Origin of the sequence: Desulfovibrio sp. JC022 (assembly GCF_010470665.1) — a bacterium.
GTDB lineage: Bacteria > Desulfobacterota > Desulfovibrionia > Desulfovibrionales > Desulfovibrionaceae > Maridesulfovibrio.
In genome coordinates, this window is the sequence record NZ_VOPZ01000005.1 from 1 (window position 1) to 57,671 (window position 57,671).

Annotated in this window: 48 protein-coding genes and 7 tRNA genes (1 of these 55 running past the window's edge); 25 read left to right on the forward strand and 30 right to left on the reverse strand. The window is 48.8% G+C overall.

What is annotated here, in order from left to right:
* Nucleotides 1-254 precede the first annotated feature (254 nt).
* The 7 genes from FMS18_RS08860 to FMS18_RS08890 form a co-directional block, all read right to left on the reverse strand.
* Nucleotides 255-1,793, reverse strand: coding sequence for an adenosine deaminase (locus tag FMS18_RS08860; protein WP_163293603.1), 1,539 nt, complete (start codon nt 1,791-1,793; stop codon nt 255-257).
* A 158-nt stretch (nt 1,794-1,951) separates the two neighbouring features.
* Entirely contained in the window at nt 1,952-2,356 is a 405-nt protein-coding gene (gene tmcA, locus FMS18_RS08865; RefSeq protein ID WP_163293605.1) for an acidic tetraheme cytochrome c3 TmcA, read from the reverse strand.
* Between the two features lie 13 nt (nt 2,357-2,369).
* Nucleotides 2,370-3,683, reverse strand: coding sequence for an electron transfer complex ferredoxin TmcB (gene tmcB / locus FMS18_RS08870; protein ID WP_163293607.1), 1,314 nt, complete (start codon nt 3,681-3,683; stop codon nt 2,370-2,372).
* Between the two features lie 26 nt (nt 3,684-3,709).
* A complete protein-coding gene (gene tmcC, locus FMS18_RS08875) occupies nt 3,710-4,369 on the reverse strand; it encodes a TmcC family electron transfer complex membrane anchor subunit (protein ID WP_163293609.1) in 660 nt (219 codons plus the stop codon).
* 16 nt (nt 4,370-4,385) lie between these two features.
* Complete coding sequence (gene tmcD / locus FMS18_RS08880) at nt 4,386-5,639, reverse strand: electron transfer complex subunit TmcD (protein ID WP_163293611.1); 1,254 nt, start codon at nt 5,637-5,639, stop codon at nt 4,386-4,388.
* 419 nt (nt 5,640-6,058) lie between these two features.
* Nucleotides 6,059-7,123, reverse strand: coding sequence for a phosphotransacetylase family protein (locus FMS18_RS08885; protein WP_163293613.1), 1,065 nt, complete (start codon nt 7,121-7,123; stop codon nt 6,059-6,061).
* Between the two features lie 10 nt (nt 7,124-7,133).
* On the reverse strand, nt 7,134-9,260 hold the full coding sequence (locus tag FMS18_RS08890) for an acetate--CoA ligase family protein (RefSeq protein ID WP_163293619.1): 2,127 nt from the start codon (nt 9,258-9,260) through the stop codon (nt 7,134-7,136).
* A gap of 430 nt (nt 9,261-9,690) precedes the next feature.
* Here FMS18_RS08890 and FMS18_RS08895 point away from each other — a divergent pair, with 430 nt between their 5' ends.
* Both FMS18_RS08895 and FMS18_RS08900 read left to right on the forward strand, forming a co-directional pair.
* Entirely contained in the window at nt 9,691-10,686 is a 996-nt protein-coding gene (locus tag FMS18_RS08895) for an HD-GYP domain-containing protein (RefSeq protein ID WP_163293621.1), read from the forward strand.
* A complete protein-coding gene (locus tag FMS18_RS08900; protein ID WP_163293623.1) occupies nt 10,686-11,936 on the forward strand; it encodes an MFS transporter in 1,251 nt (416 codons plus the stop codon). Before FMS18_RS08895 ends, FMS18_RS08900 begins: the two co-directional genes overlap by 1 nt.
* A 59-nt stretch (nt 11,937-11,995) precedes the next feature.
* On the opposite strand, the gene FMS18_RS08905 is transcribed toward FMS18_RS08900, so the two are convergent.
* Genes FMS18_RS08905 through FMS18_RS08915 form a run of 3 tightly spaced genes read right to left on the reverse strand, consistent with a single transcriptional unit; the run spans nt 11,996 to nt 17,935 of the window.
* Nucleotides 11,996-15,196, reverse strand: coding sequence for an efflux RND transporter permease subunit (locus tag FMS18_RS08905; protein WP_163293625.1), 3,201 nt, complete (start codon nt 15,194-15,196; stop codon nt 11,996-11,998).
* On the reverse strand, nt 15,189-16,436 hold the full coding sequence (locus FMS18_RS08910) for an efflux RND transporter periplasmic adaptor subunit (RefSeq protein ID WP_163293627.1): 1,248 nt from the start codon (nt 16,434-16,436) through the stop codon (nt 15,189-15,191). Before FMS18_RS08910 ends, FMS18_RS08905 begins: the two co-directional genes overlap by 8 nt.
* A gap of 2 nt (nt 16,437-16,438) precedes the next feature.
* Nucleotides 16,439-17,935, reverse strand: a complete 1,497-nt coding sequence (locus FMS18_RS08915; RefSeq protein WP_163293630.1) for an efflux transporter outer membrane subunit — start codon at nt 17,933-17,935, stop codon at nt 16,439-16,441.
* 170 nt (nt 17,936-18,105) lie between these two features.
* Between FMS18_RS08915 and FMS18_RS08920 the strand changes: the two genes are divergently transcribed.
* From FMS18_RS08920 to FMS18_RS08940, 5 genes are all read left to right on the forward strand, one after another.
* Nucleotides 18,106-18,807 (forward strand): response regulator, encoded by a 702-nt coding sequence (locus FMS18_RS08920; RefSeq protein WP_163293632.1) that lies wholly within the window; start codon nt 18,106-18,108, stop codon nt 18,805-18,807.
* Nucleotides 18,807-20,189, forward strand: coding sequence for a HAMP domain-containing sensor histidine kinase (locus FMS18_RS08925; protein ID WP_163293634.1), 1,383 nt, complete (start codon nt 18,807-18,809; stop codon nt 20,187-20,189). Before FMS18_RS08920 ends, FMS18_RS08925 begins: the two co-directional genes overlap by 1 nt.
* 23 nt (nt 20,190-20,212) lie before the next feature.
* Entirely contained in the window at nt 20,213-20,638 is a 426-nt protein-coding gene (locus FMS18_RS08930) for a GNAT family N-acetyltransferase (RefSeq protein ID WP_163293636.1), read from the forward strand.
* 155 nt (nt 20,639-20,793) lie between these two features.
* Nucleotides 20,794-22,080 carry an ATP/GTP-binding protein gene (locus FMS18_RS08935; protein WP_163293638.1) on the forward strand — a complete coding sequence of 429 codons (1,287 nt, stop codon included), beginning with the start codon at nt 20,794-20,796 and terminating at the stop codon, nt 22,078-22,080.
* Nucleotides 22,080-22,742, forward strand: a complete 663-nt coding sequence (locus FMS18_RS08940) for an RloB family protein (RefSeq protein ID WP_163293640.1) — start codon at nt 22,080-22,082, stop codon at nt 22,740-22,742. The genes FMS18_RS08935 and FMS18_RS08940 overlap by 1 nt, the downstream gene beginning before the upstream one ends.
* A 76-nt stretch (nt 22,743-22,818) precedes the next feature.
* Here the strand turns inward: FMS18_RS08940 and trpA are convergent, their stop codons facing one another.
* The 12 genes from trpA to FMS18_RS09000 all read right to left on the reverse strand — a co-directional run bounded on the left by trpA (nt 22,819) and on the right by FMS18_RS09000 (nt 34,803).
* Nucleotides 22,819-23,589, reverse strand: coding sequence for a tryptophan synthase subunit alpha (gene trpA, locus FMS18_RS08945; protein ID WP_163293642.1), 771 nt, complete (start codon nt 23,587-23,589; stop codon nt 22,819-22,821).
* Nucleotides 23,590-23,602: 13 nt separating this feature from the next.
* Nucleotides 23,603-24,781 (reverse strand): tryptophan synthase subunit beta, encoded by a 1,179-nt coding sequence (trpB, locus tag FMS18_RS08950; RefSeq protein WP_163293644.1) that lies wholly within the window; start codon nt 24,779-24,781, stop codon nt 23,603-23,605.
* A gap of 123 nt (nt 24,782-24,904) precedes the next feature.
* Complete coding sequence (locus FMS18_RS08955; protein ID WP_163293646.1) at nt 24,905-25,522, reverse strand: phosphoribosylanthranilate isomerase; 618 nt, start codon at nt 25,520-25,522, stop codon at nt 24,905-24,907.
* Entirely contained in the window at nt 25,519-26,310 is a 792-nt protein-coding gene (locus FMS18_RS08960; RefSeq protein ID WP_163293648.1) for an indole-3-glycerol-phosphate synthase, read from the reverse strand. The genes FMS18_RS08955 and FMS18_RS08960 overlap by 4 nt, the downstream gene beginning before the upstream one ends.
* Before the next feature lie 3 nt (nt 26,311-26,313).
* Complete coding sequence (gene trpD / locus FMS18_RS08965) at nt 26,314-27,303, reverse strand: anthranilate phosphoribosyltransferase (RefSeq protein ID WP_163293651.1); 990 nt, start codon at nt 27,301-27,303, stop codon at nt 26,314-26,316.
* A 31-nt stretch (nt 27,304-27,334) separates the two neighbouring features.
* Complete coding sequence (locus tag FMS18_RS08970; RefSeq protein ID WP_163293653.1) at nt 27,335-27,907, reverse strand: aminodeoxychorismate/anthranilate synthase component II; 573 nt, start codon at nt 27,905-27,907, stop codon at nt 27,335-27,337.
* Nucleotides 27,888-29,303, reverse strand: coding sequence for an anthranilate synthase component I family protein (locus tag FMS18_RS08975; protein ID WP_163293655.1), 1,416 nt, complete (start codon nt 29,301-29,303; stop codon nt 27,888-27,890). The genes FMS18_RS08970 and FMS18_RS08975 overlap by 20 nt, the downstream gene beginning before the upstream one ends.
* 315 nt (nt 29,304-29,618) lie before the next feature.
* Nucleotides 29,619-30,395 carry a prephenate dehydrogenase/arogenate dehydrogenase family protein gene (locus tag FMS18_RS08980; RefSeq protein WP_163293657.1) on the reverse strand — a complete coding sequence of 259 codons (777 nt, stop codon included), beginning with the start codon at nt 30,393-30,395 and terminating at the stop codon, nt 29,619-29,621.
* 2 nt (nt 30,396-30,397) lie between these two features.
* Nucleotides 30,398-31,732 (reverse strand): 3-phosphoshikimate 1-carboxyvinyltransferase, encoded by a 1,335-nt coding sequence (gene aroA / locus FMS18_RS08985; protein ID WP_163293659.1) that lies wholly within the window; start codon nt 31,730-31,732, stop codon nt 30,398-30,400.
* Nucleotides 31,733-31,874: 142 nt separating this feature from the next.
* Complete coding sequence (gene pheA / locus FMS18_RS08990; RefSeq protein WP_163293661.1) at nt 31,875-32,978, reverse strand: prephenate dehydratase; 1,104 nt, start codon at nt 32,976-32,978, stop codon at nt 31,875-31,877.
* Between the two features lie 7 nt (nt 32,979-32,985).
* Nucleotides 32,986-33,969, reverse strand: coding sequence for a 3-dehydroquinate synthase II family protein (locus tag FMS18_RS08995; protein WP_136675238.1), 984 nt, complete (start codon nt 33,967-33,969; stop codon nt 32,986-32,988).
* A gap of 36 nt (nt 33,970-34,005) precedes the next feature.
* Nucleotides 34,006-34,803, reverse strand: a complete 798-nt coding sequence (locus FMS18_RS09000; protein ID WP_163293663.1) for a 2-amino-3,7-dideoxy-D-threo-hept-6-ulosonate synthase — start codon at nt 34,801-34,803, stop codon at nt 34,006-34,008.
* 557 nt (nt 34,804-35,360) lie between these two features.
* Here FMS18_RS09000 and FMS18_RS09005 point away from each other — a divergent pair.
* The 7 genes from FMS18_RS09005 (at nt 35,361) to FMS18_RS09035 (ending at nt 44,861) form a co-directional block, all read left to right on the forward strand.
* Nucleotides 35,361-36,731 carry an ammonium transporter gene (locus FMS18_RS09005; RefSeq protein ID WP_163293665.1) on the forward strand — a complete coding sequence of 457 codons (1,371 nt, stop codon included), beginning with the start codon at nt 35,361-35,363 and terminating at the stop codon, nt 36,729-36,731.
* Nucleotides 36,732-36,761: 30 nt separating this feature from the next.
* Entirely contained in the window at nt 36,762-37,091 is a 330-nt protein-coding gene (locus tag FMS18_RS09010) for a P-II family nitrogen regulator (RefSeq protein WP_163293667.1), read from the forward strand.
* A 318-nt stretch (nt 37,092-37,409) separates the two neighbouring features.
* Nucleotides 37,410-38,630 (forward strand): EAL domain-containing protein, encoded by a 1,221-nt coding sequence (locus FMS18_RS09015; protein ID WP_163293669.1) that lies wholly within the window; start codon nt 37,410-37,412, stop codon nt 38,628-38,630.
* 98 nt (nt 38,631-38,728) lie between these two features.
* Nucleotides 38,729-39,628 carry an EamA family transporter RarD gene (rarD, locus tag FMS18_RS09020; RefSeq protein WP_163293671.1) on the forward strand — a complete coding sequence of 300 codons (900 nt, stop codon included), beginning with the start codon at nt 38,729-38,731 and terminating at the stop codon, nt 39,626-39,628.
* A 26-nt stretch (nt 39,629-39,654) separates the two neighbouring features.
* Complete coding sequence (locus FMS18_RS09025; protein WP_163293673.1) at nt 39,655-41,949, forward strand: diguanylate cyclase; 2,295 nt, start codon at nt 39,655-39,657, stop codon at nt 41,947-41,949.
* Nucleotides 41,950-42,143: 194 nt separating this feature from the next.
* Nucleotides 42,144-43,562 (forward strand): aspartate ammonia-lyase, encoded by a 1,419-nt coding sequence (gene aspA, locus FMS18_RS09030; protein WP_163293675.1) that lies wholly within the window; start codon nt 42,144-42,146, stop codon nt 43,560-43,562.
* 72 nt (nt 43,563-43,634) lie between these two features.
* A complete protein-coding gene (locus FMS18_RS09035) occupies nt 43,635-44,861 on the forward strand; it encodes an aromatic amino acid transport family protein (protein ID WP_163293677.1) in 1,227 nt (408 codons plus the stop codon).
* A gap of 41 nt (nt 44,862-44,902) precedes the next feature.
* On the opposite strand, the gene FMS18_RS09040 is transcribed toward FMS18_RS09035, so the two are convergent.
* From FMS18_RS09040 to FMS18_RS09065, 6 genes are all read right to left on the reverse strand, one after another.
* A complete protein-coding gene (locus tag FMS18_RS09040; RefSeq protein WP_163293679.1) occupies nt 44,903-45,712 on the reverse strand; it encodes a class D beta-lactamase in 810 nt (269 codons plus the stop codon).
* Nucleotides 45,713-45,748: 36 nt separating this feature from the next.
* The gene (locus tag FMS18_RS09045; RefSeq protein ID WP_163293682.1) at nt 45,749-46,747 is read right to left on the reverse strand and encodes a hypothetical protein; all 999 of its coding nucleotides are present in this window, start codon (nt 46,745-46,747) and stop codon (nt 45,749-45,751) included.
* A gap of 168 nt (nt 46,748-46,915) precedes the next feature.
* Nucleotides 46,916-47,179 carry an RNA-binding protein gene (locus tag FMS18_RS09050; RefSeq protein ID WP_015852943.1) on the reverse strand — a complete coding sequence of 88 codons (264 nt, stop codon included), beginning with the start codon at nt 47,177-47,179 and terminating at the stop codon, nt 46,916-46,918.
* A 248-nt stretch (nt 47,180-47,427) separates the two neighbouring features.
* Nucleotides 47,428-48,840 (reverse strand): DEAD/DEAH box helicase, encoded by a 1,413-nt coding sequence (locus tag FMS18_RS09055; RefSeq protein WP_163293684.1) that lies wholly within the window; start codon nt 48,838-48,840, stop codon nt 47,428-47,430.
* A gap of 1,273 nt (nt 48,841-50,113) precedes the next feature.
* The gene (gene ahcY / locus FMS18_RS09060) at nt 50,114-51,532 is read right to left on the reverse strand and encodes an adenosylhomocysteinase (protein WP_163293686.1); all 1,419 of its coding nucleotides are present in this window, start codon (nt 51,530-51,532) and stop codon (nt 50,114-50,116) included.
* A gap of 19 nt (nt 51,533-51,551) precedes the next feature.
* Complete coding sequence (locus tag FMS18_RS09065; RefSeq protein ID WP_163293688.1) at nt 51,552-52,463, reverse strand: metalloregulator ArsR/SmtB family transcription factor; 912 nt, start codon at nt 52,461-52,463, stop codon at nt 51,552-51,554.
* 182 nt (nt 52,464-52,645) lie between these two features.
* Here FMS18_RS09065 and FMS18_RS09070 point away from each other — a divergent pair, with 182 nt between their 5' ends.
* From FMS18_RS09070 to FMS18_RS09095, 6 genes are all read left to right on the forward strand, one after another.
* Nucleotides 52,646-53,149, forward strand: coding sequence for a DUF721 domain-containing protein (locus FMS18_RS09070; RefSeq protein ID WP_163293690.1), 504 nt, complete (start codon nt 52,646-52,648; stop codon nt 53,147-53,149).
* 37 nt (nt 53,150-53,186) lie between these two features.
* Nucleotides 53,187-53,534: a hypothetical protein gene (locus FMS18_RS09075; RefSeq protein WP_136675253.1), complete on the forward strand. Its 348-nt coding sequence runs from the start codon at nt 53,187-53,189 to the stop codon at nt 53,532-53,534.
* Between the two features lie 85 nt (nt 53,535-53,619).
* Nucleotides 53,620-53,694: transfer RNA gene (locus FMS18_RS09080), tRNA-Gln, on the forward strand.
* 21 nt (nt 53,695-53,715) lie between these two features.
* Nucleotides 53,716-53,793: transfer RNA gene (locus tag FMS18_RS09085), tRNA-Glu, on the forward strand.
* Between the two features lie 97 nt (nt 53,794-53,890).
* Nucleotides 53,891-53,968 (forward strand) — tRNA-Glu (locus FMS18_RS09090).
* A 172-nt stretch (nt 53,969-54,140) separates the two neighbouring features.
* Nucleotides 54,141-55,037 (forward strand): class I SAM-dependent methyltransferase, encoded by an 897-nt coding sequence (locus FMS18_RS09095; protein ID WP_163293692.1) that lies wholly within the window; start codon nt 54,141-54,143, stop codon nt 55,035-55,037.
* Nucleotides 55,038-55,113: 76 nt separating this feature from the next.
* Here FMS18_RS09095 and FMS18_RS09100 read toward each other — a convergent pair whose 3' ends face one another.
* Nucleotides 55,114-56,175 (reverse strand): ParA family protein, encoded by a 1,062-nt coding sequence (locus FMS18_RS09100; protein WP_163293694.1) that lies wholly within the window; start codon nt 56,173-56,175, stop codon nt 55,114-55,116.
* 204 nt (nt 56,176-56,379) lie between these two features.
* Here FMS18_RS09100 and FMS18_RS09105 point away from each other — a divergent pair.
* The 4 genes from FMS18_RS09105 (at nt 56,380) to FMS18_RS09120 (ending at nt 56,940) form a co-directional block, all read left to right on the forward strand.
* Nucleotides 56,380-56,454: transfer RNA gene (locus FMS18_RS09105), tRNA-Gln, on the forward strand.
* Nucleotides 56,455-56,515: 61 nt separating this feature from the next.
* Nucleotides 56,516-56,593: transfer RNA gene (locus FMS18_RS09110), tRNA-Glu, on the forward strand.
* Between the two features lie 97 nt (nt 56,594-56,690).
* Nucleotides 56,691-56,768: transfer RNA gene (locus FMS18_RS09115), tRNA-Glu, on the forward strand.
* Nucleotides 56,769-56,862: 94 nt separating this feature from the next.
* A tRNA-Glu gene (locus FMS18_RS09120) sits at nt 56,863-56,940 on the forward strand.
* A 65-nt stretch (nt 56,941-57,005) separates the two neighbouring features.
* On the opposite strand, the gene FMS18_RS09125 is transcribed toward FMS18_RS09120, so the two are convergent.
* Nucleotides 57,006-57,419 (reverse strand): hypothetical protein, encoded by a 414-nt coding sequence (locus FMS18_RS09125; RefSeq protein WP_163293696.1) that lies wholly within the window; start codon nt 57,417-57,419, stop codon nt 57,006-57,008.
* A 98-nt stretch (nt 57,420-57,517) separates the two neighbouring features.
* On the opposite strand from FMS18_RS09125, the gene FMS18_RS09130 reads away from it, so the two are divergent.
* Nucleotides 57,518-57,671: the 5' portion of a LysR family transcriptional regulator gene (locus FMS18_RS09130; protein ID WP_163293698.1), read on the forward strand. It continues 734 nt past the right edge of the window; only the first 154 of its 888 coding nucleotides appear in the window; the start codon lies at nt 57,518-57,520; the stop codon falls past the right edge of the window.

The window sequence follows — 57,671 nt, forward strand, 5'->3', positions numbered from 1 at the left end:
TAATGATCTCTGCACCTTACTTTCGATCAGTGCGGAGACGGAAGCTAATCAACTCAGCCGCCGCTGTCAATCATTAATTTTCATGTTCTCGCAAAATATTTTTTCAATGATCTCAGTGCCTTGCTTTCGCTAAGCGCGGATTGGGAATTTATGCAAACCCGATCCGAATGTCAACCGCTAATGTCCGGTCAGTCAGAAAAAAAATCCCCGACAAGCTCGTGGCTTTCAGCCGTTGCTGCGTCGAGAAAGAGGTTCTATGGAAAACCGATGGCCGCGTCAACACCTTTTTCAATTATTGTTGATATCTGTTTCGAATAATCCTCTTTGAAGCGTTTAAAGACTTCAGAATCCTCAAACCTGTTAAGCTTTCCCTCAAGTTTCCACTGCTCCCTTGCCTTCTCGCTGCTTAACAAAAAGGCTTCGCAATCCAGATCCGGCTGGTCATCTCTATAACATGCGGACACCATCTTAAAAGACGTTGCATTGTCCCACAAAGACTGCCCTTCCAAAAATGAATATTCCAACGAATTCCGGACGACTCGCTTTACCGCTAGATAATTTAGCCCCTGATCCGCTACAGCGCGTTCATATTCATCAGTCAGTGTTGACCGCGCAATTCCCATATCATCAGAAGAAATCACCACAGGGACCTCTTCTTTCAAGTAAAAATTCAATGGGTGATCTCTGCCCGAAACATTCAGTATTACGTCATTACTGCCCAACAATACTTCAAGGGCCACATCCTTCTGACGCATCAATGCCAGAGTGTTAAGAGGCACTGTCTCATAAGCAAGACCCACGCCATGGCCTATCCTGCGGGCATGACCTTTGATAACTGCCAGTTTAATATGATTCGCAAGGGCTTGAGGGGTCGTCAATGTGGGAGTCAGCTCTCCAGCATGCAAGGCAATAGGGACATCGGGGTACTTTGAGTGAAAGAAATCCAACATATCCATATGCAGGGCATAGTCCCGCACGGCAATAGGTCCATCTTCAGGACCGACCATATTAAGCCCAACAACACGGGGATCACGACGGACAAGTTCAAATGACCAAGCCATCTGGGCGAATACGTAAGCAGGCTCAACACCTCTGAAAATCTGATTGATATAACGGACTTTTACATTGCTGCCCGGACTATTGCCTACCAGTTCCCGCTGCCTGCGCTCAGCCCGCCCAAGCTCTTTGCGAGCCAAATCCATATCTTTAAAGAGTCCTGCCTGCTTCAATCGAGCAAAGCATTCTTCTGCTTTTCCATTCCAACTGGCATCGGCAGCCCAGGGACTTACCCATTGGGGACCGTAAATTGACAGCATCACCTCAACATACTGAACTTTATCCCGCACCGCCTGCTTCACCGCATGAGCCAGCAACCTTCCTTTATCCCGTTTCACCGCCCCAAATCTGCCGAACGTTTCAAAAAAACGGTCATGCCCCCACATACGGTTATCGCGCATCCCTTCCCTGACAGAAAGAGCATTAACCGCCCTACCCCAGACATCAGGCTGCCTGTAAGCATCCTTTGCTGCAACAGTACCGTTTACGCATGGCCCGGCCAAGATGCGGCCGCTCAATTCATGTATGCACGCACCATCATCAGCCGCCCACTTTAAATAATCCTCAGCATAAGGAATGCCGGACAAATGGGTATGAAGCTCTGCCCCTTTAGGCATCTCAGCCAGAACCATACGCAGCGCAACGGGGTCGACCTGCTTGAGAAGCATTGACCTCTCAGCGGTCTTCGGGACACAGGCCGAGACAAGAAGGAACATGATGATGGCTATTTTTTTCATAATCCATACTCTATATAATAAGCTCCTCTTCAAGGTAAATGGCATTTTTAACCTTTATCCTCTCTAATAGAATCCAAAAAGCACATTCCCTTTACCGCTCCAAGCAAAAAAAAAGGCCGCCCCAAGGGACGGCCTTTTACTTAATATACGATCAGATCCTAGTGTGCTGCGGGAGCGGCACCGCCCTTGGGGTGGCAACCAGCGCAGGATACGGGACCCTTATCTTCTTTTACATGGCAGTCAGAGCAAAGCTGATGGTAAGCATTGCGCAGACCGGTCTTACCAGATTCAGGCTTTACCTGATGGCAGTCAGCACACTTCTGGTCTTCGGAAGATTCGTCTTCAACGATCTTTCCATCTTCCCAGACGTGGTGGCAGACAGCGCAATCATCAATACCGGCCATTTCGTTGTGTGCATCATGTGCAAACACGGCAGCAGGTCTTTCATGCTTAGGGAAAGCCGGGTCCAGCAAAGAGGTGATGTCCTCCTGGCAGAACGCGGGAACCATGTAGAGCAAGACACAGGCGGCAATGACCGCAATAGAGAATACTCTTTTAATCATTGTAATCTTCCTCCTACGCTTCCGGCTTTTCCATGAGATCATAGATAAGATCGCCGAAGAACTTAATGTCCATACCGAGTTCATAATAATGAACGAGGTCTTCAAGTCCGCCGTGGCAGTTATGGCAGGGAGCGAGAATGGTGTTCACGCCAGTTGCCTTAAGCTGCTCGGCTTTGATCTTGTTACCTTTCATACGGACGTTCTTGAACGGAGGACCGCAGTTAATGACACCACCGCCCGCAGCACAGCAGTAGTTGTGCTCAAGGTTGGGGGTCATTTCAACAACGTTTTCACACAGAGCGTGAGCCAGTTTGCGGGACTGTTCCATCAGACCGCGACCACGGATGATGTTACAGGGATCATGTACGGTGATAGGCTCTTTGAACTTCTCACGCAGCTTGATCTTGCCTGCTTCGAAGAGTTCCCAGAAGAACTCAACAGAGTGGACAACTTCGATGGGATACATTTCCCATGCGTCCCAGCGGTTACCCTGATCGTAAATGGAGCGGAATGCGTGACCGCACTCACCCATTACGATGCGCTTGACCTTGAGGTCGAGAGCTGATTCGAAATGACGTTTCTTAAGACGACCCATCATTTCAAAGTCACCGGTAAACATACACATGTCGGAGTTATCCCAGCCCGGTTCGGTGGGCATGGTGAAATCAACTCCGGCTTCATTGAAGATGTATGCAGCCTGATAAATGAGCTGGGTACGGAACTTGGGTTCCGGTGCGATAACGGAATAGTAGATATCCGCACCTTCTTTATCCAGCGGAATGCGCAGGTTAGGCATTTCATCGCGGGCTTCATCTTCCTGCCATTGCAGGGTATCCGGCCATTCATCATCCTTGAGCCACATCTGGTTCATGGTTGCGGAATGGGAGTGCGCGGTATCCTGAATGTACTGCGGAGTCACGCCGAGCTTGTGGCACATGCGGCGCACCATGCTCATAATGTAACCGGTATCAATACCGAGCGGGCAGAAATGTACGCAGCGGCGACAGAGGTTACACTCAGTGTAAGCGATCTGTGCCATCTGGTAAATTTCGTCAGCAGTAACTTTGTAATTACTGCGCAGAATTTTGCCCAGAGTATTGTGGACCTTACCAGCAGGTGAATAGCTGGGGTCCCCTTCATGGGACATATAGTAATGGCAGGCTTCGGAGCACATACCGCAACGCATACAAGTCTCAGCATAGAGCTTGAGTTTTGCGCCGGCTTCTCCTTCAATAACCTGCTTAAGAGTATTTTCGATACGCTCAGGAGTCAGGCGGGAAACACCCCGGTTGAGTCCTACGTCTTCGATTTTCCTGTCGAATGTCATTTTTCAGTACTCCTTGCGGGAATTGGTTACCAGTCCTTACAGCGACGAACGCCACCGAACTCGGATCCCATATAGGCTCTGGTAAACAGGCCGAACAACATGTGGCTCAAACGGGTGAAGGGAATGCTGATCAGCATAAGTTCACCGCAGAGGATATGCAGAATGAGCATAACCTTGGCATCACCGATTTCGTGGTAGGACAGAACACCGGTCAGGAAAACGAGGGTAGGTATAACAAGTGCAACCCAGTCTTTACCGGTGGTCAGGTAAGCTACGTCTCTCTGCAAGAAACGGCGTGCGCCGAAATAGATGCAGCAGACAACTACCAGAATGGACATGATGTCAGCAATGGTATCCGGGAGAGTAGGCCAGCTGATGCCGAAGAACTGATCCCAGAGAACCACGTGTCCCAACAGAAAGAGGGGCACAATGACAAGACAGATATGAAAAACAAAGGTTACCATCGCAGTCCAGGGATTGCGCTGCCAACCGAGAGTTCCACCGGGGTTCATCCATGCCATGATGGAGCGAAAACCCCATTTGAAGCTCATGTAGTGCAGGGACGATCCGTCCTTTGCCTTTGCGAGCTGGTACATGGAAACCAATCTGTAAGCGGAACCGAGAACAAACACGCCCCAGGCGAACCATGCCAGAGGACCGACAACGAATGCATAAACACTATTCATGTTAATTCCTCCGGTTTTAGAATTCGCTTACTTCGGCAACGATGCGCACAAATTTGCCGCCGTCTATTGCACGAATGAGGACTTTGGAACTGTCAGGGCTGAAAACGGGTTCCCAGCACTGATCGAAATCCTGACCATAAGGCTTACCGTCGAGAACAACGGTGTAGCGACCGTTCTTTTCAACCTTGGCAGCAACTTTGCTGCTGTCAGGGCTGAAAACAGGCTGCCAAGCCATTTCATAAACACCGGGCCAGACTTTGCCGTCACAGAGAACTGTGTAAGCTTTGTCGTCTTTAGCGAGTGCTGCGGCGCGGTTTCCGTCAGGACTGACAGCCAAGTCGATAACCACAGGTGCAGTGATGGACCAGGGCTTACCATCCACAGCAACTGTGAAGCTGCCGAAAGTGGGTGCTACAATAGCCCAGAGTTTGGAACCATCGGCACTGAACTGCTGGTGCCAGCAGTTGGCCATGTTGTTCTTCCAGATCAGTTCGCCGTCCTGAGCCATACCCCATTTTCCGCCCAGACGAACGGGAGCTACGAGAGCACCGGTCGCGGGGTTGAAAGAGGGAGCCCAGACACACTGAAATTCACGCTGCCAGATTTTGCCATCGACTGCGATGGTGTAATCATAGAGAGTCTTTCTTACCTGACAGGCAACTTTTTCACACTTGGCGTCAAACACCGGAGTGTAACAGTTCATGAAAACGTTATCCCAGGCAGTTCCATTAACAGCAACTGTATAGATACCTTTCTGAAAGGTTTCGATATCAGCCTGCGGCATGGACTTCACCTGAACAACAGCAGCGGTTGATTTACCGTCACTGCCTACTGTGAAGTTATTTGCGTTTTCAAAAAAGTTTTCCCAGAGAACACCGTCAACACCCATAGCGTATGTCATGTCCTGCTGTACTGCACAGACAATAGTACCTTCGGGGCCGAAAGTAGTTTTCCAGATATAGCCGTAATTTTCCGGCCAGTGCTTACCGTCAACAGCCAGAGTCCACTCGCCCATCTGCTGGGCTACACCTGTGAATCTGCCGTCGGGTGCAAATTTGGGGTAGAAAATCCTGTCGTATGCTTCTTCCCAAATCTCACCGTTGACGCAAGCAGTGAATTCCAATTCGCCTTTATTAACAACAGCACCGACCTTTTCACCGTCAGGGCTGGCATGGAATTCTTCCACCCACTCAAATTTATCAGACCAGGATCCAGTATCCTGAATCTCTCGCCTACCGGGATTCCAATCCCACGTGGACGCATCAGGCATCTCACGCCTCCTCATTCCGAAGATCCGGTCTATCCGCCAATATTCCGGATCAACTCGGTTTTCAGGGTGCCAAGCACCCTAGTTTTCTAACCAACAAAATAGTCCCGTCTTTGGTCGAAACAAACCTCGTCACACCAAGGCCGGAGACCCGCCCGACCTTATAACTGCAAGTTAATTGGCACATTTTGCAAAGTAGGACAATAGCATCCGAGGGGTTTGGGCGAGTATTTTTCTCAAAATAAAAAGGGTGGCAGCCCATAAACAGGACAACCACCCTCACAAAAAACACTTACTTTTCAAACAGATAAAAGACTTTTGTTAATCAAAAAAACATATCGATTTGGCAATCAATCAAAGTTATCGTTTTTTTTATTCCTACTTTAACAGTAGGACATATTACCTACCAAAGCAAGAGGTAATCATAGATCTAATTCATCATAAATGTAGTCATAATCTAACTCGGAATTAACCAGCCCTGCCCCGTGATTAATCTTGATCATATCACGGAGTTTGTAGCTTTCCTGAATGGCTTCCATTTTCTTAGCCACGGCATAGGTATCATCACGTACAACAATAACCGGGATTTCAAGCACTTCCGAACGAGTCAAAATAATATCGTTGGGATAAAGGTTACCGGTCAAAATCAAGCAGGGACAATTACCCTCAAGAGCCACCAACTGAACATCCGCCCTATCTCCACCCACAATGACAGCAGAATTCTTATGCCGCCTGAAATGGGTGATAAAGTTCTCCACCTGCATGGTCCCGATCAGGAAATTCTCAACAACCCGGTCTGCTTTTGCATGGGCGGAAATAATCTTACCGAAGAGCCGTTCAGCTAAATCACTAACCTTAATGGCCCCCATCAAAGGATCGCGGGGAATAATACCCAGAACCTTCACTCCCCTCTTTTCCAGAAAAGGAACAATCAATGAAGTGAGTTCATCCATATAATGTTCGGGCACGTCATTAAAAACAACACCCAGAAAATCATCGCCCAGTTCTTTCTGGACCCGCAGTACGTAATCATAATGAAGTTCGCTGCTGTAACGATCCACCAGGATTGTCTTGGCGCCCATAGCTCTGGAAACATCAGGACCGTTCACGCCGCAATAAGTCCCGGAACTGAGATAACTACCCGACCCACCGATGATCATAACATCTTTATCACTGCTGAGCTCTTCGTAAGATTCAACAATGGAAGGCATGAGATCACCCATATCTTCGGAAAAAGCCTTGATGGTAAAATCACGGGTGACCAGCACCGGGGTAACCTTGGCCGGGTCCTGCTCCAGCCCGAGAACCTGCTGGATAAAAGCCGCATCAGCGTCTCCGGGGGTATCGCCGTCCATATGGGGAACAGCCCCCACAGGTTTCATGTAGCCCACATTGAATCCGCTGTTGCGGAACTTGAGCCCCAGCGACATGGCCAAAAGGTTCTTACCGGAATATCCGGTGGTGGAACCTATATATATACTTACCATCTATGCCTCCTTATTCGCGCTCATCCGGCTGCCTGCCCGCATCTGCGGAAATATCGACAACAGTCATCCGGGCATCGGCAACAAGAGCCTCGTCCGAGCTGACAAGCACAGGATTGAATTCTGCTTCATAAATTTCAGGAAAATCATTTGCAAGGCACGACATCCTGATCAAAACATCGGTAATCGCCTCAAAGTCAACGGGCTCGCCCCCTTTGACTCCCTTCAACAACATATAGGAACGGATTTCCCGGACCATGTCCCCGGCATCCTCAACAGAAAGAGGAGCGAGTCGGAACGAAATATCCTTCAAAATCTCAACATAAACCCCGCCCAATCCGAACATAAGCAAAGGTCCGAACTGTTTATCCCTGCGAAAACCGACCACAACCTCGCGGGACTGAGGGGAAGCCATCTGCTGCACCAGGCATCCGGCAATATAAACATCCGGACGCAGACGCTGGGTCCGGGCGGTTATATCCCAGAAAGCCGCCTTTACTTCCTCTGCGGAATTAAGTCCCACACGGACACCATCCACATCGGATTTATGCGAAATTTCCGGGGAAGCAATCTTAAGCACCACCGGATAGCCCAGCTGCTCGGCAATTGCCGCAGCTTCAGTACCGGAACGTGCAAGATCGGATTCCGGGGTAGGCAGTCCGTAAGCGGTAACAATGTCACGGGCCTGAAATTCCACCAGTTCGGAACGGCCGGAACGCAAGGCGTTATTCACAACCGTACGGGCCGCCTCAACATCGTGCTCAGGGGTAACATACGTGCGCAGCGGACGCCCTTTCCAGACTGCATATTTATGCATGCAGTCCATAGCCCGGACTGCCTGCTTGGGAAAGTCATATACCGGAACTCCGGCTTCTGCAAAAATTTCTCGGGCCGGTGCGCTGTTCTTGCGTCCCATGAGGCAACAGAAAACAGGCTTGCTGACTTCGCCCATACCTTCAACCACGGCTTTGGCTACCCCGGTCAGGTCCAGATCAACTGTAGGAGCGATAATGACCAGCAGGCTGTTCACCGCCGGATCATGACCGACAATACGCACAGCACGTCCATAGCTAGCAGCATCAGCCTCTCCGAGAAGATCCACCGGATTGTACAGCGAAGCATAACCCGGAAGCATGCGCTGTAATTCACCGATGGTGGAAGGTGAAAAAGTAGGCATACGCATAACTGATTCACCGCAGGCATCAGCAGCGAGAATACCGGGTCCTCCCGCATTGGTTACAATGCCTAAGTTAGGTCCCAGCGGCAATTCCTGAACTGAAAAGGCCTTGGCAAGATTGAAGAGTTCATCCAGCTTCTCCACCCGGATAACACCGGACTGCCGGAAAGCTGCATCGCAGGCCTGATCTGAACCGGCCATGGCCCCGGTATGGGATGATGCCGCCCTTGCCCCGGCGGGAGTGGTTCCGGCCTTCATCATCAATACCGGCTTTTTCATGGAGACTTTAGCTGCCTGCTCCATGAACTCCCGGCCATCCTCAATATTTTCCACATATCCGAGAATCACTCTGGTATCGGGGTCATTGCCCAGATATTCAAGCATGGAGGCTTCGTTGATCACAGCCTTGTTGCCAAGACTGATAAATTTAGAAAAACCGACTTTTGAACCGAGAGCCCAGTCAAGTACAGCAACGCAAAGTGCGCCGGACTGCGAAAAGAATCCCATACTGCCGGGCAGAGGGCTGCCCGTGGCAAAGGAAGCATTGACCCCGCCTCTGGAATTAATCACCCCAAGACAGTTGGGACCGAGTACATTTACGCCGTTTTTCTTTGCCAGCTCCGCAATTTCCACTTCAAGAAGCCAGCCCTCATGATCGACTTCCTTGAACCCTGCGGAAATAATCACCACAGAGCCGACTCCCAGCTCTAATAATTCGCGGAAAGCACCAAGGACAAAATCTCGCGGAACCGCAATAACAGCGAGGTCCACGGGAGCACCGATTTCAGAAATACTCTTGCACGCATCAAGACCGCAGATACTTCCGCCTCGCGGATTTACCGGGTAAAGATGACCGGCATACCCGGCATCCAACAGGTTGGACAGGATGGTATTTCCTATTTTCCCGGAAACAGATGAAGCACCTACAACGGCGATCGATGACGGAGTGAACAGACTATCCAAACTATCTCCCGACTTTTCCCCGAATATGAAAGGGGAAACGGTTATTTCGCAATCAATAAAAATCGTAAAAAAATTGTAACATGAAAATATGATCTCAACAGATTTTTTCTGCTATCAGCCTCAGAACAGTTAAACATAATCCGAGTATGGCAATGAAGGCAAGCGACTAAACCATGCTATAAAAAATATATTTTCCAATTGTTAACTATCCGCAAACAAGGCTAACGGTCAAACTATTCCCGCTATAAACACTCCATTTATATGATAATTTATCTCAAGACATTCTGCTTCCCAATACAAACATCTTAACAAGCCGGGATATTGCGCTTTTGTCTTGTTTAATGGTATGCGTGGTTCAAGGTCGGGATTATAAAATATAAATATCGTATTAATGATACGATTAATGCTGTCATTTTGAGGTGGGTCAGCTATGAATGCTATGAATGACTCTAAATTAATTGAAGAAAGCTTCTGTTCCATTACCGAGGCCATCTTCAAACTGCTTCCCAAGAACAATCTTCCGTTCAGCCTGTACAGAATGAACTCCTCCAATGGCAGGTTCACTCCCATTACAATACCGGGAAAAGCCATTGTTTCCGCAGACAAACAGGCCATCACCGAAGATTGCGACCGTGGTTTGATATTTATCAAATTCACTGACATAAATTCATGCAGACCTTATTTTATATCTCATCTCCCCACGGTTATCTGCGATATTTCCCACTCCATCCCCGAACAGGAACTGGCTGCCCTGCTTCTGGAAGGTTTAAAAGAAAGTGCCGATAAAATTTATTCAGACTCAATAAAATTACACTTCAGTGCATTTCAGGATACCCTCACTTCCGTAGGGGAACTTTTACATGAAAACCCCGAACTACTATGGTTAATGATTCCAATGCTGGACTCAAACCATTCACTGGTCAACAAATCCCTCTCCAACGGTATTATCGGAGCAGCCCTGCTTCTGCATGCACGGGAAGTAAAGCCGGATGTTAAAATTTTCATTGATGCTCTTTTTGCACTTTTTCTGTGTGACATAGGACTATGCAGCCTGCCGGAATTCGTTCTCGGCAAAGAATTCTGCCTCTCACTGGATGAGCAAAAACGAATCCGTCAGCACCCGATCGGCTCAGTGGAAGTGCTGAGCATAACCAGCAGTATGAGCAAGACATCACTACGCGCAATTCTCGAACACCACGAACGCATGGACGGTTCCGGGTATCCGAGGGGAGTAACCAACGAAAACCTCTCGTGGCTGGGCAAGCTTTGCGGGGCGGTTGATTCATACGTGGCTATGACCATGGGTCGTCCGGGAAAGAAAAGCATGCCCACCGTCAAAGCCCTGAAAATTCTCTACAGTGAATCCACCCAATACGACCCGAATATAATTTATGCATTGGAAAAAGTAACCTATCGCGACGGATAATGAATATCGAATCGACATCTCAAAAAAAATTAATGCCTTGGGCCGTATGGGGTATTGCCACCCTGTACTTTTTCTACGACTACATGCAGCAGGTTGCACCCGGCTCAATGGTCAAAGACCTTTCCGCGCACTTTAATGTGGGCGCAGCCAGCATGGGCTTCATCGCTTCAGTGTATTTTTATTCCTATGCCCTGATGCAGATTCCCATCGGGATGATGGCCGACCGTTTCGGTCCCCACCGTCCGCTGGCAATAGCCGCCCTGATTTCATGCTCTGCCGGAGCCTTGTTCACCTTTACCTCCACCCCGGCGGAAGCCATAGGAGTCAGGATAATCCTCGGGGCCGCAACGGGATTCTCTTTTGTCTCCTGCCTCAAACTGGTGGACAATTGGTTCCCGCCGGCAAAATTCGCAACCATGGTCGGCCTGACCAACATCATCGGTATGTCCGGTGCGGTGATGGGCGAAGCTCCGCTTACCGAAGCTGTTACCCGCTTCGGCTGGGAAAACACCCTGCTCGGCATTGCCGGATTCGGCGCACTCATTGCCCTGCTGGTCATTTTTCTGATTAAAGACCGCCCGGAGAATGAACAAAAACAAAACACTCCCGAGGAAGAGACTCCTGCAACATTCCCGGTATTAGTCGAAATTCTCAAAACCCCTTCCGCATGGCTTAACGCTGGTTACGCCGCTACCATCAATATGGTCTACACCGGATTCGGTGCTCTCTGGGGAACTGTCTTTATTTCCAAGCTCTACAATATCTCTACCACCGATGCGGCCTTCATGGTCTCTATGATTTTCGTGGGGGCGATTCCGGGCAGCTTCTTTTTCGGCTGGTTTTCCGACCGTATCGGCAAAAGGGGAATCCCTATGATAATTGCCTCCGGCGGAGGTCTGCTGTGCATGGCAAGTGTGGTTTATCTCCCCCACGTTCCCTATTCGATGATGTTCGGCCTTATGCTCCTGCTCGGCTTCTGCTGCGCCGGAAACGTAGTGGCCTACGCTTTCGGCAACGACATCAGCCCCAAAGGGGCGGACGGAATTTCACTGGGATTCGTAAACACTTTCCTCATTGGCGGAAGTGCCCTTGCCCAGCCGCTCATCGGCTGGCTGCTGGAACACGGTTCCACCAGCATCAAGGATCTAAGCATCATAGAATTCCGCTACAGCCTGAGTGTTCTGGTTATAGCCAAGGCTTTTGCCCTTGCCGCAGCACTGGTCGTCCATAAGTTGAGACCGGATGAATAACGCTCCACTCACACGACAATTTAAACCCCGCCTCAGATAAGTCTAAGGCGGGGTTTTATTTAGTAATCTTCAGGTTTATGTTTGCATTGGGTCACCGGCACATGCTCGGTAATTCCGTCTGCATGCAGATTTTCATCTGCAAGACGGAAAATCTTACGCATCAGCAAACGTATATCCTCAAAGATCAGATAAAACGCCGGGACCAGCAGCAAGGTGATGCCGGTGGCAAAGAGAATACCGAACCCGAGGGATACCGCCATGGGAATCAGGAACTTGGCCTGCCTGGAAGTCTCAAGGATCATGGGAGCCAGTCCACCGAATGTGGTCAGGGTGGTTAGCAAAATAGGCCTGAAACGGGCGGTTCCTCCCTCAAGTACAGCATCATAAGCGCAGTGCCCTTTGCGACGCTGGATGTTCACGTAATCGATGAAAACCAACGAGTCGTTGACCACAACCCCGCTAAGTGCCACGATCCCGAACAGACTCATCAAACTCAGGCTATAGCCCAGCAGAGCATGTCCAATTACCGCCCCGACAATACCGAAGGGAATGCAGAACATGACGATAAGCGGCTGGAAATAGCTGCGAAACGGGATTGCCAGCAAAGCATAAATACACATCATCGCCATAAGCAGACCGGAGATAAGGGCTTCAGTACTTTCATTCATATCCGCCTGCTTGCCTTCGAGAGAGTAACCAAGTCCCGGATAATCCGCCTTAAGCTGGGGCATCACATTGGCCACAACGTCAGCTACAATCTGGGATGTTTCCTTACGCGGTTTCACATCCGCCTCCACGGAAACAACTCTGCGACCGTTACGACGGTCAATGGAAGTGTATGCCCGACCATCCTTGATTTTCACAACCTCACGCAACGGCACATCAGCTCCGTCCGGGGTGCGGATCATCAACTCTTCAAAATCATATTTGGATGCCCGTTCCGCTTCGGGCAGACGGACCATAACTTTGATTTCATTGCGTCCGCGCTGCTGGCGCAGGACCTCGGCACCGTAATAGGAAGCGCGGATCTGGTTGGCAACATTGCGCGAAGTCAGCCCCAGACTGCGCCCGGCTGGCAGGAGTTCAAAGTCCAGCTGCCTTTTGCCGGGAGAATACCCGGAATCAATATCCTTAACTTTAGGATACACACTCAGGGCCTGTGCCAGGTCGGCAGAAGCCTTTTTCAACACTTCAATATCGCTATGGCTGAGTTCGATTTCAAGCGAGCTTCCCGAACCGGGACCGCCGCGGTCGGATTCAAACAAAACCGACTCCGCCCCGGCAAGAGGACCAAGTTTCCGCCGCCATTGCTGCACAAATTCCTCGGTATGAATTGGCCTTGTGTCCGCATCGGTAAGAAAAACCTGTACCTTGAAGACATGGCTGCCGCTGGTTGAACGCCTGCCTGAACCACCAATCTTTGCATAAATCCCTTCCACCAACTGATCACCGCCATTTTCAGCAGCTACCTCTTCAGCAACAGAAACAGCTCTCGCCATAACCTTCTGGGTAACTTCCTTGGCTGTGCCGTAAGGAAGGTCTACGGTCAAATAGGCATAATTGGATTCAATTTTCGGAAACATGGTGAATCCCAATCTGCCACTTTTAATATAAGCAAAAGCAATAATCAGGCAGGCCATACCGAGAGCCACGGTAAGATAACGAAGAGTTACCGCCCGATCCAGAAACGGCCTGTATATATTATGTACAAAGCGGAGCAAACCATTGGAAACCTTCTGCTGATAATGCATGATAAACGACATGAGCTTGCCGGGCTTGCGCTCACTACCGTGTCCGAGGTGAGCGGGAAGCACAAAAAGAGATTCCACCAGCGATATAAAAAAGACGCTTACTACCACCAACGGGATAACCTTAAAGATCTTACCCATTACGCCGGGCACAAAAAACATGGGCATAAAAGCCACAATGTTGGTCAAGATACTGAAGGTCACCGGCATAGCAATACGCTTGGCCCCTTCGCAGGCAGCATCAATCCAACTCATACCCTGTTGGCGCATGGAATAAACATTTTCACCGACCACAATGGCATCATCCACAACAATACCAAGTGAAATGATGAAAGCAAACATGGATATCATGTTGATACTCGCACCTGCCGGGGCAAGGATGAGCATGCCCCCCAGAAAGGAAATGGGAATTCCCATGGAAACCCAAAAAGCCAGCCGTGGCTCAAGAAACAGGGCCAGAAAAATAAAGACCAGACCAAGGCCCATGTATGCATTCTTCAGCAACAGATCCATACGTTCACGATAAACATCGGACATATCGTTACGTACACTGACATGCACCCCGGCAGGAAGGCTGCGGTTAAAAATCTCCAGCTGTGCATGTACGGCATCAGAAACCCCGATAGGGGTCTGATCACCAATACGGAAAACATCCACTCTCACTGCGGGCTTGCCGTCAAAGGTGGTAATGATATCCTCATTCTGAAAATCTTCCTTGACCACAGCAATGTCTTCCAGCAACACCTGCGTGCCGTCATCACCCGTAACAATAGGAACCCGCGCGAATTCACGGGCATAATCCCGGCGTTCCTTGAAACGGACCAGAATTTCTCCGCCCTCGGTCTTGATACCTCCGCCGGGAAGCTCCACGGAAGTTTTTGCCAGAGCATCCGCCACTTCGGTAAGAGTCAAACCATAAGCACGCAATTTGTCTTGCGGAATCTCAATTGAAATCTGTAAGCCGCTGACCTCAGTCAATTCTACCTGCGTAATACCGGGATCACCGATCAACTCCTCGCGTAATTGTTCCGCCACTTTGCGCAGGGCCAACTGGTCAGTATCACCATAAACCATCAGCGAAAGTACGCTGCGCTTATGTGAAGAAACACTGATTACCGGGTCCTCGGCTTCTTCGGGAAATGAGGTGATCCGATCCACCTCGCTTTTAATATCATCATTGAGTTTTTGCAGGTCGTAACCTTCAATAGCTTCAGCAACAACTATCCCGCTGCCTTCTGCCGCAGTACAAGCTACTTCCTTAACCCCATCGACACCGATAACGGCTTCCTCAATAGCCAGAACAATACCCTGCTCCACCTCTTCGGGGCTGGCACCGCTATAGGCAACACTGATTGTAACCGAATCCGTAGTGAATTCCGGAAAGACCTCCTGCTTGATATTAAATCCCATGACCAGTCCGCCGACCAGAAGGACAATCATCAGCAGGTTGGATGCAACCGGGTTCCCGGCCATCCATGAAATAGGCCCTGTTTTTTTATTCTGATCAGCCATTGCTGTTCACCTTCTTGGATTTGGAGCCTTTCACTTTCTGGTTCAGGGAACCGGAACCGTTCTCGCGCAGCTTCATGTTCGGCAGGGGAGCGGAAATATCAGTGACAACCAACTTTTCGCCGGAAGCAACACCTTCATCCAGATAAATGTAATCCTGATCACGCCAGACCGGATCAACACTCCTGATTTCCAACAGACTCCCTTCTTTCAGCACCCAGACGGTGTTGTTGTCGCGGAAAGCTGTACGTGGGATGGCTATAACTTCTTCAAGTTTACCGGAATCAATATCGACATTCACGTAGCTGCCCAGCAATAGGGGACGAGCTTCTCCACCCTTAAGATTTAAGGGGTCTTTCACAGAAACAATTATGCGAGCCATACGACCTTTGGATTCAAGTGAAGGCAAAAGACGAAGCACTTCTCCGTCCCGCACAACGGCAGTCTTACCACTGCCCATGGTTACACGGGCTTTGGAACCCTTGAAATTGTTTTTCGCAGAAGGAATATTCACACTACCCAGACGGTCCACCGGAACGGATACAATTACCCAAAATTCTTCAGTTCCCACCAAAGAAGCAATGGTTTCATTAAGACTGAGATGCGCACCGAGATCGGCACTTTTGCTGACCACCATACAGGCGAACGGAGCTTTCACGCGGGTTCGTCCGAGATCGATACGGGCCTGCTTCAACTTGGCCTGAGCAGAAGAAAGATCGGCCTGAGCCTTCTGCAAATGAGGTTTACGCAGGGCAAGTTCAGCTTCCTGAGTGGTGCCGCCGGAAGATTTCTTCAGCAGACTCCACTCACGCCCGGCCACCCGCTGCTGCCCGCTTTCAAGCTTGAGATTGTACTGTGCCTCGGTAACCACTGCCTGCTGCTGCTTCACCGCCAGTTCATAATCAACGGGATCAATGCGCAGAACTTCCGCGCCTTTTTCAAAATATCCACCGGGAATAAAAGAATCACTGACAGAAATGACCCGACCGGAAACCTGTGGCTCAAGATTAATCTCCCGCGCAGCTTCAACAGTTCCCATAACCTGAGTCCAGACCTGATAATCCTGAACTTTAATTACATCCACATTGACCAACGGAGCAGAGACCACCGGAGCCTTCTTTTTCGCCACCGGCTTAGTGGCGATAAGAGCCTTGGCCCCGACCACTGCCGCAGCGATAATCAGTAAAGGAAGAAGTCCCTTCAGACCGATCTGCTTCATGTAATAAAATATTTTTTTAGCCATATCTAAATTCCCTCCTGTGCAGGAACGGGTTGTTTTTCAAGTTTTTCAGCAGCGGCAACTGCGGTTTCATCATCAGCTTCGGGCTTAAGCTCGGCACCGTCTTCAAGGCTGTTTGTCCATGAACCGCCAAGAGCGCGGTACAGGGAGACCCGGTAGCCGAGCAGGTCGGCCTCGTCCTGAGCAATGTTGATCTCAAGGTCATGCACGCTGACCAGAGCGCTAAGCACCGGCAGGTAATCTTCCAGCCCCTGCAAATAACGAGAGCCGGCTTCATCAAGATTGAGCTTTGCGGCTTCAAGCTGTTTCTTGCGCGCAGAAATATATTCATGCTGCCATTTCTCCTGCACCAGAGAATCCTGAACTTCCTTGAACGCGGTGTAGACCGTATCCTTATAGTTCAGCATGCGCTCATCAACCACGGCCCTTGTACGCTCGACCTCGGCCTTGCGCTTATAGCCGTCAAAAATAGGCCCGGTGATGGACGATGTCAGGGTAGTCAGCCAGCCGGAAAAGATATTGGCAAGCTGGGCACTGGAAAGCATGGCCTCAGCTGAAAGAGTCATGGATGGCAGACGGTCAGCACGGGCGGCACTTACGGCCCAATCCGATGATTGCAGTTTCAAACCTGCTGCGCGCACATCAGGACGCATGGACAGCAGATCAAGAGGAATACCCAATCCCGGTAGATTGGGAAGATGCGGAAAATCAGCAGTAGCTATATCAAGAGTTCCGGCAGGACGGCCCAGCAGATAGGCAAGCTCATGTAACTTAAGCTGTTCCTGCGATTCCACCGGAGGAATCAATGCTCTGGTGCGGGCAGTGGTTTCCCGCTGCTGAAAAACATCAAGGGCCGTGGCAAGGGAGTTGCGAAACCGCAGTTCGATCAATTCAAGATAAGTTTCATTACTTTCCAGCTGTTTCCCGTAGATAGCTTTCTTCTTGCGCTGCAACTGGATCTCCAGCCAGCGTTTGACCACTTCGGAAGCAACGGTCATGGCTGCGGAATTCACCTCTTCGCGGGAAGCAAGATAATCAAGCTCTCCGGAAGCGGAATTGGCCTCAATCTTACCCCAGAGGTCCAGTTCATATGATGCGGCAAGCCCCAGTTTATGGGTATCGGTGGAGGTCGATCCCTTGGAACCTTCAGTACCGTCATTACCTGAACGGGAGTTGGTGTAAGTCCCTTTACCGTCCAGTTTGGGATAAAGATCGGCCCGCGATTTCACGGCAGTGGCCCGGAGCTGACGAAGCTTGGCCCAAGCTACACGCACATCGAAATTAGCTTGCAGGGCTTCCTCCACCAAACGGTTAAGTTCTTCATTATGAAAGCTTTCCCACCACTTCCCCGGATCACGCGCTTCGTTGGAATAAAGTTCATATTGCGGAGGAACTCCCAATGTCAGATTAGGACGCGGGTCCGGCCTGAACGGAGAGCATGCTGAAAAGCCGAACACGGCCAGCATACAGATCGCAGCTAATTTCAATTTGGATGATGACATATTTTACTTCCTATTTTCATTCCAGACAGCTGTCCGGTTGCTTTCCATTTTTAATTCTAATACCTGCAAGGAGGCAAAAGAGTATTAGTTTGATGCTAAAAGTTGTAAACAAATGTAAAAATCGATCATCCGCCCTTCCACCAAACGGGCAGGATTGCTAATCTGAAAAAATGGAACAACAATATCCCGTACTCATAGTTGATGATGATGCAAAGCTCAGAGACCTGCTGACCCAGTACCTTGAAGGATACGGCTATAAGGTCAGCACTCTGCCTTCCGGGGAAGGTATCATCGAAGAAGTCAAAAACTCTTCCCCGGCAATCGTCATTCTCGATATCATGATGCCCGGCAAGGACGGCCTTGAAGTTCTGCGCGAACTGCGCCCCCATTCCAATGTCCCGGTAATCATGCTCACTGCCAAAGGTGAGGACACTGACCGCATTGTCGGCCTTGAACTCGGTGCGGATGACTATATATCCAAGCCCTTCAATCCCCGCGAATTGCTGGCCCGTATCAAGGCTGTGCTGCGCCGGGCACAGGAACCGGACCGAACCGCGACACAGAATTCAGGGCAGATCAAAGTAGCCGGAGTAGTTCTGCATCTGGCGCACCAGAAACTGGAAATCGAAGGCGAATCCGTGGAGCTTTCCTCCACTGAATTCAAACTGTTCAAGGCATTAATGGATAACCCGGGCCAGCCCATGACCCGCGACGACCTGATGACCTCTGTATGGGGCAAGGATTTCAACGCCTTTGACCGCAGTATTGATGTACATATCAGCAAACTACGCGCACTTCTAAAGCCTTACCCGGACCATGAATCCCGCATCAAAACCGTCTGGGGAACCGGATACATGTTTGTGAGCGAATAATGAAAATCAGCCGTATTTACCTGAAATTTTTTCTATCCTTCATGCTGGTGCTGATTGTCTCGGAACTGGCAATCTTCGGCCTGTTGCACATGTCATGGGAACAAAGCCCGCGCGTAAACCACATGGAACGCCAGATTTTCACAGTAAAAGACCTTGCAGAAATGGAACTGGGTACAGCGCACTTATCTCCCGAATATGAAAGAAAAATACTTACCCCCCTCCTGAAGACTCTGGGAAACTCATTGCAGGCTGATATCTGGATTACCGGTCCTTATGGAGAAATAGTAGCTTCGTCGGGCTCAATGATCCCTGATATGTCAAAATTTAAGCAGGGAGAAACCGCCAAAACTAAAAGCGGGGCATACGTATATAAAAAACGTAATGACGGCATGAAAAGCGTATATGGAGTTTATACCGCCCAATTACCTGTGGGCTACCCCTTTACCTACCATCTCTTCCACTCATTTCGTAAGTTTGACGAAGAAATCTGGTTCATGCGCGCACAGATAGTGCTGACCATAATTGCCGCAATTTTCCTTATTCCTGTCTCAAGACGTGTAATCCGCCCACTTAGAAAACTGACTGCCTCAGCATCCAGAATGGGAAAAGGAGACCTCAAGCAACGAGTTGAAATTAAAGGTAAAGATGAAGTTGCCGAACTGGGACAGGCCTTTAACAACATGGCTGAAGGGCTGGAAAAAATGGTAAAGTCAAGCCGGGAGCTGACTGCCAATGTTTCCCATGAGCTACGCAGTCCGCTGGCAAGAATGCGTATCTCCCTTGAAATGCTCAAAGAACGTATTGAAGACGGAAATACTTCCGGATGTGACAATTTCATTAACGGCATGCAATCTGAAATCACCCACATGGATAAACTCATCGGCAGGATCATTGAATTCTCCAAGCTGGATATGCAGAAACGTCCCGCACTGAATGAAACTGCCGACCTGAAAGGATTGATTGTCGATCTGCTGGAGCAATACAAATATATTGCAGACCGTAACAATCTCAACGTAACAACCGAACTTGCAGAGCTGAAACTTCCCAATTGCAACCGCAATGGAATCCGCATCATTATGGACAACATTCTGGGCAATGCTTTCAAATATACTGACCCAGAAGGCACAATCTCCGTTGATCTGGATGAAGATGGTGACAACGTATGCATCACTGTGACCAATACACACGCACCGTTACTGGAAGAAGATCTTGAAGAAATATTCAATCCGTTTCATCGCCTGAAGGCACAGGAAATTCCCGGATCAGGGTTAGGCCTTGCCGCTGCCAGAAAGTTGGTCCGCATTCATGGTGGAACTATTAAAGCTGAAAACAGCGCGCAGGGATTCAAAATTATAATGACTATCCCCACAAAACAAGTTTAACGGATAGAAAAAAGAAGGTTTTGATGAGTATCACCCTGAGTTTCGAACTGGAAAATATCGACTGGCCCCAAATAGCTGAAATATTCGAAAAAGCCCCTCTCGGCACCCGTGATCCTGAAAAACTGGCCCGAGCCGCAGCCAACAGCGAACTGGTCTGTTTTGCCAAGGACGGCGGCGAATTCATCGGCTTTGCCCGCGCTATCACTGACGGTGTATTTCAAGCAGTAATCTACGACCTCTGCATCCTCCCGGAATACCAATCCCACGGGCTCGGCAAGAAAATCATGACCGCCATGATGGAAAGGTTAGAATCAATCAACATTATCCTCTTTGCCGTACCGGACAAAGAAGGATTTTATGAAAAACTCGGTTTCAAACCCATGCTCACGGCCATGGGTTGTTTCAAAGATGAAGAAGGAATGATTGAGCGGGGGTATTTGGAGGGGTAGGAGTTAACATTACTCGAGTTAGAATTCGTTTATAAAGTCAAATTTATCCAAAAAATGGAACGAGACACGATTTCTCGTTCCATTTTTTGTTTTTTTTCCATATATTGACTTTGTCAATGTGAGATTTTCACCCAAAACACACCATGGGATTAAATATGCTTTTAGAATTCAGTGTCGCCAATTTCCGGTCAATCGGGGAAGAGCAGACTTTATATATGCAGCCCGCCTTTAAGAGTAAGGATGAGGATCACAATATCCTTGAAACAGGTATTAGGCGTGAACCGCAGGCTTTGCCTGTTGTGGCTATTTTGGGGGCTAATGCTTCGGGGAAGTCTAATATTTTGAAGGCACTTGACACATTACGACAAATCATTTCCATCTCTGCAAACAGAACTAAAAATGATAACTACTCAGATTACTCTTTTAAACTCAATCCTGACTACTCCCAAAAACCAACTATTTTCAAAATTAAATTCTTATCTTTTGGGAAGATATACACATACCATATAGAAATTACCCCTGAAGCAATCACTAAAGAAAATTTAACCGTTGTTAGCTCCGCAAAGGGTTCCAGAATTAAGACATTAATTAAGAGAGAAGGACAAAAAACAGAATTTCACAAATCCATATATCATAAAAAATCTTTTTTAGACTTGTGGTCAGCAGACTTGAACAAACAACAAACAGCGTTAGCATACTTATCTAATAAAGGTGAGGTAGATACTCTAGAGTCAGTTGTAGAATGGTTCTCTATAACAGGGTTAATCTCTCCTGATGCTAGAGCACATCTAGTCACAGCTAATACTATTATGCGACAAAATGAAAAAAAAGACCCAATACTAAAATATCTTCAAAATGCTGACTTCAATATTTGCGATATAAAAATAACAAAAGGAAACACAGCAAAAGAAGACTTAACTGAGAAACAACGTGAACTGCTACAAGTAACAAATGGAAGATTTCACCCTGATTTAAAAACACACTTTGCTCACACAGACACAGAAGGAAAGATTATATACCTAAGTCTTGAAAAAGATGAATCCAACGGAACTAAAACATACTTTGCCTTAGCAAGCCTTATACTTTCAGCGCTACAAATTGGTGCTACTATGTGGATTGACGAATTAGATTTATCCCTACATCCCTATCTAATTCGAAGAATTATTCAACTTTTTACAAACAAAGAAACAAACCCCAAAGGAGCTCAATTAATCTTCACAACTCACGACGTAACCGTCATGGATAAATCACTACTCCGCCCAGATGAAATTTATTTCACGGAGAAAGACAAAGAGACCTTCGAGACTAAGCTTTACAGCTTATCCGAATTCAAAGGGATGGGGAGTGTTTCTAAAAACGACCGAGGGGAAAAACTATATAAAGATTATCTGAATGGACGATTTGGAGCAGTGCCAGATGTAGACTGGGAGGGAGGCATTTAATGGCCCGCCCTAAAAGACCATCCAAATCCCTGCGCCGTAAAAAAGTTAATGTCCTGCTGGTTTGTGACGGACAAACTGAGCAGAACTACGCCAAGTTTGTTCTCAACGAGTGCCTTTCATCTAAGAACAATCCCGTAGTAATCACACCTAAAACATTCACACTTGTAGATCAGGCTCTACGCTATATGGACCGCGACCCGAAAGATTTCGACGCGGTCCTTTTCTTACGCGACCTTGAAAACGATCAACTTTCGCAAACACAAATCAACAATTTAAAAGCTGAACTGGAGCAAATAACCAAACTCGGCAAAAAGAAAAAAGAAAAAAGGAAGTGGGCTGTTTTCTATAATTATCCGGCAATAGAAATCTGGTACGCACTGCACTTTTGCGACAAAATCAATGCCTGTAGAAATGCTGGTGACTCTGAACGACAATTAAAAGCAGTCTTTTCCGCTTATGAAAAACCAATGCCACGCAATAAAAAAGAAGCTGAAGTGTTCTGCATAAACATGGATGATGCTATCAAGCGTAGCAAAAGTTTAAATATTACTGCCGCCCTCCCCTACGCCAACCAACTAAAATCCCACAAACCACTAACAAACCCTATGACCGAAATGCCCGAACTCATAGAGTTCATCAAAAAGGTCAAACCGATCTCATAAAAATTTCCACAAAGAAACTCCCGCCAGCCAAAGCCAGCGGGAGTTCGCTACTCAATCTAATAAATTCCAATCAATACTATTTCTTCCAAACCTTCATAAACTCAGCACTACTCTTGCCGGAATCAATGTGCTTGATAAGTGCGGAGCCGAAGACCGCCGCATCGACCAGCCCTTCGATTTCCTTAAGCTGCGAAGGCTCTTTGAGACCGAAGCCGAGAGCCACCGGAATATCAAAGACTTCCTGCGCCTTGGCGAGGCCGGTCTTGACTTCTTCGGGCAGGGAAACGGTGCCTCCGGTGGTACCAAGAACTGAGACGTAGTAGCAGAAACCGTTGCCGCCCTTGGAGTAGAGAGCCATGCGTTCGGGTTCGGTATTGAGGCCTACCAGCGGGATGAGCGCGATGTCATGTTTGGCGAGTAGATCGCGGAATTCCACACCTTCCTCAAAAGGCAGGTCGGCTATGATCAGACCGTTAACCCCGGCAGCCTGTGCATCCTTGGCAAACTTTTCCAGCCCGTATTGCAGCACCGGATTGTAGTAGCCCATGAGCAGCACCCCGGCATCAATCTTGGCGCGGTGCTCGGAAAGTCCGGCCAGAATCCATTTCAGATTGATGCCGTCATCAAGGCACTTGAGAGAAGCGGCCTCGACCACCGGACCGTCTGCCACGGGATCGGAAAACGGCATGCCTATTTCAATTACATCCGCACCGTTCTCGTCCAGTTCAAGGATTTCTTTCCAGAACTGCTCGCGGTTAGGATATCCACCGGGCAGGAACGGAATCAGTCCGATGCGCCCTTCAGCTTTAGCTTCATTAATTTTATCTGCAAGTTTGGTAATACTCATTTTATATTTCCCCTTATTGACCATGTTCGGCGAGATAATCTTCAAGAATACCCATGTCCTTGTCGCCGCGACCGGACAGGTTGACTATGACGTTTGCATCTTTGGGAATGGAATCCCGGTTCTCCAGCACCCATGCCACGGCGTGGGAACTTTCCAGCGCGGGCAGAATGCCTTCCTTGCGGCAAAGCATCTGAAATGCATTAAGTGCCTGATGATCATTAACCGTGCCGTACTGGGCGCGACCGGATGCGTGCAGATGCACATGCTCAGGACCTACGCCGGGATAATCAAGACCGGGGGCAATTGAATGTGACGGCAGGATCTGCCCTTCTTCGGTCTGGAGCAGCAGGGTGTTCATGCCGTGCAACACACCGGGGGTTCCCAGATTGATAGGTGCGGAGTTGGTGCAACCCGGTTCCCCGGTTCCCGCAGCCTCAACGCCCACAATCTTGACTGATTCTTCCTGCACAAATTCATGGAACATGCCGATGGCATTGGAGCCGCCGCCCACGCAGGCTACTACCATATAAGGAAGCTCGCCTGTTTTTTCCTTGAACTGGGCCTTGGCTTCACGACCGATAACAGCCTGAAATTCACGCACCAGCAGCGGGAAAGGATGCGGTCCCGCAGCAGTGCCGAAGCAGTAATGAGTGGTCTGCTGCGCTGCAATCCATTTACGCAGGGCGGCGTTAATAGCGTCCTTGAGAGTCTGTGTGCCGGATTCAACAGGCACACACTTGGCACCGAGAAGTTCCATACGCCGAACGTTATGAGACTGACGTTTCACATCCAATGCGCCCATATAAATTTCACAGTCCAGATCGAGCAGCGCGGCTGCGGTTGCAGTCGCCACGCCATGCTGTCCGGCACCTGTTTCGGCCAGCAGCATGGGTTTGCCCATCATTTTTGTCAGCAGGGCCTGCCCCACGGTGTTGTTGACTTTATGCGCTCCGGTATGGGCGAGATCTTCACGTTTGAGCCAGAGGTTAAAGCCCAGATCACGGGAGATATTTGCGCAATGGGTAAGCGCGGTGGGACGGCCCACGAAATCCTGCAAAAGGCGGGCGAACTCCTGCTGGAATTCAGCGGATTTCATGATCTTTTCCATGGCCTCTTCAAGCTCAAGCAGCGGCGGCATGAGCAGTTCAGGTACAAACTGTCCGCCGAAATCTCCAAAATATCCTCTTTTCATAATCTTATCCTTATTTTATATGCCTTCGGCGACCCTGCCGGGGGCCTTAAACCCTTTTGAAAAAGGGTTTAAGAATCCCAAAACTTTTTATTAGGCTTCGCCGTGTTATGTGGCAATTTATTTCTAACGATTCATGACCGCAAAAGCCGCGCCCAGTTTATTTTTATCTTTTTTACCCGGCTCTGATTCCACTCCGGAATTCAGATCAACACCGTTCGGTTTTGCTGTGCTCAAGGCATCTGACAGATTCTCTGCGGAAAGCCCTCCAGCCAAAAGCCATGGAACCGGGATGGTTACATCTTTAAAAACATTAAATGCCATTGCTACCCCATGTCCGCCGCCGGATTTACCGGCATCAAAGAGCATGTAGGCGCAGTGGGGAGCGAAGCGGTCGATATCCGCCTGAAGTTCTTTCAGCGACTCATATTTCTGCGGCCAAAGCACTTTAATTACCCGCTCTTTGCCCACGGCCTTGCAGAATTCTTCATTCTGACCGCCATGCAGTTGCGCAAAATCAAGATTACCGTTTTTTAAGATTTCGATCACTTCCGCTACGCTTTGCTTGACGAACACGCCTACTTTTTTTGCACCCTCAGTTTTGATGGAACGAGCAAAGTCTGCGCCCACATTGCGCGGGCTGGACGGATGGAAAATGAATCCGAGAAAATTTGCACCCAACTCTTCACACATGGCTGCATCTTTTACGGATGTCATTCCGCAAACCTTAACCAGCAAACTCATGAACGACCTCCCTTAACCAGGGCGGCAAGCTTGGCCTGCGGGTCCGGGCTGGACATAATTGATGTGCCGATGAGCACAGTATCATAACCCAGTTCATTCATCTGTGCGCAGTCCTCAGGCTCACTGATTCCGCTGGCACAGATCCATATTTCGCCCTCTTCCTTGAGCTTAATGAACTCAATGGAACGATTCATGTCGATGCTAAGGTTATCGAGATCGCGGTTGTTAATCTGAATAATCCGCGCCCCGGCCTGCTTGGCCCGTTTGAGATCTATATCATCAAAAGCTTCCACCACCGCATCCAAGCCAGCAGCATGGGTTTGCTCAATCATCTCCTTGAGATAACCGTCATCCTCGAACATGCGTACAATGATCAGCAGTGCCGACGCCGGGGTAGCCAAAGTCTGCTCAATCTGCATCAGGTCGGTAAGGAAATCCTTGCGCAGCATGGGCAATCCGCTCGGTTTAATCTCATCAAGATAGCTCAAATTACCCTTGAAGTACTCCTCTTCGGTAAGAACGGAAATAGCCGAAGCACCTCCGGCAGCGTACATCTTGGCAACATCTGCCGCGCTCAGCCCAAGGTTGATGTCACCCTTGGACGGGGAAGCACGCTTGTACTCGGCAATGACTTTCAGCCCGTTTTCATCGCGGCGGATGGCATTAGCAAAGGAAAGTCGCTCGCCCGCATAAAGGGTAAACATTTTCCCTCCGGCCTGCGTCTGAGCCTTCATACGGGCGAGCATATCGAGTTCTGCCTGTTTTGCTTTTCTGAATTTATCAAGCATGGCCTAGCATTCCTTGTCCACGCCTTTGGCGACCTTGGCTTTGGCTTTTTCCATGCCCTCAGCAAGGGAAACACCATCCAGAATTGATATGGCTGCGCCAAGATTCAGGGCCACCATATCGAGCATGGCCTGCGGGGCGGTGCCTTTCAGCACTTTCCGAATAGCCGCCAATGCGTCGGGACGATCTTTAACCGCCACATCTTCGGGTTTGGCTGTTGCAAATCCGTAAGCAGCGGGATCAATCTGTACTTCAGTCAGTTTGCCGCCTTCAACCAGAATGGCTTCGTTCACGCCGAACGGGGTAAGCTCGTCAAAATTACCCGCACCGTGAATAACATAAGCTTTTTCCACATTGGTCAGTACCAGCACTTCAGCCATAAGCCGCAGAATCTCCGGCCTGCCCACGCCCAGAATCTGGTGGGTGGGACGAGCGGGGTTCAGCAGGGGGCCCATGAGGTTAAACAGGGTCGGAATTCCCAATTCTTTACGGATCGGAGCAATTTTTCCAAAGGCCGAGTGGTAATTGGGGGCAAACATGAACACAAACTTGTCTCGCAGCAACACATCGCGGGCTTCATTCACTGTAGTGCCCAGCGAAACACCCAGATCTTCCAGCACGTCAGCACTCCCGCAAGAAGAAGAAACCGCCCTATTGCCATGTTTGGTAACCAGATAACCCATATCGGCCAGATAAATAGCTACAGCGGTTGAACAGTTAAAACTATTGGAGCCATCGCCGCCTGTGCCGCAAGTATCAATGCACGAACTATTAATGCCTTTAATCAACTTGGCTTCACGCAGGGCCGCGCGTACGCCCGCAGCAACTTCAACAGCGGTCTCACCTTTGGTTCGCAGTCCCATGAGCAGTGCTCCGGCCTGCGCGTTAGTCATGTCGCCGGAAAAAAGTTCTTCGAAAACCGCATCAGCCTGCTCAGTGGTCAAGTCCTGACCAGACGACAGAGCGGTCAGGGCTTCGCTTATAATCTGTGACATTTTTTTATCCTTCTATATATAATGATAGAGTTTAAATCTTTCCGTCCAGAAAGTTCTTTAAGAGCTTCGGTCCATCCGGGCTGAGGATTGATTCCGGGTGGAACTGCAATCCGGCCCAAGGACGATCTTTGTAACGCAAGCCCATGACTTCATCCTGATCAGTCCATGCGGTAAGTTCCAGCTTGTCCGGTGCTTCATCCACGTTGACTACAAGGGAATGATAACGGCAGACGTTGAACGGATTATCCAGTCCACTGAAAATCCCTTCATTTTTGTGATGAATATCGGAAGTTTTGCCGTGCATGATCCGCCCGGCTCTCACCACTGGTGCTCCGGCAAAATGGCCCAAGGTCTGATGACCGAGGCAAACGCCAAGTACGGGAATTTCCTTGGGCAGCCGGGATAGGAATTCAAGAGAAAGACCTGCGTTTTCCGGGGTACTGGGACCGGGGGAAAGACAGACCCGCTCCAGCTTACCGGACTCGGCCAGTTCGAGGATTTCCTCGCGATCATTGCGCAGCACCAGCGGGTCAGCACCAAGCTGCTGGAAAGCCTGCACCAGATTGAAGGTAAACGAATCAAAATTATCCACGAGTAAAAACATCACCGCCCTCCGACTGCAGAATTTCCTTGAGAACCCTTGCCTTGTTGTTACATTCCTTCCATTCCATTTCAGGATCGGAATCATAAACGATCCCGGCCCCGGCCTGCCAATGGCATTTGCCGTCACGAATCCACATGGAACGGATGGTGATTCCGGTATCAAGGTTCACGGTATCTTTATCCAGACCGATAAAACCGATGCAGCCGCCGTAAGGACCACGCGGAACTTCTTCGATCTCGGAAATGATTTCCATGGCCCGGATTTTCGGGGCCCCGGAAAGGGTTCCCGCCGGGAAGGTCGCCTGAAGCACGTCAATGGCATCGTGGTCATCACGCAAATCAGCTTCCACGTAGGAAGTGATATGCATAACGTGGCTGAAGTATTCAATCTGTTTGAACTTCTCCACCGAGACCGAACCGGGCTTGGCAATGCGTCCAAGATCGTTGCGACCAAGATCAACAAGCATGACGTGTTCGGCAATTTCCTTGGGATCAGCGAGCAACTCTTCAGCAAATTTACGATCCCCGGCAGCATCTTTGCCGCGCGGACGGGTTCCGGCGATGGGCCGAACTTCCAGCCTGCCCTTTTCGCAGCGGGCCATGACTTCTGGAGAGGAACCGAGCAGAATATCTTCACGGCTGAACTTCATGTAAAACATAAACGGAGAGGGGTTGGCCTGTCGCAGCCTGCGGTACAGATCAAAGGAGTTGCCGCTGAAGGGTGCGGAAAAGCGGGTGGAAAGCACCACCTGAATGCACTCTCCCTCAGCAATCAGATCCTTAACTTTATTGACCCCTTCCATATATTTTTCCTTACCCGGAACAGCCACCGGATCACCGACTTCGGTAGGTTCGCAGGTTGCACCGAAAACCGGAGGGGTAAACTCAAGATCAGCATCCTTATCAATAGAAAGAAAACAACAGCTGTGCTTGAGATGGTCAAAAAGAACGACCTTACCCGGCAAAGCCAGACGGACCTCGGCATCTTCAGCGGGAAGCCTGTCTTTCAGTTTCGGTTCCAGCATTCCGGCGATACCGTATCCTAATGTACCGTAAAGACCACGGGTAAAGGGAGGAAGGTCACCAAGCTCAGGCTGAACATTCAGATGCAGGGCTTTCATGACCGCACGCATTCCGTCCAGAAATTCCATGCCTGAATAGGAAGCCAGTCCGGCCAGCCTTGAATCCGCGCATTCCACTGAAAGCTTGCCGTTTACCGGGGCAAGCTTGAGCCTGAAATCCCAGGCGATAAGACTGTAGCGTCCCATCCGTCCGTCAACCTCGGCACTCTCTAATAGAATCCCCGGCGCATCGCCCACCAGCCCAAGGTACAGACTGATCGGGGTCTGCGTATCAGCTGGCAACCATTTGCCGTACTGTGTCAGTTCAATTTTCATATAAGAATCTCCGTTAGATTTTACGCTGAATGCCTCCGGCGGCTCTCCGAGGGCCAAAGAAACTTTTGGAAAAGTTTCTCTGGACTCTTCAAAACTTTTTAATAGGGCTTCGCCGCTTTGAAACGGCATGTATGCGAAGCATAACTAAAACGTTTTGGGATTCTTAAACCCTTTTGGAAAAGGGTTTAAGGCCCCCGGCAGGGTCGCCAAAGGCATTTAGCGTTTATTGTAACTACTCACACCAATTTTTAATATAAAAAAAGCCGCATTCTCTGGGAGAATGCGGCTGATCATCTTTTTCAGATGCACTTCTCCCTAGGTATTGTTGTCACGCCACCACCAAGAAGCACGGTCTGCAAGCAGATCCATGTCACCTGCTGCTGCCAGGGAAAGAAAAGAACGGAACAGACGGGTCGCTTCCTGACTGTACTGGTTGGCGTCAGTAATTGTCCCGAATAGATCGCTATCCTGAGTAACCATCTTGCGCGCGGATTCGAGTCTGCGCTTGAAAGACGGGGTTACGAATTTTTTGATATTGGGAATTTCCCGTGAACAGGCCAGAAATGCGATTGTGGAACTGAAATTCAAGGCCTGAATCATAGCCATGGCTTTGTCGTGTTCCTCAATGGAAGATTCGAATGCACCGAAGTTGAGACGCTCGAAAAAGTCCTTCACTGCCAGCATGGCAGGACGATCTTCTTCACGCTCGGCTACAAGGGCTACGGTGGGTTCGAAATCAGTGGGAATCACCGGGCCGAACAAAGGATGGGTCCCGACCACAGGACCGTCATAAGACCGTGTCATCTGCTGCACCGGGCGGCCTTTCACCGAACCTACATCGGAAAGAATAGCACCCTTTTTCATGTGCGGAATCACGACGGGCAGCACCTCGTCCATGACCGTCACCGGAATGCACAGAATCACCAGATCGGTATCGGGTAGACGGCGGGCCATCTTTTCCTCATCAAGAGGCGTGTCAAAACGGTAGACCATCATTCCCGCTCGTTCGGCAGTAAGCGCGAGGAAACCACCCATCTGTCCACGGGACCCGATGACGGCTACACTATGTATTTTTTCGAACTCGCACTCCATGACTAACAACCATTTCCTTTTTTAACTTTTTCCCATTCATCCCAGAAACCGGGGAAAGATTTTGCTACACATCCCGGTTCTGCGGGAATTGATTCAATGCCCGCCATGGCAAAAATCGCGGTACACATGGCAAGGCGGTGATCATCGTAGGTGGTGAAGACAATGCGTTCGCCCTTCTTGAGAGGTGCCGGGATAATGGTAATGGAATCATCGGTAATCTCGGCCTTTCCGCCCGCGCGCATGACTTCGGCAGCACTTGCTTCGAGACGGTCACATTCCTTGATCCGCAGATGGGCAACATTGGTAATGGTAGTCGGACTGTCAGCAAAAGCTGCAACCACAGCCACAGTAGGCACCAGATCAGGACATTTGCCCATGTCCACTTCTACGCCGTGCAGCTGTGAGGGGTAGACAGTCACGCTGTGATCATCGCTTTCAATCTTTGCGCCCATGGACTCAAGGATGTACATGATTGCTCGGTCACCTTGAAGTGAATTTACGTTCATTCCTTCAATCTTAACAGGATTGTTACCTACGGCCCCGGCTGCGAGAAAGTAAGAAGCGTTGGACCAGTCACCTTCCACCCGGTATTCATCACGCTCAAACCTAGAAGGTTCGACAACGAAACGGATCTCTCCGGGAACAACCTTCTCAACTTTTCTCCAATCAGTCTTTTTCCATTCGCCATTATCTTTAAGCTGAACCTCAAATTTAACCCGGAAATCTTCCATTACATTAAGAGTAAGTGCCACATAAGGCCATGAAACCGCTTTCTTACCGATCACATTAATGATGGTAGTTTCATCCGCCAGCGGTGCGCCGAGCAGCAGGCCGGAAAGGTACTGACTGGATTCCTCAAGTGAAATATCCATTTCCTTACCTTTAAAACCGCCCGCTTCAAGGGTTACAGGAGGGTAGCCCTGTTTATCGGAAAAAGTAATTTTTGTACCTTGAGATTCCAACGCACTTGTAAGTGCCCCGATAGGACGGTCATGCATGCGCGGGGTGCCCTGTACCCGAAAAAGTCCGTTACCCGCGCCAGCCAGAGCAGTGATCAAGCGGCAGGTGGTGCCGGAATCACGCATTTCCAGAACCGCAGGTTCCTTTGCTCCGCCCTTGGGGCCGCCTTCCATACCGGTGACGGTAGTAGCAGTACCGTCAATATTGAACTGCGCGCCCATGGTAGCCAGACAATCCATGGTGCGATTGATGTCATTACTCTCCAGAGGATCAAGTACAACAGTATTGCCTTCAGACAAAGCCCCGGCAATCAAAGCCCTGTGGGACAAAGATTTAGATGAAGGAGCTTTAATTACGATTACATTCTCAGAAGTCATTTTATATATCCTGACTATTTCTAGCCCGTTAAATTTATTTGTACTGCGAAGCGGCGAAGCCCTAATAAAAGGTTTTGGGAGAGTCCAGAGAACCCTTTTGCAAAAGGGTTCTTTGGCCCCCGGAAGGCCGCCGGAGGCTTCTTTAAAATTTACTACCGTCTTGCGATCCTGATGGGTAGCTGCCGAGAATTTTAAAAGTCAGGCAGCGGGCCTTGAGATCTTCAATTAACGATTCATGCTCTTCGGCACCGAGATCACCTTGCAGATCAACGAAAAACATATACTTCCACTTTTCGCCGAGGGCGGGACGCGATTCCAGCTTGGTCATGTTGATACTGTGCCCGGAAAGTTCATTAAGGACCTCAACCAATGCACCGGGCCGATCCGGGGTGGTGAAAAGCAGCGAGGTTTTGTCGCGCTTGTCTTCCTGTCCGGGCTTGGGGCCGATGATCAGGAACCGGGTCCAGTTATCGGGCAGATCCTCAATGGCTTCAGCTACCACATGCAGGCCGAAAAGATTGGCCAGCTTTAGATGACCGACTGCTGCAACCGGCTCGTCGCTTTCAGAAACCATCTTGGCAGCCTTGGCAGTGGATTCCACAGACACGAGCTCTGCACCGGGCATGTTGGCCCGAAGCCATCCGGTGCATTGCTCAAGTGCCTTGGAGTGTGAATAGACAGTTTTGATCTCGCTGATGTCGGCACCCTTGGTCATGATACCGTGGCTGATGCGATGATACAGCTCGGCCTGAATGAACACCGGGTAACGCATGAACAGATCAACATTCTGTCCGACCGTTCCCTTAAGCGAATTTTCAAGGGGGATGATGCCTAAGTCGGCTTCGCCCTTGGAAACGGCCACAAAAATATCTTCAAAATTGTTTTTAGGGAGCAGGTCGGCCTGACGTCCCATGTGCTGTAATCCGGCAAAATATGAAAATGTCCCTTCGGGGCCTAGATAGACCACACGCTCAGGCCTTTGCAGCCTGCGGGAAGAAGAAATAATTTCGCGATAAATTGCTTCAAGGTGCTCAGGCGGGAGAGTTCCGGGATTACGCTTGATCAGACCGCGCAGCACTTCCTGCTCGCGGAAGGGCTTAAAAATCTGATCAGATGATCCGGCCTTGATGGCTCCGACTGCAAGAGACGCAGCGGCACGCTTGTTGAGAAGCTCAAGAATTTCACTGTCGAGGGAATCGATTTCCACCCGCAGATCGCCAAGATTTGTTTTGCTGGACTGTGACATTTTTTTATTAATCCTCTGAGATTTCTTCTTTGATACGCATTCCGAAATGACGTCCGGCATCATCAATGCGACAAAGAACTTCGTCGCCTTCTTTAAGTGTTACCACACTTACAGGCTCACCGTCACCGTTTACAACTCTGATGGTCTCGGCATTCTGAAGAAAAACCTTGCCGGAAACCGGACCTTCGGGAGTTTCAACCTCGGCAGTGATAAGCAGCATGGGGCGGACTTCAAGCTTGCTGCGTCCGACCACAGCCACGGAAGTTTCGCCGCTTTTATCAACAACCAATACCTCGGAACCGGAACGAAGTTCTTCAAGATAAGTAGTTTTGTCACCGGGCATGAGCGCGTAGGCATGAACAGCCCCCGCATTCACCCTGAAAGGACGTGCGGCAACGTACGGGTTGGATTCGGTTTCAGCATGCACGAGAAAAGTGAAGGCGGAAGAATTTCCGGTCAGGATACCCTGCCCTTTCTTGAGCTTGGAAGTGGTATCGACGCAGACCCGATGAGCGAGTCCGGCGGATTCGATTTTGGTAACGGTTGCTTTCTGGAGTTCCATTTTACCCTGTGAGAGTTTCAGTTCAGCGACAATCTGCTTCAGGTCCGCAGCACCTTCAGGAGTAACCACAATGGCATCAGCGCCGCGCTCCATGACGCTGGCAGCGAGCCGCGCCCGGTCAAGAGATTCAGCCTCAAGAGCAAGGGAATCAATCTGGGCAAGCAGGTTTTCAACCGGGATAATTTCCCAGCCTGCGGAAAGGCAGACATCTTTGCCTTTTTTGTCAAGATCAACCGCAACAGCTTCATCAGCCTTTTCGTTGATAGCGACTTCGGGCATGTCTTCGGGAGTGATGACTGTAACGCGGCCCAGTCCCTCGATGGTTTCCTTGTGCTCCGGGCTGGTCAGGATAGCGTCCACACCGGATTCAAGAGCAAGGCTTACGAGATTCTTTTCGAACGGGATCGCTTTGAATATAATTTTTTTCATTTTTCCTTTTCCTAAATTTAAACCAGACACTGGCAACTATTCACCGATGTGGGCGAGAGCGTTATCAACAGTTTCGTCTTCGTGAACGACCATGTGCAAAGCTTCCATCAGCTTCACGCGATTTTCATGTTGGAAAACATTGCGGCCTACGGAAAGGCCTGCACCGCCGGCTTCAATGGAATCGGAAACCATCTGTAAGAAATCACGAGTGGAATCAAGCTTGGGACCGCCAGCGATTACAACCGGAATACAGCAGCCTTCAACCACAGTTTTGAAAGATTCGATATCCCCAGTGTAGGGAACTTTTACGATATCGGCACCCAGCTCTTCGCCTGCACGTGCGCAGTGGGCCACAACTTCGGGATCGAATTCGTCTTTGATCTGAGGACCGCGGGCGTAAACCATGGCCAGAACCGGAACGCCCCAGCTGGTAGCTGCGGAAGCAACTTCACCGAGATCGGAAAGCATCTGTGCTTCGGACTCATCGCCGAGGTTCACGTGTACGGAAACAGCGTCTGCGCCGAGACGAAGCGCGTCTTCAACAGTGCCGACCAGAGTTTTTTTATTAGGAAGAGGGGAAAGACAGGTGGATGCGGAAAGATGAACGATAAGGCCGACGTCGCCGCCTTCTTCACGGTGGGAGCAGCGCACTAAGCCTTTGTGCATAAGCACGGCATTGGCACCACCTTTGACCATATCGTTAACTGCCCGGCGCATGTTGCGCAATCCTTTGAGCGGGCCGACACTGATGCCGTGATCCATGGGAACAACGATTGTCCTGCCCGTATTGCGGTTAACCATCCGCTCCATTCTTACACTTTTACCAATCTGCATTTTAAATTCTCCTGAAGTTTGCCTCTAAGTTCTCCAAGATCCGCTTCCCTTTCTGGCGACCCATGTAACAAAAAAAGGGCCGCCGGCGATTCTTCGCCTGCGGCCCTTCTGTAGAGGTCGTTTGCTATGCTACTTTTTTACTTTCCGTACAAGCAAACCTCCACCCGACCACAAGCGTGGGTGCACCAAAAATAAAAAAAGTAGAAAAAATATGAGAGGCCGGTGCCTAGGGTGTTGAAAGTCTGCATGGCTGTAACCTAACCGGGTCCTGAAAAAATTGTCAACAACTTTCTTTATTTTTTCACTATCATTAATATTATGAACGTCATTTGTAATTTTCCCTTAAGCCACACATGGTCACAAAATACAAAGTTTACCTTTTTGTCATTTACCCACCACTAAAATAGAACAAAAACGTTCAAAAACACATTTTTGTAATCAACATTTCTGGATCAACCCAATATTAAATCAATTATTTCAACACCTTAAAACGTTGGCACAGTCTATGCTTTAAGAAAAACATCCTTGAAGCAATCAACATCCCTAAGGAGGACTGTATGACTATTAAACGTTCAATGGTAGGCCGCAAAATTCCGGCCCTCGCGACTCTCATGCTCCTAGCGGCACCTTCCGCAGCTTTCGCTGCCGAGGAAGCCATGTCTCAGGCTCACGGTAATATTCTCTGGACCCTTCTCGCTGCTATCCTCGTATTTTTCATGCAGGCAGGCTTCGCATGCGTTGAAGCAGGATTCACCCGCGCCAAAAGTGCAGGCAACATCCTGATGAAAAACTTTCTCGACTTTTCCGCCGGATCAATCATCTTTTTCCTGTTCGGATTCGGCCTCATGTTCGGCCTTGATGCAGGCGGTTTTACCGGAACCTCCGCTTTCGGACTTTCCGGCACCGGACTCACTGACGGCGACTCACAGTGGACCCTTACTTTCTGGTTTTTCCAGTCTGTATTCGCGGCCACCGCTGCCACTATCGTCTCCGGCGGTATTGCTGAGCGTACTAAATTCAGCAGCTATATCCTCGTAACCGCCATTGTGACCGGACTCATTTATCCTATCTCCGGTCACTGGGCCTGGGGCTCTCTCTGGCTCGGCGATTCCGGGGCTGGCTGGCTTGAAGGGCTCGGTTTCATGGACTTCGCAGGATCTACCGTAGTCCATTCTGTAGGCGGCTGGATAGCTCTGGCAGGAGCCATGGTTCTCGGTCCCCGTATCGGTAAATACACTGCGGACGGTAAAGCAAAAGCTATCCCCGGTCATAACATTCCGCTGGCATCCCTTGGTGTGTTCATCCTCTGGTTCGGCTGGTTCGGCTTCAACCCCGGCTCCACCACCACTGCTGACGGCTCCATCGGCCTCATCGCGGTAACCACAAGCCTTTCCGCCTGTGCGGGAACCCTCGGTGCAATGTTCACCTCATGGTTCAGATTCGGCAAACCTGACATCTCCATGACCTGTAACGGCGCGCTGGCAGGACTGGTCGGCATCACCGCTCCCTGTGCAACCGTAACCCCGGCAGCTGCTATCATCATCGGTCTTATCGCAGGGGTGCTGGTAGTATTGTCCATCGAGTTTATTGATAAAATCCTCAAAATCGACGATCCGGTCGGTGCAGTGTCCGTACATGGTGTCTGCGGTGCATGGGGAACACTGGCCTGCGGCCTGTTCACCTCCCCCACGCTTAATGACGGTGCAGGCGGACTCTTCTACGGTGGCGGATTCGCGCTGGTTACCCCGCAGCTCATCGGCATCGCAGCCTGCTTTGTCTGGGCCTTCGGCGCAGGCTACCTTGCCTTCACCATCGCCAAAGCAACCATGGGCATCAGGGTTTCAGCTGAAGAAGAAATGAAAGGCCTCGACATCAGCGAGCACGGCATGGAGTCCTACAACGGTTTCCAGATCTTCTCCAACGAATAACCGAACCATCACAAAGAGAGGAATAATATAATGAAACTCATCATCACATATATCAGGCCTGAATGCCTTACCCCGGTAAAGCAGGCCCTCTACGCCAAAGGCATCTACACCATGTCGGTAACCAACATCCTCGGCTCCGGCAGAGGAGCGGGATTCACCGAAACATACCGCGGGGTAGTAATGGAAGTTAACCTGCTCAAAAAAGTCCGTATCGAAATCGGACTGGACGAAGAAAAAGTCGAAGGTGCACTTGAAGCCATCAAAACAGGTGCCCAGACAGGTAAAGAAGGTGACGGCGTCATCTTTGTACAGGACCTCGGCAGAACCATCAGGATCAGAACCGGCGAAGAATCACTTTAACCACATAAAATATTAACCATATAACTCTTTAAGCAAATATCACTCTAACCCCAATTAGTGTACAGCAGGCCGGGTTTATCATCGGCAGACAACCCCGGCCACCCCGGTCCGATGACCACCTCCATCGGGCCCCACCGCCCGGAAGGGACTTCCCACCCTTCCGGGCGTTTTTGGGAAGAATGCCTCCGGCGGCTGGGGAAGGGAAACTTTTGCAAAAGTTTCCCTTCCCCAGACCCCATCCCTTCAAAACCTTTTAATAGGCTTCGCCGCTTCGCATTCACAAGCAACCTGTTAAATTTTTAAAGTGCGACTGCTCAAATGAACACAATTCCAGACTTCTCCATTAACGAAATCATTGAAAACGATTGCCTGACCACAGTTTTGCAGCCGCTGATTTCCATGAATCGCAAGGGACTGCTGGGTTTTGAAGCCCTAACCCGCGCAATCAATCCCCGCACCGGGGAGAATATTCCCCCGTTCACCCTGTTCAGCCTGTGTACGGACATTGAAACCCTGACCGAACTGGACCGGGCCTGCCGCAGAAAAGCCTTTGAAACTTTCGCTCCTATTTCAAAAACCGACCGGACCCTGCTCCTGTCTGTAAACATCGATGCAGCCATAATCAATGAAGAAACTTTCAATTACGGCCTGACCGGAAAGATGGTTGAAGAATGCTCCATCCCGGCCGGAAATATCATCTTAGAAATCATTGAATCCAAGGCAGGATGCGATGCCGCCCTGACTTCATTTGTAGATAAATCCCGCGAACACGGCTTTCTCATCGCCCTTGATGATGTGGGGACAGGCCACTCCAACCTTGACCGTATCCCGGCCCTTAAGCCGGACATAATAAAAATAGACCGCTCCCTCATCACAAATATCAATAAAAAATTTCATAATATGGAAGTGACCCGCTCCCTGATCAACCTTGCCGAAAGGACCGGAAGCCTTCCGCTGGCTGAAGGAATTGAAACAGTGGAGGAAGCCCTGACCTTGATGAGTCTCGGTATTGATGTTTTTCAGGGGTTCTTCTTCAGCAGGCCCATACCCGCAGCCATGGCCATCAACCCGGACATGACTCCACTAAAATTTCTGGCCTCACGTTTCAAAACCCATGTTCTGGAAAAATTAAACCGCCAGAAAATAATGGAAAACAGCTACAAAAAAATGGCCGGAAAATTACGTGAAACCCTAATGGGCACCACCCCCGAAGTTGCAGACGCCGCTCTTTCGGCCTTCATCACTGAAAACTCCAATATCGAATGCGCCTATATTTTGGATACCAACGGCATACAGGTTTCGGAAACAATCTGTAATCCTTATAAATTAAAAGAAAACAGGCGACTTATTTATCAGCCGGCCCCCGCAGGAGCGGACCATTCCCTTAAAGAATATTATCTGACCATAAAGACAGGCAACCTATGGCACACTACTGAGCCGTACATCTCTCTTGCTTCAGGTAATAATTGCGTCACTGTTTCCACAAAAATGCATAACACTCCCAAATCCCCCATTCTCTGCATCGACATCAGCACCTGATTCTGCTTCTTGTGCGGCTGTAACTATAATGTTTGTTGCAACCGTGCGGGGATTGGAATATCTTTCCCGCCTCAATAATTTATTTTGGAATGGGAAAAATGAACAAAGACACTCACGACGGACTCTTTTACGCCGCCGCAGCATTCATTATGTGGGGCTTGCTTCCTGTTTACTGGAAAACGCTTGAAGAAGTCCCGGCCCTTGAACTGCTCTGCAATAGAATTGTCTGGTCACTTTTTTTTGTAGGAATTCTCCTGTCTTGCAAGAAACGCTGGGCAGAAGTAAAAAAAGCCCTTGCAGACAAAAAAGGTAAAATCCTGCTGAGCATAAGCAGCTGCCTTATCGGGACCAACTGGTTCATATACATCTGGGCTGTCAACCACGGACACGTGATAGATACCAGCATGGGCTACTACATGACTCCGCTGATGAACGGCCTGCTCGGCTTTATTGTCATGAAGGAAAAGCTGAACAGGCTTCAGGTTATCGCCATTCTGCTCGCTGCCTGCGGTGTCATCTATTCTATAATTGATTACGGGCACATTCCTTATATAGCATTAACCCTTGCTGTATCATTCGCCTTTTACGGGCTGGTGCGCAAAGTGATGAAAGTCGAATCCCTGCCGGGTCTTTTTGTGGAAACAGCAGTGCTTGCTCCTGTATCTGCGGCTTATCTGGTGTGGCTGGCTTTTTCAGGGGAAATAAGTATATATAAGATAAGCTTAATGGATAATATTCTGCTGGTAGGAGCAGGTGCAGCCACATCCCTGCCGCTCATCTTTTTTGCCCATGGGGCACGCAGGTTGCGGCTGGTTACACTGGGAATGATGCAGTACATTGCCCCTACACTGGCCCTTATGCTTGGCGTATTTGTATACAATGAGCCTTTCAACTCCGCAAGAATGGTCACTTTTGTCTTTATCTGGAGCGGTATCGCAGTATATGTTGCAGACGGTATAAATAAAAATTTAAAAGCAAGATCCCAGCTAAATAACTGATTTTAAATGTACGGCCGGAGCATAAATTGATTCTAGCAGCTAAAAAAGACAACTTTTTCAAAAGATGGATTCCGCTCAGGCTGGTTATCCCTCTGATCTTAATCCTGACCACAGCCAGCTACCTGTGCATGAAGCTGGACACCATGTCCATCCGCGATCAGGAAAGAATATTCAATGAACAACAGGCCTTACAAACAAAACTGGTAGCCACTGCTCTGGAAGACAAACTAGGCAATATTGTTGAATCTTCTACCACCCTTGCTCAATACTCACTGGTGGACTTTATCAACAACAAAAGATCACCGGAATCCATAAAAAAACTTTTTAAAATAAAGCAAAATGATCTGGCTGCCCTAACCCTGATCAGCTTTCACTCTTCACCGAAAATTGAACCCGTAACATCTGAAATCAATTCCCCGAAACTGATACAGGCCCACCGGGTTGCGCAGGAGTGGACAGAAAAATACTTTTCTGCTGTTTCAGGAATGCGTTCAGGATTCATCACCCCTAAACCTGTTATTAATGAGAACAAGCGGCTAGCCGGGCTGCTCATGCCTGTATGGGCTCAGCAACAGTTTGCAGGAATTCTAACAATTGTCATTGATCTGGACCAACTTACTGACAAATACATAACCCCGCTGCAAATAGGTAAATTCGGCTCCGGATACATTATCGACGGTTCCGGAACAGTTATCTACGACCAAGAAACTGAAATACTGGGGCAGAACGTCTTTTCTCTTCACAAGGGCTATCAAAGCCTCATCAAAATAGATTCCCGCATGCTTCACGAACCATATGGCAGCGGGGAATACTCTTTCACCGTAAAAAGAAACCAACACGTTGAGCGGAAACTTGTTGCATGGCACAGTGTACGTTTCGGAGAAATGAAACTTGTTGTCGCAATTTCCGCCCCCGAAACCGACGCAACCAATTCGATGTCCTCTATAAGAGCAGTGCGGTCGGCAATGCTTGTCTTTTTATTCTTACTCTTCTTCGCCATCATATTTTTCTTTTACTACCACAGGTCGCAGCAACTGCTCCTCCGCCAGAACAGGGAACTCAAAAGCAAAGACAACGTTTTTGAAGCCATTGCCGGAAATGCACCGGGCATCATTTACAAATGCAACATAAGCCAACCCTATGAAATGCATTATATCAGTGCCAAGGTACGCAAGGTAACCGGATATGACCCTGAAGACTTTCTCAAGGGCGGCAAAAGCATGTACTACGACCTTGTACATCCTGACGACCGCACAGGACTGAAAAATGATATAAATAAAGCCATCAGCCTTAACAAACCATTTGAACATGAATATCGCATAATTTGCAGCGACGGCAGCGAACGCTGGGTTTATGAAAAAGGGACCAGACTTCCTGATGAAGGGAGTATGGTCGGCTTCATCCTTGATATTACAGACCGCAAAAACGAAGAAAAAGCCCTGAAACAGGCTGAAGAAAATTACAGCGCACTGGTAACCACTGCTCCGCTGGGAATTTTTCAGACAACACCGCAAGGAGAATTCATAAGTGCCAACAGCCAGATGGCTGCATATTACGGCTACAACTCTTCAGAATCATTTCTAAGTGAAACAACTGATATTGCAAGGGACTGCTATGTCCTGCCCGAGGAACGGGAACGGCTTTTAACCATTCTTAAAAAATTCGGACACACCAATAATTTTGAAGCCAGACACAAACACAAAGACGGAACCACCTTCTGGGCCAGCGAAACCATAATGGCCATCAAGGATGAAGCTGGAAACATCCTGCGCATGGATGGTTTTCTCATGGATATATCCAACCGGAAGGAGCACGAGGAGACTATGCGGCGTCTGGCCATGTTTGACAACCTGACCGGACTTCCCAACCGGGTCCTTTTTGACGACCGCCTAAAGCAGGCCCTTTCGCAAGCCAAACGCAACCACATGAAAGTGGCTATCCTCTATGCCGACCTTGACAACTTCAAACAGGTTAATGATGAGCTTGGGCACATGGCCGGGGATACTGTACTCAAAGAAGTATCCGGAAGATTCAGTGACTGCCTGCGCGCCAGCGACACCCTTTCACGCATCGGTGGAGACGAATTCATCTTTATCCTACAGGATGTGGGAACCAGCAATGAAATCGAAGTTGTTGCCCAGCGCATAATAGATTCCATGCGCGCACCCTTCTATATAGGCGAAAAAGTGTACAGGATCGGGGTCAGCATCGGAATCGCCACTTTCCCGGACAAAAGCGAAGACAAAGAAAAGCTTATCCGCATTGCAGATGAAGCCATGTACAAAGCCAAGAGTATGGGCAAAAACGGATATTCATTTTAAACTTACTCCAGTTTTCACAAAAACGGCACATTTCCATACAAGCAGTGTGTAAATAAAGATTTCAAATAGTTGTATTGACCCCATATACCGATATGGTAAAACTGAATTAACGGGAGGATACAGTGCCTTTTTTTATTTCCCGGCACTTTATCCACCCCGAAAGACACTCACAATACAATTCTTTGGAGAAAGAAATGAAATTTCGTAATGAGCACGACTGCATAGGCCCGAAGGAAGTTCCCGACGACGCCCTTTACGGGGCACAGACAATGAGGGCTTCCGAAAACTTTCGCATTACCGGAATCCCCATCTCCCACTATCCGCACATAATTTATTCACTGGCTCAGATCAAAAAAGCAGCAGCCATGACCAACTTAGAACTGGGCAAACTTGAAGAGGACAAGGCCAAGGCAATTGTTTTTGCCTGCGATGAACTCCTCGCCGACAAACACCATGAACAGTTCGTGGTGGATATCATTCAAGGCGGGGCCGGGACATCCACCAACATGAACGCCAACGAAGTCATCGCCAATATCGGTCTTGAAAAACTTGGTTTCAAACTCGGCGAATACGACAACCTGCATCCCAATATCCACGTCAACATGGCCCAGTCCACCAATGACGTATACCCCACCTGTCTGCGGCTTACCCTCATCGCCAAGATGGACCAGCTCATTGAATCCATGGAATATCTTCAAGAGAGCTTTGCAGCCAAAGGCAAGGAATTTTCCCGTGTCCTGAAAATGGGCCGCACCCAGCTTCAGGACGCAGTACCCATGACTCTTGGGCAGGAATTCACCTCCTACGCGGTTATGGTCGGCGAAGATATCGAGCGTGTACGCGAGGCAAAGACCCTGATCTGCGAGATCAATATGGGTGGCACCGCCATCGGCACAGGACTTAACGCACCGCCTAAATACGCCCAGATGGTCACCGAAAAACTTAAGGAAATTACCGGATTCGATCTTGAACTGGCTCCGGACCTTGTTGAAGCCACTCAGGACACCGGAGCCTATGTGCAGCTTTCCGGTGTACTCAAACGCGTAGCTGTAAAAATTTCCAAAATCTGCAACGACCTGCGTTTGCTTTCGTCAGGACCGCGCTGCGGACTCAATGAAATCAACCTGCCGCGCATGGCGCCGGGCTCTTCCATCATGCCCGGCAAGGTCAATCCCATCATCCCGGAAGTGGTCAACCAGATAGCATTCACCGTAATCGGCAGTGACGTTACCGTGAGCATGGCCGCAGAAGCCGGACAGCTGGAGCTGAATGTGATGGAACCGGTTATCGCCGCCAGCCTGCTCAATTCCCTGACCATCATGCGCCGGGGTTTCCGCACTCTGGCTGACCGCTGCATCTCCGGCATCACAGCCAATGAAGATGTCTGCCGGGGCTATGTGGAAAACAGCATCGGACTGGTCACTGCACTTAACCCTTACATCGGCTACGAGAATTCAACCGAAGTTGCCAACGAGGCACTCAAATCGGGACGCTCGGTCTATGACATCGTCATTGAAAAAGGCTACATGTCCAAAGAAGATCTTGATAAAGCCCTCTCGCCCGAAGCCATGGTTCACACCCATCCGCTGAACCTTATTGAGACTGCTGAGTAAAACAATTCCAAAGCCCGCACAGCTTCTGCTCTGCGGGCTTTTTTTCAAACTGATTTGCAACAGGAGTGACGAATGACTCAGGAAAAATCAGCTTCCGCCATGTCCATGATGTTCGTGGTTGTGGGAAACATGCTCGGCGCGGGCATACTCGCCCTGCCGGTCAATTTATGTGCCGCAGGTTTCTATCCATCGGTTGCCGCCACCCTGCTCATGTGGGTGCTCATGACCTACACCGCCCTGATCTATTCGGAACAAAAAAGCCTGACCACCAGTGAAAATGCTGACCTGCCCACATTTTTCCAACACGAGTTGGGCAATGCGGGGAAGTGGGTGACCATTATCGCCAACCTGATCATCCTTTACGGGGTGCTGGTGGCCTATCTCTGCGGCATATCGGCCATTATCATGAGTTTGCAATCCACCCTGCCAGAACCAGTGGTAATGGTTCTTTATTTCGCTCTGGTTACCGGAATGACAGCCTTCGGCATGAAAATGATGAAGAAATGCACGCCTTACATGGTCACAGTCATGTGGATAACCTTCGGCGCGCTCGTCTTTATGGTTGTTCCCGATGTTTCCGCGCCGAATCTTGAAAAGCTGGACTGGACCTACATTCCGGCAGGATTGCCCGTGCTGCTCATGGCCTTCCATTTCCACAACATCATTCCCAGTATCTGCCGCACCCTTGGGCATGACCGCAAAAAAATCCGCACCGCCATCATCGGCGGAACAACCATCGGCATGGTCATGAACATCACCTGGCTGCTGGTTGTACTCGGCGCACTTCCGCTCTCCAACCCGGAAACGCACATCGACCTGATCACCGCCTTCGGCAATAACGATCCGGCCACCATCCCGCTGGAAAAGCTGCTGCAAACTCCGGTATTCACTTACGTTGCATTAATCTTTGCCGTAGTAGCCATGTCCACCGCTTTCATGGCCAACGGAACCGCTCTGCTGAGCTTTATGCGCGACCTCACCTCCAGCAATTTCGGGATCGACAACAAAGCAGTTGTCTGGTGTCTGTCTTTCCTGCCTCCGCTTCTGGTCGGATTGCTCTATCCGGACATTTTCCTCATTGCCATCAACCTTGTAGGCGGAGTCGGGGAATGCATCATTTTCGGAATCCTGCCCGGATTCATTGTCTGGCGATATGCGCCCCAAGGCTCCATCCGCAAATATTCAGGCATGGTCTTAATTGTCTGCTTCGCCGCAGTGCTGCTCATCGAACTGGGACAGGAATTCGGCCTGCTGCATCTCAGCCCGAATGTGGAATACTGGTCTCATCATACGAGGTAGTTAAAAAAGCGGGGGATGATCTGAGATCATCCCCCGCTTTTTTAACTTATAATCCCGGACAGTTTCAAACACTTCTTGGTAATCTCAAACCGCGATTTGGAAAACGAAGCTCCCGGCTCAGAAGACTCAATATAGGTGGCATAGTAAAACATTCTGCCATCCTTTACTTTCACTGCCCCCACTAGCCAGCCGATCTGTGGGCTAACCCTCTGAGCCCATCCGGTCTTACCCCAAAAGGTGTAATCGTCATTTTTTTCCAAGAGCAAAAGATCTCTGACTGCCTTCTGGTTTTCCTGAGCAAAAGTGAGCCCTCCGGTATACAGCTTCTCTAAAAACTCAACCTGCTCCAAAGGAGTAACTCTTAAATTGCCATCAAGCCAGAAAGCGATTGTAGAACCTTTTGTGTCAGCATTTGTATAGCCCAGTGCCAACAACTCTTCATGTATACGCTCGCGGCCTATACGTCTGGCTGTCTCTTCAAAATACCAGATAGCTGAATACTTAACAGCCTGTTCAAGGTTCAAATCCTGATTCCAAGGTTTGTACCCGCGATTCTTACCATCCCACTTCAAAACTGAATCGACATTTTCATGCACCCCGCTCTTTAGGGCTATAAGACTATGAACGATTTTAAATGTCGATGCCGGCATCAATGGTTTATCTACCAGTTGCAAATCACTGGAAGTAATGACTTTACGTTCAGCATCAAGCAGAACAAAACAGCCCTTGTATCCACACTCTTCAAAAGGCTCGGCAAGTCGCTTATCAAGAACGACAGGACCGGCAAAAGCAATTGAGCAAAAGATGCATAAGCAAAATACAGTAACCCCAAACACCCTTAACAAAACCATGGCAGTCTCTTGTAAAAATTACTTCAGCGAACAAACTTAGAACTCAGTCTTATTCTTGACCTTCCATTCCCCATATTCTTTCTTCAAGTGAAACAGGGAATTTTCCGTTATCTGATGCGATTGCATGTCATAGATAACCGTATAATCACCTTTGACCCAAAGTTCCACTTGCGTAGGGGTCAGGGTGCGGATGCTGAAACGCAAACCCGATGTCGAAACTATCGCTTGCTGATATTTATCAAGAACCTTACGTTTTTGCAGCATGGCCCGGAAATTCTCAAAAGTGGAACTTTCGAGCAGGAACTGATCCTGCGTAAACATACGCGGGTACTCTTCATTGATGGTCACAAAATTTGTGTAGAACTTGTCAAAAAAGACCTTCATTTCATCAAGCACAGCCTGCCTCTTCTCAAGATCGCTCATCTTTTCGTAAAGAACTTTTTTTTCCTCCACGCTCATCTTGCGTGGCTTGACTATCACGGCTTCACCAATTGCGGAAGTATCAAGCTTTCCTTTTTCGGGAGCTGAGGCAGCTGCAATCTCATCCGGGGTAATACGGTGATACTTGATAAGCACCTCGGAAACCCCGGCCTGTTCAACGCTGTTATGCTTATACACAGAGCGGATGTTCAGACCAAGGCTGGTGGTGGGGAATTTACGGATTCTGGGATTCTGCTTTTTATCTGAATCCATAAGGGTAAACTCCTGCCGCTGGCCCCCGGAAAACGAAATAGCAACATCCTTAACCCGATTAACCTTACCCTGATTCGGCCCGGCATCAACCCCGTTCACAATGTAAACGGAATCAACAATAACCTGCGCCGGGAAAAAGAACTGAACCCACTCCCCGGCCCCGCTGCCCTCACTGTTCTCAATCCATCCGGTAGTACTGTTTCCGTCAGTAAGATACTTGCCGTTGAATACTGTTTCACCCTCTACGGGCACAAAAGATGACGTGCGCACATGAAATGGCTGAGCAAAAGCCATAGATGGAAGGCACAAAAGACAAACAAGAAAGATGAGCTTGCGCAACATGTAAAAATCTCCGGGAATGATAGTCTGATGAGAATTTATTTTGCAGGATCGGTGATGTTTATAACGGAATGAAGATCGGCTGAAAATACAAAAAGCCCGCCTTTCAACTGAAAAACGGGCTTAGGAGCAATCGCTTGCTCAGAAAAAGACAGTCAAACTATATATTGACTACCAGCGGGGGCGCGGTGCGCGGGGCTTCGCTTCGTTAACCTTGAGGTTACGACCGCCGAAGTCTTTACCATCCAGATTGTCGATAGCTTCCATTGCGCCAGCGTCTTCCATTTCAACAAAACCGAAGCCACGGGGACGACCGGTTTCTCTGTCTTCGATGAGTTTAACAGATACAACTTCACCGAAAGCTTCGAAAGCAGCGCGGACTTCGTCTTCAGTTGCAGACCAGGGCAGGTTACCGACATAGATGTTCTTGGACATTAAAAATTCTCCTAAAAAAATGTAAAAAACTTTCACGCAGGTGCGTCAGGTACAAAAAAAGGACAGCGAACAAGATGCGCACGCTGCTCCTTGATATACCTGTTTAAACTAAAAACAACTTCCTTCAAAGAGGCCGTTGTCAACTAAAGACACAGTTTTACTACTTCCCTATAAAAGTCAAGCAAAATATTTCAAAAATAAAATGTTTTTTTTGAAAATATATTCGGCTTCGATAGTAAAACCCCAAATTATACTTTAGAACTCCGCACGTTACGGCGTCTTCTCCTTGGAGGACGACCCGGCTTGCGCTGTCCGCTATCTTCACTGTTTGTTGAAGATTTTCCATACTTGCGTTTTTGCGAACTGCGAGAGCTGCGACCACCTTCACCAGCACCGGATCCTTTCTCAGAATTTCTTTCCGAACTTCTTTCCGAACGTCTTCCAGCTCCCCTTTCGGACCGTTTAGCTCCCCCTCTACCGGTATTTCCGCCGGATCTGCGGGGGTTACTCTTTTGGTCCGCGTGAGCATTAGGCTTATCGTAATCAAAATCTTCCAGCGTGCGATGCTCAATGGAGTACCCCACAGCCTTTTCAATTTCACGCATGAGCCGCAGGTCATCACGGGTAACAAATGAAAATGCGCTGCCGCTACGCCCTGCGCGCCCGGTCCTGCCGATGCGGTGGGTGTAGGTTTCTGCGGTATCGGGCACATCAAGGTTGATAACGTGGGTGATGCGGTCGCAATCAATTCCGCGCGCTGCAATATCTGTTGCAACCATAACTTTGAAGGTGCCGTCCCGGAATCCGTCCAGAGAACGCTGACGCTGATTCTGGCTCATATTACCCTGCAAAAAAGTGGCCTTATGACCACGAGCCGCAAGCCTGCGGGCCAAATTCTTAGCCTTGTGCTTGGTGCGGGTAAAAACCAGCATGCTATCGTATTTAGTCTGTTCAAGAACTCTGAACAACAGGTTGTTTTTCAAGTGCTGGCTGACCGGATAAAAAATATGTTCCACGGTCTTGGCCGGGGCGGTATTCGCCACCTGCACAGTCGCCGGATTATAAAGGATTTTATCCGCCAGTTCACGGATATCGTGAGGCATGGTTGCGGAAAAAAGAAGGTTCTGACGACGCTTGGGAAGACGGGCCATGATCTTGCGGATATCCGGCAGAAAGCCCATATCCAGCATGCGGTCGGCCTCATCCAGTACAAGGGTGTCCAGCTTGTCCAGCTTGATCACGCCCTGATTAAGCAGGTCCAGCAGTCTGCCGGGACAGGCGACTACAACGGATGAACGGCGGGCAGCCTGAATCTGGGGCATGGCTCCCACTCCGCCGAAAACAGCGGCACTGCGGATTCCGGCCTCAACGCCCAGCTCCATAAAATTTTCATGAATCTGCAAAGCAAGTTCACGGGTCGGCGCAAGTACCAGCACACGCACAGGTCCCTGACCGGAGAAATTATTCTCCAGCAGACGCTGCATGATAGGCAGGGCAAAAGCGGCGGTTTTACCGGTTCCGGTCTGGGCAAGGCCCATTACATCGCGCCCTTTGAGGACTTCGGGAATGGCTTTTTCCTGAATTGGGGTCGGCGTTTCATAGCCGCAAGCATTGATTCCGGCCATGATGCGCCGGTCAAAAGAAAATTGTTTGAAACTCACAAATATATCCGTGGTGATAGGACTGTATCTGACGGCTGCGCGTGACGGCAACCGTGCTGCGGAAATTATTCCGAATACTTAATAATCTCTGGAACGTAGAGGATAAGGGCTCCGAAAAATGGAGCGAAAATTCCGATTTAAGGAATGCGATCTTTATATGCGTCCAGTCACGCCGAGGTGGGAGTTAGTGACTTATTATGGGGTAAATGTAAAGGGGAAATGTGGTGATGGTTGAAAGCAGATTGGAACACAATTCAAAACATAAACAAGATTATGTTTAATAAATAATTTACTTTATAACCACATAACTAGCTATATAAAACGATATTGCGAAAAATCAACATTTAAAAGACTATACCATTACAATCACACACAAAATGCACTCACAGAGCCTCCCGCTGCAATTCACAAGAAAAAAACACAAAAACATTCATATCTCAGTATGTTATGCTCACTTTTTATTCTCAACCATTATCACCTTCTTTCTATCATATTTATATGCTCGTACGTGCTTATTTTCATTTTTAGAGTGGACTTTAGATTTAAAGTTTGGTTAACGTACAAAAAGAAAAGGGAGACGTTGGCAGACGTCTCCCTAATTCAGCCGGTTCACGATTTTTTTATAGGTTAAAAGCCTACGCTAAGAACTTGGCACAATAAACAACCACAGTCTGTACAGAAGGCTGTGGTTGTTGCTTTTCAAAATCCAATACAAAGCGAAAAATCGCCTCACAGAACTCGAAAAAACCATCGCCGTATTTGTTCAAAATCCAGAGACAAAATAAATCCAGCAATCGTAATGGAATTTCAGATCGCGGCTTAGGATTTCTAGGACTGTTGACCGAGGCCTTTGGCCCCGAATAAAGACTATCCATATTTGCCTCACTTACGCGAACCAAGCTACCAACTCAAACTTTACTAAACTTTATCTGGAAACTTCCCAAAATATATGTTGTAATTTAAAGTTTGTCGTTGCTTTAGAAAGTATAGTAACAGACTCAAAAATTCGGTCAAGACTCTCTAGACTTTTTCTACTACTAATCGGCGATAACCCTTGGGAGAGTAAGGAAAAGTCGTGTGGAACACGACTTTTCCACAGTTGTTCATCGCTTGTGCAATACCGCTTAAGACACTGAAAAACTGGACTATTCACACTACAATCTTTGTCTTTTTTTTACGTACTTCAAGGATAGCCAAACAAAAAAAATTCCGCAGCACCAAAGCACTGCGGAATCTTATATTCAAATCAACATCCCCTAAGGGACATTAAATCTTAGTAGCGGTAGTGATCAGGCTTGTAAGGACCTTCAACATCAACGTTGATGTAACCGGCCTGTTCTTCGGTCAGAACTTCAAGCTCAACACCGAGACGCTCGAGGTGAAGTCTTGCAACTTCTTCATCAAGCTTCTTGGAGAGAATCATTACTTTGGGTTCGTACTCGTTTTTAGCGAGGTCGATCTGTGCAAGGGCCTGGTTGGTGAAGCTGTTGGACATTACAAAACTGGGGTGTCCGGTAGCACAACCGAGGTTTACGAGGCGGCCTTCAGCGAGAACGATTACGGACTTGCCGGATTCCATAACCCATTTATCAACCTGAGGCTTGATTTCGATCTTCTTGGCAGTCTTGCTGTCTTCAAGGTAGCCCATTTCGATTTCGTTATCAAAGTGACCGATGTTGCAGATAATTGCTTCATCTTTCATTTTGGAAATGTGCTCGCCGGTTACAACGTGGTAGTTACCGGTGCAGGTAACGAAAACATCACCGCGCTCAACAGCTTTAGCCATGGGGCATACTTCGAAGCCTTCCATTGCTGCCTGAAGCGCGCAGATGGGGTCAACTTCAGTAACCAGAACACGGGCACCAAAACCGCGCATGGACTGGGCACACCCCTTACCAACATCACCGTAACCGACAACAACAACGACTTTACCGGCGATCATTACGTCGGTAGCGCGTTTGATGCCGTCAGCGAGGGACTCGCGGCAACCGTAGAGGTTGTCGAACTTGGACTTGGTAACGGAATCGTTAACGTTGATTGCGGGGAAGAGCAGCTCGCCTGCTTCCTGCATCTGGTAGAGGCGATGTACGCCGGTGGTGGTTTCTTCGGAAACACCGCGAACCTGCTTAGCAATAGCAGTCCACTTACCGGGATTCTCTGCAACGGAAAGTTTGAGACGATCCAGAACGCACTGGAATTCCTTGTTGTCGGTCTTCTCATCAAGGATGGAAGCATCAGCTTCTGCTTTCACACCGTGGTGAATAAGCAGAGTAGCGTCGCCGCCGTCATCAACGATGAGATCGGGACCGGAACCGTCAGGCCATGTGAGAGCCTGCTCGGTGCACCACCAGTATTCTTCGAGGGTTTCACCCTTCCATGCGAATACCTTAGCAGTACCGTTGGCTGCGATAGCTGCGGCAGCGTGGTCCTGAGTGGAAAAAATGTTGCAGGATGCCCAGCGGATATCAGCACCGAGAGCATAAAGAGTCTCGATAAGCATTGCAGTCTGGATGGTCATATGCAGGGAGCCCATGACTTTAAGACCTTTGAGGGGCTTTTCTTTACCGTACTTCTCACGGATAGACATGAGACCGGGCATTTCACGTTCGGAAAGCTGCATTTCTTTATTACCCCAGTCAGCAAGGGAAATGTCAGCAACTTTGTAATCAAGCTTTGAATCTACTTTAAGCATTGTATCCTCCAAAATTTAACTATTTTTTCTCTGATATATAAACAAGGACGGTCAGTCCTTCATTTACGGGAAAACGACGAACACTAACGGACTCAAGACCTGCATCTTTCACCCAGCAGCCAAGTTCGTCTTCTGTAAAACCGAGCCTGCGGTCACCGAATTCACTGCGCATGCGCTCATTTGAATGGGACAGGAAATCAGCAATGACCAGCTTGCCGCCGCTGGAAAGGGTCCGCGCAGCTTCGGCAACAGCCTTGTCCGGACGCGGCAGATGATGCAGGACCATGGAAATAAAAGTCAGGTCCGCCTCCCAGTCACGCAGGGGCAAATGGGTAAGCTCGCCGATACGCAGGCTCACGTCTGGATGATTACCCAGACGTTTTTCCGCCAGTTCCAGCATCTTGGGGGAGCTGTCCACCCCGATAACTGTATCGCACTTGGCAAGCAGACTTTCCAGCAAAGACCCGTTACCGCAACCGAGGTCAACTCCCACAGAACAACGATCCACCAAGTCCAGCAGTTCGCTGTCAATATTGAATTCGCCGAACACATCGCGCTGTAAACGCTCCCAATCCTCGGCAATTTCATCAAAAAATTTACGGGTTTCCAAATTGCGTTCGGCCAGCACCTTGGCTACCCGGTGACGATCTTCTTCCACTTCCGGTTCATTTTCAATGAGCCAGCTGATGGATTCCGCAAAACGATTTCCGCTGCCGGAACGAGCCAGACGGTAGAAATTCCAGAGCCCTTCCCTTCTGGACTCCAGAAGGCCGTTCTCATGCATGATTTTCAAATGGCGCGAAACACGGGGCTGAGACATTCCCAGCACCTGCACAACCTCACCAACATTGAGTTCATTGTCCCGAAGCATGGCCAGCAGTCTGATCCTGATCTCATCGGACAAAGCCTTGCTGAATTTCAAAATTTCCATCAAATACCCCATCGGCAAAACATAACGACATCTTTATATAACAAAATCTCAATTTGCACTACCCGCAGTATCAGAAAGCGTCAAGCACTAAAATAATATGGTCGCGCAAAACATTTTGCCAAGTTGAAATTTAATGTATAAAGAAACTTCATCAAGAGAACTTTACGGATATATCATATAATATGGCAGCAAAGAAAAAATATAACGGCCCCCGCAAGCGGGTATTCCACCCCAGGCAACGCCAGACAAGACATTTAGGCGAGGCTATGGGGGACTATGTCTCGAATCTGGATGGGAAATACAAGCTCATGATTCCAAGACTTTGGAAGGCATGGCCTGAGTTGATGGGCGAGCTTGCCGAATTCGCCAAACCGCTGGGTCACCGCAAGCGCACATTGATCCTCGCTTCCGACGATTCCGTGGCCGCGCAGGAGCTTTCATATTTCGCCCCGGAGATCCTTGAAAGAATAAATTCATTTTTTGGTGAAGAAGTCTTTGACAAGGTGCTATTTGAACTGCTAAACGGCAGGGTTCCATTGGACGGGTACGAATTGAAACGTGCTGAGTTCAAGGACGCCAAGATCAAAAAACCCGGCAAAATAGGCGGGTTGAAAGACAAATTTGATCCAGAATCGGCGGTCGGAAGATGTTATCTAAGATACGTCCGCCTTTTTGAAAAATCATAATATTTCAGGGCACAAAGCCCACCTTAAGGAGGATAACATGAGTGAAGAAACACCCACCCTCGAGAGTCTTGAACTGAAAAAGCCCCTCGACAAAATGACCACTAAGGACCTGCGTCAGCTCTGCATCGACAAAATGCCCCTGATCGCTGGTGCTTCCGGTATGGACAAAGAGACCATCATCTCCAATATCAAGGAATACCTTGGAATTGAAGACGAAGAAGGCGCAGTCTCTCCTTACAAAGATCAGATCATCTCCATCAAAAGAAAGATGAGAGAAATGCGTATCGAGAAAAAAGCTGTTGATGGCCGCGAAAAACGCAGCCAGCTTCGTCGCAGAATCAACAGAATGAAAAAGCAGACTCGCGCGCTTGCTAGAGCTCTGTAATAATTTTATTTTCGAAATATGTTGAATATTTCGAAAATAGTTGTTGACAGGAAGAGTCTTTCCAAATAAACACTCTTCTCGTTGCTGGGACATCGTTCAATCGGCAGGACGACGGGTTCTGGTTCCGTTAATCAAGGTTCGAGTCCTTGTGTCCCAGCCAACAACATATTTTTTGAGATGCGTCCCCATCGTCTAGCCTGGCCCAGGACACCGGCCTTTCACGCCGGCGACAGGGGTTCAAATCCCCTTGGGGACGCCAACTCAAATCAAGACTTGACCTGCCAGACCAAGTCACCAAAAATCCGGCTTCACACTTTGTTTTAGGCCAACGTGAAGCAGGTACATATTCAAGATGCGTCCCCATCGTCTAGCCTGGCCCAGGACACCGGCCTTTCACGCCGGCGACGGGGGTTCAAATCCCCCTGGGGACGCCACGAAATTTCTAAGCTCGATTCGCAAGAATCGAGCTTTTTCGTATTTAAAGCCCCAAAAGAAATATCTTCCCAGACCTTTCCTCCCCCCGAATAAGGCTTTCCCCCTAAGTTGACAGCATAAATATGTTCATGCAATCCATGAAAATCACTCCTCACTTCTATCGGGCAAAATATGAGCAAAGAACACATCGACAAAGCTATCGGCCAACACTGGGACGCAAGACGAACCAATCCAGTCCACCTCCGCGACAGGTGGTGGAAGTCCCCAAGAATTGTTGCGCACATCAATCACATGATCTGCGGTAAAAGTTTTGAAGGGGTCAATGAAGGGTCAATCTACCTCATAAAAGATATGCTTGAGGGCAAATCATTTGGGGAAGCCCTTTCACTCGGCTGCGGCGGTGCCCATAAGGAACTGGAATTCGTAAAGCAGGGTCTTGTTCAACATTTTTATCTTTACGAGCTAAGCCGAAAGAATTGCGAACTAGCCAAACAGAGATTTGAAAGCGCAGGCTGCGGTGACCGAGTCACCATCATCAATAAAGATTTTTTTGAAACCCAACCAAGAAAGTTCGATCTCATCCACTGGGATAACTCCCTGCACCACATGTTCAATGCCCGCGATGCAATCGCGCAAACTTTCGACTGCCTGCGTCCGGGCGGTGTATTCTACATGAATGACTTTGTGGGAAGCTCACGGTTCCAATGGTCAGAGGCGGAATTGGAGCAAATCAACTTTTTCAGAAAAAATCTCCCGGATGAAATTTTCATCAACCCGCTGGGCGGTAAATTCCCACGCCGGGCAGAAAGGCCTTCCCTAAAGCAGATAATCGCCGCTGATCCGTCAGAAGCCGCCGATTCAGCATCAATCATCCCCGCACTGGAAGAACTGCTTCCCAGCCCTAAAATTATCCCCACAGGCGGAACCATCTATCACACCGCACTGAACGACATACTGGTCAATATTGATGAGGATTCCCCTTTACTTACCCAAGCTTTAAAGATCGACGAAGCAATTACTAAGAGGGGATTTTTTCAGTATGCGGTTTGTTTGGCGGGGAAGGGGTAAATTTTCTTAGATGCACACAAAGAAAACGCCCAATTCTTACGAATCGGGCGTTGCCATTGAGGAAAAATATAAAAACTTACTCAATGCATGAAACCAAAGCCGTAACATTTGGAACCTGCTTATCAAGTTGCGATTGATTCACTGTAATATTCTTCCCTCCAACGATCTTAGGTCCAGACCTAAGAATAGCTATAGGAATTCCAAGAGCACCTGACACAACTGAAGCCGTATTTGCATCATTTACTTCATACTGAAACATTTTTTTAAATGCACGCTTGGAAGTCGGTGTAGTAGCCCCTCCAGGGTGGATGCAAAATTGATTAGCATTGGTAGTCCACACACTCCAAATTTCTTCGCCAATTTCATTCACTACGGTTTTAAAAGCACTGGCTGAAGACTTATTCATTTGAGTCAACCTATTGCCAATATACATATATATTTGAGGGAAACTCATTCTGTATCTGTTACTGCTTAAAAAGAACTCAGACTGAGCTTCCCCTTGATGTCTAGTCACTCCGTAGAGCAAAGACAAAACAGCCTTCACAGCTCTTTTTGACGAACCATCTGCGGAAAAAGGAATCAACAATCTTTCAGCTGCCGTCATAGCCAATTCAGTATAAATCGAAAAACTGGGGTTGCAATCTATGAAGACACAAGTGTCGACGTTTCCCCAACTATTCAAAATATCGTCAATCAAATCACGAAACCAAAGATGAACAATACGCCAAGAATCATCAGGTCCAGCATTTAGCGCAGCCAATACTCTCGAAGCCTGAATCTCAAGCTCCTCATCCCCAACAACTAAATATACGTTTGAAGGAACCCTTTCATTATAACTAGAAACATTAACCACATAATCCGCACCTTTTTTGGGTGAGACATAAGGACTTACGATACGTTCATCAATATACCCTGAAATGGTCTTCTTAGGCCTTTGAGCAGAATGAATATCTCCAAGCTTCGACTCTCCGTTAAACATACCTCCCAACAACATAGAAGAGGAATTGGCTTGTGGACAAGCATCTAGGACCAAAACCTTTTTCTCAGGATGCTGCCGAGCATACTCAGAGGCAATCTGAAACGTAAGATAGCTTTTACCTACGCCTCCTTTGTTATTCCAAAAAGCATATATGGCCATTACAAGCCCTCCTAGTTTTCCAAAATTATCTAATCACTCCCAGTACCACAGACTGAGCTATTACTGTTAATAAATTTAAATTATTTTCACTTTTAAAAGACATTACCAACTTCGTCAAATAGCCTCCCTCTTCACTTTTTTCAAAAAAGATTTACTTTCTTGTTGACAGCAATCTCGATTCTACATAAAAGGTTCTCTCGCTGCTGGGACATCGTTCAATCGGCAGGACGACGGGTTCTGGTTCCGTTAATCAAGGTTCGAGTCCTTGTGTCCCAGCCAGCAAAAATTTTACCCGCTTCACAAGTATCAGGCTACTGAAGCGGGTCTTTTATACAGATGCGTCCCCATCGTCTAGCCTGGCCCAGGACACCGGCCTTTCACGCCGGCGACGGGGGTTCAAATCCCCCTGGGGACGCCATCAGTAAAACGACCAACCAGCCAGACTGGTCGTGCCATAAAATCCAGCTTCGTAAAAAGTGATTCAGGCCACTGAAGCAGGTACATATTTTAGATGCGTCCCCATCGTCTAGCCTGGCCCAGGACACCGGCCTTTCACGCCGGCGACAGGGGTTCAAATCCCCTTGGGGACGCCATCTAGTTAAAACGACTTGCCAGCCAAGTCTTTATATAAAACCGGCTTCGTAAAAAGTGATTCAGGCCACTGAAGCAGGTGCATATTTAAGATGCGTCCCCATCGTCTAGCCTGGCCCAGGACACCGGCCTTTCACGCCGGCGACGGGGGTTCAAATCCCCCTGGGGACGCCACTTTTCATAAAAAAAGGATTGAATCGAAAGATTCAATCCTTTTTTGCTTTCCTGCCCCGGCAATCCTACTTGCTGTCCGCGATAACCCCGTTACGATGCACAAACCTGACCTCCCCATCCCGATCCACATAAATTGTCTCCGGAACCACCCTAAGCTTCCTGACCGTCACAACGGCCCCATCAGGAGCGATCTTGAACATCCGCTGCTGCGACCTTGAGAGTACATAGAGGGATTCATCAGGACACACAGCCAAACCGCAGATATACCCCATTCCGTCCGCAAAACGCACCCACTCGCCATTGCCGTACACAACATAAACGATCCCCTCATCCTGATTGGCAATGTAATGACTACGTTTGCCCTCTGCCACCAGCATCCCGGCTGAAGAAGACTCCGCCACCAAAACCAATGCAAACACTACAAATATTGCCGCAACCGCACTCCGACTCGTAAAACCTGAAAAATACAATCCGTACATTTTGAGTACCTCCAACTTGTGTTTGATTTAAGCTACGACAAGGTATAATACGAATCCAATACCATTTAACATCGTTTTAATATCAAAAAGGTATCGTTATGCGCATGCGTCAACTCCGCTATTTTCAGGCTGTTGCCGAGGAACTCCATTTTGGAAAGGCAGCAGAAAGGCTCCATATCCAACAACCGCCGCTCAGCAGGCAGATCCAGAACATAGAAGAAGAGCTTGGAGTAACCCTATTCAAGCGTACAA

Bases quoted from the DNA above. Each gene is read 5' to 3' on its own strand.
- FMS18_RS09005 (WP_163293665.1), top strand. From the start codon at position 35,361: ATGACTATTAAACGTTCAATGGTAGGCCGCAAAATTCCGGCCCTCGCG.
- FMS18_RS09065 (WP_163293688.1), bottom strand. From the start codon at position 52,463: ATGGAAATTTTGAAATTCAGCAAGGCTTTGTCCGATGAGATCAGGATC.
- FMS18_RS08905 (WP_163293625.1), bottom strand. From the start codon at position 15,196: ATGGCTGATCAGAATAAAAAAACAGGGCCTATTTCATGGATGGCCGGG.
- FMS18_RS09015 (WP_163293669.1), top strand. From the start codon at position 37,410: ATGAACACAATTCCAGACTTCTCCATTAACGAAATCATTGAAAACGAT.
- FMS18_RS09095 (WP_163293692.1), top strand. From the start codon at position 54,141: ATGAGCAAAGAACACATCGACAAAGCTATCGGCCAACACTGGGACGCA.
- FMS18_RS08915 (WP_163293630.1), bottom strand. From the start codon at position 17,935: ATGTCATCATCCAAATTGAAATTAGCTGCGATCTGTATGCTGGCCGTG.
- FMS18_RS08935 (WP_163293638.1), top strand. From the start codon at position 20,794: ATGCTTTTAGAATTCAGTGTCGCCAATTTCCGGTCAATCGGGGAAGAG.
- tmcD (WP_163293611.1), bottom strand. From the start codon at position 5,639: ATGCCTGATGCGTCCACGTGGGATTGGAATCCCGGTAGGCGAGAGATT.
- trpA (WP_163293642.1), bottom strand. From the start codon at position 23,589: ATGAGTATTACCAAACTTGCAGATAAAATTAATGAAGCTAAAGCTGAA.
- tmcA (WP_163293605.1), bottom strand. From the start codon at position 2,356: ATGATTAAAAGAGTATTCTCTATTGCGGTCATTGCCGCCTGTGTCTTG.
- FMS18_RS08900 (WP_163293623.1), top strand. From the start codon at position 10,686: ATGAATATCGAATCGACATCTCAAAAAAAATTAATGCCTTGGGCCGTA.
- FMS18_RS08920 (WP_163293632.1), top strand. From the start codon at position 18,106: ATGGAACAACAATATCCCGTACTCATAGTTGATGATGATGCAAAGCTC.
- FMS18_RS08910 (WP_163293627.1), bottom strand. From the start codon at position 16,436: ATGGCTAAAAAAATATTTTATTACATGAAGCAGATCGGTCTGAAGGGA.
- FMS18_RS08925 (WP_163293634.1), top strand. From the start codon at position 18,807: ATGAAAATCAGCCGTATTTACCTGAAATTTTTTCTATCCTTCATGCTG.
- FMS18_RS08975 (WP_163293655.1), bottom strand. From the start codon at position 29,303: ATGAAAATTGAACTGACACAGTACGGCAAATGGTTGCCAGCTGATACG.
- trpB (WP_163293644.1), bottom strand. From the start codon at position 24,781: ATGAAAAGAGGATATTTTGGAGATTTCGGCGGACAGTTTGTACCTGAA.
- FMS18_RS09070 (WP_163293690.1), top strand. From the start codon at position 52,646: ATGGCAGCAAAGAAAAAATATAACGGCCCCCGCAAGCGGGTATTCCAC.
- FMS18_RS09045 (WP_163293682.1), bottom strand. From the start codon at position 46,747: ATGTTGCGCAAGCTCATCTTTCTTGTTTGTCTTTTGTGCCTTCCATCT.
- FMS18_RS09100 (WP_163293694.1), bottom strand. From the start codon at position 56,175: ATGGCCATATATGCTTTTTGGAATAACAAAGGAGGCGTAGGTAAAAGC.
- FMS18_RS09075 (WP_136675253.1), top strand. From the start codon at position 53,187: ATGAGTGAAGAAACACCCACCCTCGAGAGTCTTGAACTGAAAAAGCCC.
- ahcY (WP_163293686.1), bottom strand. From the start codon at position 51,532: ATGCTTAAAGTAGATTCAAAGCTTGATTACAAAGTTGCTGACATTTCC.
- FMS18_RS08970 (WP_163293653.1), bottom strand. From the start codon at position 27,907: ATGTTTTTACTCGTGGATAATTTTGATTCGTTTACCTTCAATCTGGTG.
- FMS18_RS09125 (WP_163293696.1), bottom strand. From the start codon at position 57,419: ATGTACGGATTGTATTTTTCAGGTTTTACGAGTCGGAGTGCGGTTGCG.
- pheA (WP_163293661.1), bottom strand. From the start codon at position 32,978: ATGTCACAGTCCAGCAAAACAAATCTTGGCGATCTGCGGGTGGAAATC.
- FMS18_RS08895 (WP_163293621.1), top strand. From the start codon at position 9,691: ATGAATGCTATGAATGACTCTAAATTAATTGAAGAAAGCTTCTGTTCC.
- FMS18_RS08995 (WP_136675238.1), bottom strand. From the start codon at position 33,969: ATGAAAAAAATTATATTCAAAGCGATCCCGTTCGAAAAGAATCTCGTA.
- FMS18_RS08930 (WP_163293636.1), top strand. From the start codon at position 20,213: ATGAGTATCACCCTGAGTTTCGAACTGGAAAATATCGACTGGCCCCAA.
- FMS18_RS09010 (WP_163293667.1), top strand. From the start codon at position 36,762: ATGAAACTCATCATCACATATATCAGGCCTGAATGCCTTACCCCGGTA.
- FMS18_RS08980 (WP_163293657.1), bottom strand. From the start codon at position 30,395: ATGGAGTGCGAGTTCGAAAAAATACATAGTGTAGCCGTCATCGGGTCC.
- FMS18_RS08940 (WP_163293640.1), top strand. From the start codon at position 22,080: ATGGCCCGCCCTAAAAGACCATCCAAATCCCTGCGCCGTAAAAAAGTT.
- tmcC (WP_163293609.1), bottom strand. From the start codon at position 4,369: ATGAATAGTGTTTATGCATTCGTTGTCGGTCCTCTGGCATGGTTCGCC.
- tmcB (WP_163293607.1), bottom strand. From the start codon at position 3,683: ATGACATTCGACAGGAAAATCGAAGACGTAGGACTCAACCGGGGTGTT.
- FMS18_RS08885 (WP_163293613.1), bottom strand. From the start codon at position 7,123: ATGGTAAGTATATATATAGGTTCCACCACCGGATATTCCGGTAAGAAC.
- aroA (WP_163293659.1), bottom strand. From the start codon at position 31,732: ATGACTTCTGAGAATGTAATCGTAATTAAAGCTCCTTCATCTAAATCT.
- FMS18_RS09040 (WP_163293679.1), bottom strand. From the start codon at position 45,712: ATGGTTTTGTTAAGGGTGTTTGGGGTTACTGTATTTTGCTTATGCATC.
- FMS18_RS09035 (WP_163293677.1), top strand. From the start codon at position 43,635: ATGACTCAGGAAAAATCAGCTTCCGCCATGTCCATGATGTTCGTGGTT.
- FMS18_RS08860 (WP_163293603.1), bottom strand. From the start codon at position 1,793: ATGAAAAAAATAGCCATCATCATGTTCCTTCTTGTCTCGGCCTGTGTC.
- rarD (WP_163293671.1), top strand. From the start codon at position 38,729: ATGAACAAAGACACTCACGACGGACTCTTTTACGCCGCCGCAGCATTC.
- FMS18_RS08955 (WP_163293646.1), bottom strand. From the start codon at position 25,522: ATGAGTTTGCTGGTTAAGGTTTGCGGAATGACATCCGTAAAAGATGCA.
- aspA (WP_163293675.1), top strand. From the start codon at position 42,144: ATGAAATTTCGTAATGAGCACGACTGCATAGGCCCGAAGGAAGTTCCC.
- FMS18_RS09000 (WP_163293663.1), bottom strand. From the start codon at position 34,803: ATGCAGATTGGTAAAAGTGTAAGAATGGAGCGGATGGTTAACCGCAAT.
- FMS18_RS09050 (WP_015852943.1), bottom strand. From the start codon at position 47,179: ATGTCCAAGAACATCTATGTCGGTAACCTGCCCTGGTCTGCAACTGAA.
- trpD (WP_163293651.1), bottom strand. From the start codon at position 27,303: ATGTCACAGATTATAAGCGAAGCCCTGACCGCTCTGTCGTCTGGTCAG.
- FMS18_RS08960 (WP_163293648.1), bottom strand. From the start codon at position 26,310: ATGCTTGATAAATTCAGAAAAGCAAAACAGGCAGAACTCGATATGCTC.